Source organism: Arthrobacter sp. NicSoilB8 (genome assembly GCF_019977355.1).
GTDB lineage: Bacteria > Actinomycetota > Actinomycetes > Actinomycetales > Micrococcaceae > Arthrobacter.
In genome coordinates this window covers 1-56,247 of sequence record NZ_AP024655.1, presented here as the reverse complement: position 1 = coordinate 56,247, position 56,247 = coordinate 1, and the positions used below count along the sequence as shown (strand labels likewise).

The 56,247-nt window shown below is 66.3% G+C and carries 54 protein-coding genes, 3 tRNA genes and 1 pseudogene (1 of these 58 only partly in view); 21 read left to right on the top strand and 37 right to left on the bottom strand.

The window, feature by feature from the left end; all coding sequences use genetic code 11:
- The 3 genes in view from LDO15_RS00290 to galK are tightly spaced (at most 52 nt apart) and all read left to right on the top strand, a layout consistent with a single transcriptional unit that may run on beyond the window.
- Positions 1–1,028 carry the 3' portion of an alpha-galactosidase gene (locus LDO15_RS00290; protein WP_223982669.1) on the top strand. 1,138 nt of this gene lie to the left of the window's left edge, so 1,028 of the gene's 2,166 nt are visible here — the last part of the coding sequence; the start codon falls outside the window, past its left edge; it ends in the stop codon at positions 1,026–1,028.
- Between the two features lie 52 nt (positions 1,029–1,080).
- Complete coding sequence (galT, locus tag LDO15_RS00285; protein ID WP_223982666.1) at positions 1,081–2,220, top strand: galactose-1-phosphate uridylyltransferase; 1,140 nt, start codon at positions 1,081–1,083, stop codon at positions 2,218–2,220.
- On the top strand, positions 2,217–3,389 hold the full coding sequence (gene galK, locus LDO15_RS00280; RefSeq protein ID WP_223982663.1) for a galactokinase: 1,173 nt from the start codon (positions 2,217–2,219) through the stop codon (positions 3,387–3,389). The genes galT and galK overlap by 4 nt, the downstream gene beginning before the upstream one ends.
- Here the strand turns inward: galK and LDO15_RS00275 are convergent, their stop codons facing one another.
- The 10 genes from LDO15_RS00275 to LDO15_RS00230 all read right to left on the bottom strand — a co-directional run bounded on the left by LDO15_RS00275 (position 3,390) and on the right by LDO15_RS00230 (position 11,113).
- Complete coding sequence (locus tag LDO15_RS00275; protein ID WP_223982660.1) at positions 3,390–4,448, bottom strand: nickel transporter; 1,059 nt, start codon at positions 4,446–4,448, stop codon at positions 3,390–3,392.
- Positions 4,448–5,278 (bottom strand): urease accessory protein UreD, encoded by an 831-nt coding sequence (locus tag LDO15_RS00270; RefSeq protein WP_223982656.1) that lies wholly within the window; start codon positions 5,276–5,278, stop codon positions 4,448–4,450. Before LDO15_RS00270 ends, LDO15_RS00275 begins: the two co-directional genes overlap by 1 nt.
- Positions 5,279–5,487: 209 nt before the next feature.
- Positions 5,488–6,105, bottom strand: coding sequence for an urease accessory protein UreG (ureG, locus tag LDO15_RS00265; protein ID WP_223982653.1), 618 nt, complete (start codon positions 6,103–6,105; stop codon positions 5,488–5,490).
- A gap of 34 nt (positions 6,106–6,139) precedes the next feature.
- Positions 6,140–6,805: an urease accessory protein UreF gene (locus LDO15_RS00260; protein WP_223982650.1), complete on the bottom strand. Its 666-nt coding sequence runs from the start codon at positions 6,803–6,805 to the stop codon at positions 6,140–6,142.
- Positions 6,806–7,003: 198 nt separating this feature from the next.
- Complete coding sequence (ureE, locus tag LDO15_RS00255; protein WP_223982647.1) at positions 7,004–7,486, bottom strand: urease accessory protein UreE; 483 nt, start codon at positions 7,484–7,486, stop codon at positions 7,004–7,006.
- A gap of 19 nt (positions 7,487–7,505) precedes the next feature.
- Positions 7,506–9,305 carry an urease subunit alpha gene (ureC, locus tag LDO15_RS00250; protein ID WP_223982645.1) on the bottom strand — a complete coding sequence of 600 codons (1,800 nt, stop codon included), beginning with the start codon at positions 9,303–9,305 and terminating at the stop codon, positions 7,506–7,508.
- Positions 9,302–9,682, bottom strand: a complete 381-nt coding sequence (locus LDO15_RS00245; protein WP_223982642.1) for an urease subunit beta — start codon at positions 9,680–9,682, stop codon at positions 9,302–9,304. Before LDO15_RS00245 ends, ureC begins: the two co-directional genes overlap by 4 nt.
- 11 nt (positions 9,683–9,693) lie before the next feature.
- A complete protein-coding gene (locus LDO15_RS00240; protein ID WP_116766361.1) occupies positions 9,694–9,996 on the bottom strand; it encodes an urease subunit gamma in 303 nt (100 codons plus the stop codon).
- Positions 9,997–10,123: 127 nt separating this feature from the next.
- Positions 10,124–10,768, bottom strand: a complete 645-nt coding sequence (locus tag LDO15_RS00235) for a DUF805 domain-containing protein (protein ID WP_346655975.1) — start codon at positions 10,766–10,768, stop codon at positions 10,124–10,126.
- Between the two features lie 24 nt (positions 10,769–10,792).
- Positions 10,793–11,113: a DUF6221 family protein gene (locus LDO15_RS00230; protein ID WP_223982639.1), complete on the bottom strand. Its 321-nt coding sequence runs from the start codon at positions 11,111–11,113 to the stop codon at positions 10,793–10,795.
- A gap of 96 nt (positions 11,114–11,209) precedes the next feature.
- Between LDO15_RS00230 and LDO15_RS00225 the strand changes: the two genes are divergently transcribed.
- The gene (locus LDO15_RS00225) at positions 11,210–11,545 is read left to right on the top strand and encodes a hypothetical protein (protein ID WP_223982636.1); all 336 of its coding nucleotides are present in this window, start codon (positions 11,210–11,212) and stop codon (positions 11,543–11,545) included.
- A gap of 32 nt (positions 11,546–11,577) precedes the next feature.
- Here the strand turns inward: LDO15_RS00225 and LDO15_RS00220 are convergent, their stop codons facing one another.
- Positions 11,578–12,327: a LysR family substrate-binding domain-containing protein gene (locus LDO15_RS00220; RefSeq protein WP_223982633.1), complete on the bottom strand. Its 750-nt coding sequence runs from the start codon at positions 12,325–12,327 to the stop codon at positions 11,578–11,580.
- A 78-nt stretch (positions 12,328–12,405) separates the two neighbouring features.
- Between LDO15_RS00220 and LDO15_RS00215 the strand changes: the two genes are divergently transcribed.
- Together LDO15_RS00215 and LDO15_RS00210 are read left to right on the top strand one after the other, a co-directional pair.
- Positions 12,406–12,810, top strand: coding sequence for a DUF5997 family protein (locus LDO15_RS00215; RefSeq protein ID WP_043479868.1), 405 nt, complete (start codon positions 12,406–12,408; stop codon positions 12,808–12,810).
- 154 nt (positions 12,811–12,964) lie between these two features.
- Complete coding sequence (locus tag LDO15_RS00210) at positions 12,965–13,573, top strand: NADPH-dependent FMN reductase (protein WP_223982631.1); 609 nt, start codon at positions 12,965–12,967, stop codon at positions 13,571–13,573.
- A 30-nt stretch (positions 13,574–13,603) separates the two neighbouring features.
- On the opposite strand, the gene LDO15_RS00205 is transcribed toward LDO15_RS00210, so the two are convergent.
- Positions 13,604–13,981 carry a VOC family protein gene (locus LDO15_RS00205; protein ID WP_223982629.1) on the bottom strand — a complete coding sequence of 126 codons (378 nt, stop codon included), beginning with the start codon at positions 13,979–13,981 and terminating at the stop codon, positions 13,604–13,606.
- A 187-nt stretch (positions 13,982–14,168) separates the two neighbouring features.
- Here LDO15_RS00205 and LDO15_RS00200 point away from each other — a divergent pair, with 187 nt between their 5' ends.
- Both LDO15_RS00200 and LDO15_RS00195 read left to right on the top strand, forming a co-directional pair.
- Entirely contained in the window at positions 14,169–14,804 is a 636-nt protein-coding gene (locus LDO15_RS00200) for a hypothetical protein (protein ID WP_223982627.1), read from the top strand.
- 51 nt (positions 14,805–14,855) lie between these two features.
- A complete protein-coding gene (locus tag LDO15_RS00195) occupies positions 14,856–15,494 on the top strand; it encodes an NAD(P)-binding domain-containing protein (RefSeq protein ID WP_223982625.1) in 639 nt (212 codons plus the stop codon).
- A gap of 72 nt (positions 15,495–15,566) precedes the next feature.
- Here the strand turns inward: LDO15_RS00195 and LDO15_RS00190 are convergent, their stop codons facing one another.
- The 4 genes from LDO15_RS00190 to LDO15_RS00175 all read right to left on the bottom strand — a co-directional run bounded on the left by LDO15_RS00190 (position 15,567) and on the right by LDO15_RS00175 (position 20,059).
- Positions 15,567–16,049, bottom strand: a complete 483-nt coding sequence (locus LDO15_RS00190; RefSeq protein ID WP_223982623.1) for a pyridoxamine 5'-phosphate oxidase family protein — start codon at positions 16,047–16,049, stop codon at positions 15,567–15,569.
- A 117-nt stretch (positions 16,050–16,166) separates the two neighbouring features.
- Positions 16,167–17,687, bottom strand: a complete 1,521-nt coding sequence (locus tag LDO15_RS00185) for an APC family permease (RefSeq protein ID WP_223987643.1) — start codon at positions 17,685–17,687, stop codon at positions 16,167–16,169.
- Between the two features lie 14 nt (positions 17,688–17,701).
- The gene (locus LDO15_RS00180) at positions 17,702–18,625 is read right to left on the bottom strand and encodes a universal stress protein (RefSeq protein WP_223982621.1); all 924 of its coding nucleotides are present in this window, start codon (positions 18,623–18,625) and stop codon (positions 17,702–17,704) included.
- A 45-nt stretch (positions 18,626–18,670) separates the two neighbouring features.
- A complete protein-coding gene (locus LDO15_RS00175) occupies positions 18,671–20,059 on the bottom strand; it encodes an NAD(P)/FAD-dependent oxidoreductase (protein WP_223982619.1) in 1,389 nt (462 codons plus the stop codon).
- A gap of 181 nt (positions 20,060–20,240) precedes the next feature.
- Between LDO15_RS00175 and LDO15_RS00170 the strand changes: the two genes are divergently transcribed.
- On the top strand, positions 20,241–20,933 hold the full coding sequence (locus tag LDO15_RS00170) for a TetR/AcrR family transcriptional regulator (RefSeq protein WP_223982616.1): 693 nt from the start codon (positions 20,241–20,243) through the stop codon (positions 20,931–20,933).
- A 65-nt stretch (positions 20,934–20,998) separates the two neighbouring features.
- Here LDO15_RS00170 and LDO15_RS00165 read toward each other — a convergent pair whose 3' ends face one another.
- The 5 genes from LDO15_RS00165 to LDO15_RS00145 all read right to left on the bottom strand — a co-directional run bounded on the left by LDO15_RS00165 (position 20,999) and on the right by LDO15_RS00145 (position 25,027).
- Positions 20,999–21,817: an ABC transporter permease subunit gene (locus LDO15_RS00165; RefSeq protein WP_223982613.1), complete on the bottom strand. Its 819-nt coding sequence runs from the start codon at positions 21,815–21,817 to the stop codon at positions 20,999–21,001.
- Positions 21,814–22,659, bottom strand: a complete 846-nt coding sequence (locus tag LDO15_RS00160) for an ABC transporter permease subunit (protein ID WP_223982610.1) — start codon at positions 22,657–22,659, stop codon at positions 21,814–21,816. Before LDO15_RS00160 ends, LDO15_RS00165 begins: the two co-directional genes overlap by 4 nt.
- Entirely contained in the window at positions 22,646–23,488 is an 843-nt protein-coding gene (locus tag LDO15_RS00155; protein WP_223982608.1) for an ABC transporter ATP-binding protein, read from the bottom strand. Before LDO15_RS00155 ends, LDO15_RS00160 begins: the two co-directional genes overlap by 14 nt.
- A 25-nt stretch (positions 23,489–23,513) precedes the next feature.
- Positions 23,514–24,590: an ABC transporter substrate-binding protein gene (locus tag LDO15_RS00150; RefSeq protein ID WP_223982605.1), complete on the bottom strand. Its 1,077-nt coding sequence runs from the start codon at positions 24,588–24,590 to the stop codon at positions 23,514–23,516.
- Between the two features lie 354 nt (positions 24,591–24,944).
- Positions 24,945–25,027, bottom strand: a tRNA-Leu gene (locus tag LDO15_RS00145).
- A 396-nt stretch (positions 25,028–25,423) separates the two neighbouring features.
- Here LDO15_RS00145 and LDO15_RS00140 point away from each other — a divergent pair.
- From LDO15_RS00140 to pknB, 7 genes are read left to right on the top strand one after another with little or no spacing between them, the layout of a single operon-like run.
- Positions 25,424–26,173 carry a DUF3662 and FHA domain-containing protein gene (locus LDO15_RS00140; protein WP_223982602.1) on the top strand — a complete coding sequence of 250 codons (750 nt, stop codon included), beginning with the start codon at positions 25,424–25,426 and terminating at the stop codon, positions 26,171–26,173.
- Complete coding sequence (locus tag LDO15_RS00135; protein WP_091248594.1) at positions 26,170–26,652, top strand: FHA domain-containing protein; 483 nt, start codon at positions 26,170–26,172, stop codon at positions 26,650–26,652. Before LDO15_RS00140 ends, LDO15_RS00135 begins: the two co-directional genes overlap by 4 nt.
- Before the next feature lie 2 nt (positions 26,653–26,654).
- Positions 26,655–28,412, top strand: coding sequence for a PP2C family serine/threonine-protein phosphatase (locus LDO15_RS00130; RefSeq protein ID WP_223982599.1), 1,758 nt, complete (start codon positions 26,655–26,657; stop codon positions 28,410–28,412).
- Complete coding sequence (locus tag LDO15_RS00125) at positions 28,409–29,854, top strand: FtsW/RodA/SpoVE family cell cycle protein (protein WP_223982596.1); 1,446 nt, start codon at positions 28,409–28,411, stop codon at positions 29,852–29,854. The genes LDO15_RS00130 and LDO15_RS00125 overlap by 4 nt, the downstream gene beginning before the upstream one ends.
- Positions 29,851–31,308, top strand: coding sequence for a penicillin-binding protein 2 (locus LDO15_RS00120; protein ID WP_223982593.1), 1,458 nt, complete (start codon positions 29,851–29,853; stop codon positions 31,306–31,308). Before LDO15_RS00125 ends, LDO15_RS00120 begins: the two co-directional genes overlap by 4 nt.
- Positions 31,305–33,170 (top strand): protein kinase, encoded by a 1,866-nt coding sequence (locus LDO15_RS00115; protein WP_223982590.1) that lies wholly within the window; start codon positions 31,305–31,307, stop codon positions 33,168–33,170. Before LDO15_RS00120 ends, LDO15_RS00115 begins: the two co-directional genes overlap by 4 nt.
- A 6-nt stretch (positions 33,171–33,176) precedes the next feature.
- Positions 33,177–35,147 carry a Stk1 family PASTA domain-containing Ser/Thr kinase gene (gene pknB / locus LDO15_RS00110; protein ID WP_223982588.1) on the top strand — a complete coding sequence of 657 codons (1,971 nt, stop codon included), beginning with the start codon at positions 33,177–33,179 and terminating at the stop codon, positions 35,145–35,147.
- 50 nt (positions 35,148–35,197) lie between these two features.
- On the opposite strand, the gene LDO15_RS00105 is transcribed toward pknB, so the two are convergent.
- Together LDO15_RS00105 and LDO15_RS00100 are read right to left on the bottom strand one after the other, a co-directional pair.
- Complete coding sequence (locus tag LDO15_RS00105; RefSeq protein WP_223982586.1) at positions 35,198–35,839, bottom strand: gamma-glutamyl-gamma-aminobutyrate hydrolase family protein; 642 nt, start codon at positions 35,837–35,839, stop codon at positions 35,198–35,200.
- Positions 35,840–35,988: 149 nt separating this feature from the next.
- Positions 35,989–36,096: pseudogene (locus LDO15_RS00100) on the bottom strand (class E sortase); the annotation flags it as partial.
- A 201-nt stretch (positions 36,097–36,297) separates the two neighbouring features.
- On the opposite strand from LDO15_RS00100, the gene LDO15_RS00095 reads away from it, so the two are divergent.
- Together LDO15_RS00095 and LDO15_RS00090 are read left to right on the top strand one after the other, a co-directional pair.
- Entirely contained in the window at positions 36,298–36,552 is a 255-nt protein-coding gene (locus tag LDO15_RS00095; protein WP_223982584.1) for a cell division protein CrgA, read from the top strand.
- Positions 36,553–36,712: 160 nt separating this feature from the next.
- Positions 36,713–37,318: a DNA-3-methyladenine glycosylase I gene (locus tag LDO15_RS00090; protein WP_223982583.1), complete on the top strand. Its 606-nt coding sequence runs from the start codon at positions 36,713–36,715 to the stop codon at positions 37,316–37,318.
- A gap of 1,298 nt (positions 37,319–38,616) precedes the next feature.
- Here LDO15_RS00090 and LDO15_RS00085 read toward each other — a convergent pair.
- On the bottom strand, positions 38,617–39,489 hold the full coding sequence (locus LDO15_RS00085) for a rhomboid family intramembrane serine protease (RefSeq protein WP_223982581.1): 873 nt from the start codon (positions 39,487–39,489) through the stop codon (positions 38,617–38,619).
- Positions 39,490–39,498: 9 nt separating this feature from the next.
- Positions 39,499–40,044, bottom strand: coding sequence for a peptidylprolyl isomerase (locus tag LDO15_RS00080; protein ID WP_223982579.1), 546 nt, complete (start codon positions 40,042–40,044; stop codon positions 39,499–39,501).
- Positions 40,045–40,199: 155 nt separating this feature from the next.
- Here LDO15_RS00080 and LDO15_RS00075 point away from each other — a divergent pair, with 155 nt between their 5' ends.
- Positions 40,200–41,189, top strand: a complete 990-nt coding sequence (locus tag LDO15_RS00075; RefSeq protein WP_223982577.1) for a hypothetical protein — start codon at positions 40,200–40,202, stop codon at positions 41,187–41,189.
- A 216-nt stretch (positions 41,190–41,405) separates the two neighbouring features.
- The gene (locus LDO15_RS00070) at positions 41,406–42,278 is read left to right on the top strand and encodes a glycosyltransferase family 2 protein (protein WP_223982575.1); all 873 of its coding nucleotides are present in this window, start codon (positions 41,406–41,408) and stop codon (positions 42,276–42,278) included.
- 49 nt (positions 42,279–42,327) lie between these two features.
- On the opposite strand, the gene LDO15_RS00065 is transcribed toward LDO15_RS00070, so the two are convergent.
- Positions 42,328–43,284, bottom strand: a complete 957-nt coding sequence (locus tag LDO15_RS00065; RefSeq protein WP_223982573.1) for a DMT family transporter — start codon at positions 43,282–43,284, stop codon at positions 42,328–42,330.
- 131 nt (positions 43,285–43,415) lie between these two features.
- Between LDO15_RS00065 and LDO15_RS00060 the strand changes: the two genes are divergently transcribed.
- The gene (locus LDO15_RS00060) at positions 43,416–43,784 is read left to right on the top strand and encodes a cupin domain-containing protein (protein ID WP_223982570.1); all 369 of its coding nucleotides are present in this window, start codon (positions 43,416–43,418) and stop codon (positions 43,782–43,784) included.
- A gap of 75 nt (positions 43,785–43,859) precedes the next feature.
- On the opposite strand, the gene LDO15_RS00055 is transcribed toward LDO15_RS00060, so the two are convergent.
- The 11 genes from LDO15_RS00055 to dnaA form a co-directional block, all read right to left on the bottom strand.
- Positions 43,860–43,935 (bottom strand) — tRNA-Ala (locus LDO15_RS00055).
- 71 nt (positions 43,936–44,006) lie between these two features.
- Positions 44,007–44,123 carry a DLW-39 family protein gene (locus tag LDO15_RS00050; protein ID WP_223982568.1) on the bottom strand — a complete coding sequence of 39 codons (117 nt, stop codon included), beginning with the start codon at positions 44,121–44,123 and terminating at the stop codon, positions 44,007–44,009.
- 68 nt (positions 44,124–44,191) lie between these two features.
- Positions 44,192–44,265, bottom strand: a tRNA-Ile gene (locus LDO15_RS00045).
- A 98-nt stretch (positions 44,266–44,363) separates the two neighbouring features.
- Entirely contained in the window at positions 44,364–44,996 is a 633-nt protein-coding gene (locus tag LDO15_RS00040; RefSeq protein WP_223982567.1) for a DUF3566 domain-containing protein, read from the bottom strand.
- The gene (gyrA, locus tag LDO15_RS00035) at positions 44,993–47,716 is read right to left on the bottom strand and encodes a DNA gyrase subunit A (protein WP_223982565.1); all 2,724 of its coding nucleotides are present in this window, start codon (positions 47,714–47,716) and stop codon (positions 44,993–44,995) included. The genes LDO15_RS00040 and gyrA overlap by 4 nt, the downstream gene beginning before the upstream one ends.
- A gap of 60 nt (positions 47,717–47,776) precedes the next feature.
- Positions 47,777–49,756 carry a DNA topoisomerase (ATP-hydrolyzing) subunit B gene (gene gyrB, locus LDO15_RS00030; protein ID WP_263428407.1) on the bottom strand — a complete coding sequence of 660 codons (1,980 nt, stop codon included), beginning with the start codon at positions 49,754–49,756 and terminating at the stop codon, positions 47,777–47,779.
- Between the two features lie 545 nt (positions 49,757–50,301).
- Complete coding sequence (locus tag LDO15_RS00025) at positions 50,302–50,862, bottom strand: DciA family protein (protein ID WP_223982561.1); 561 nt, start codon at positions 50,860–50,862, stop codon at positions 50,302–50,304.
- Positions 50,859–52,088, bottom strand: a complete 1,230-nt coding sequence (gene recF, locus LDO15_RS00020) for a DNA replication/repair protein RecF (protein WP_223982559.1) — start codon at positions 52,086–52,088, stop codon at positions 50,859–50,861. The genes LDO15_RS00025 and recF overlap by 4 nt, the downstream gene beginning before the upstream one ends.
- Positions 52,089–52,115: 27 nt before the next feature.
- Positions 52,116–53,000 (bottom strand): phosphogluconate dehydrogenase (NAD(+)-dependent, decarboxylating), encoded by an 885-nt coding sequence (gene gnd, locus LDO15_RS00015; protein WP_223982557.1) that lies wholly within the window; start codon positions 52,998–53,000, stop codon positions 52,116–52,118.
- Between the two features lie 101 nt (positions 53,001–53,101).
- Positions 53,102–54,226 carry a DNA polymerase III subunit beta gene (gene dnaN, locus LDO15_RS00010; protein WP_223982553.1) on the bottom strand — a complete coding sequence of 375 codons (1,125 nt, stop codon included), beginning with the start codon at positions 54,224–54,226 and terminating at the stop codon, positions 53,102–53,104.
- A gap of 599 nt (positions 54,227–54,825) precedes the next feature.
- Positions 54,826–56,247, bottom strand: coding sequence for a chromosomal replication initiator protein DnaA (gene dnaA, locus LDO15_RS00005; protein ID WP_223982550.1), 1,422 nt, complete (start codon positions 56,245–56,247; stop codon positions 54,826–54,828).

Here is a 56,247-nt window from a genome sequence, read left to right as displayed (position 1 = left end):
TGTGGGTGGAGCCGGAGATGGTCAACCTGGACTCCGACGTCGCCCGCGAGCACCCGGACTGGATCGTGGGCCCGTCGGTGCTCTCCTACAAGGACGGCGGCCGGCTCCCGCAGACCTGGCGCCACCAGCACGTCCTGGACCTCGCCAACCCCGAAGCCTGGCAGTACATCTACGACCGCCTCGACGCCCTGCTGGGCGAGAACACCATCGCCTACCTCAAGTGGGACCAGAACCGCGACCTCACCGAGCACGGCCGCGGCGGCCGCCCGTCCGTCCACGACCAGACCCTCGCGGCCTACCGGCTCTTCGACGCGCTCAAGGCAGCCCACCCGGACGTGGAGATCGAAAGCTGCTCCTCCGGCGGGGCTCGCGTGGACCTCGGCATCCTGCAGCGCACCGACCGGGTCTGGGCCTCGGACTGCAATGACGCCCTGGAGCGCCAGACCATCCAGCGGTGGACCCAGGCGGTCCTGCCCCCGGAGCTCGTCGGAGCGCACATCGGCCCCACCACCTCGCACACCACGGCCCGCACCCACGACATCTCGTTCCGCGCCATCACGGCCCTCTTTGGCCACTTCGGCATGGAATGGGACATCCGCGCGGCCACGGGCGAGGAGCGGGCCACGCTGCGTCGGGCCATCGCGCTCTACAAGCGCCACCGCGCGCTGATCCACTCCGGCAAACGCGTAAACGCGGACACCGCCGAGCCCTCCCTGAGCATCCACGGTGTGGTGGCGCACGACGCCGGCGAGGCCCTCTTCGCGGCCGTGTCCCTGGCCTCCGCACCGGCGGAAGCCCCCGGGCAGGCCTCGCTCCCCGGCCTTGACCCGAAACGGACCTACCGTGTCCGGGCCGAACTGCCCACACCCCTCGACGGCGACTACGCGCACACCTTCACCCAGATCCGGCCGCCCGCCTGGCTCGAAGACGGGGCCGTCGCGTCCGGCGCCTTCCTCCAGCACGTCGGCCTGCCCCTGCCGGCCCTGAACCCGGAGCACGCCCTGCTCCTGCACGTCCAGGCCGTCTGACCGCTGATTCCGGGCCGGGCAGCGCCCGCCCCCACTCTCTGAAGGAAACCCCATGACCAGCATCATCAGCCGCGTTGACGCCCCGGCGTCGGTGTCCGAGGTGACCAGTACGCGCCTCGCCGACGGGCGCGAGCTCCTGTATTTCGACGACACCGCCCGTCCCCTGCAGCGCCCGTCCAGGGACCGCCGCGACCTTCCCGGACGCGGCCCGTCCGGGGAGATCCGGTACGACGCCCTGACCGGGGAATGGGTGGCGGTCGCCGCGCACCGGCAGCACAGGACACATCTTCCGCCGGCGGACGAGTGCCCGCTGTGCCCGAGCACCGACGCGCGGCCCTCGGAGATCCCGGCCGCGGACTACGACGTCGCCGTGTTTGAAAACCGCTTCCCGTCACTCGGCCCGGATTTCGCCTCTGCCCCGGCAGCGCCGGGCTGGGGAAGCCGCGGGCTGGCCGGCGGCCGGTGCGAGGTGGTGGCCTTCACCCCCGAGCACACGGGGACGTTCGCCGCGCTCAGCACCCGGCGGGTGCGCACCGTGATCGACGCGTGGGCGCACCGTACCGGGGCGCTCAGTGCCCTGCCCGGCGTGGCGCAGGTATTCTGCTTCGAGAACCGCGGCCAGGACATCGGCGTGACCCTGCACCACCCGCACGGCCAGATCTACGCCTACCCCTACGTCACGCCCCGGGCCGCGGTGATGGCCGCGGCCGCCGGGCGGTTCCAGGAGGCAGCGGGCGGGACGGCCACGCTGACCGGGAGCATTGTGGCGAGTGAACGAGCCGACGGCGACCGGATGGTGGTGGAGGGCGAGTTCTTCAGCGCCTACGTGCCGTTCGCCGCGCGCTGGCCGTTGGAAATCCACCTGGTCCCGCACCGCCAGGTTCCGGACCTGGCGGCGCTGACCGGCGCCGAGCGTGACGAGCTCGCCGTCCTCTATCCGGACCTGCTGGGCAGGCTCGACGCACTGTACGGCAGCCCGACGCCGTACATCAGCGCCTGGCATCAGGCCCCCCTTGACCCGGTGCTGCGCCGGTCCGGGTACCTGCACCTGCAGCTCACGTCGCCCCGGCGGGCCGCGGACAAGCTCAAGTTCCTGGCTGGCTCCGAGGCCGCCATGGGCGCTTTCATCAATGACACCACCCCCGAAGAGGTCGCGGCCCGGCTCCGGGACGCCAGGACAGGAACGGCATGACCCCCACCGACACCACAGCAACAGCCCTGGCGGACGGGCTGGCCCGCGCCTTCGCCGGCCACTTCGGCCGCGACGCCGACGGCGTGTGGCAGGCGCCGGGACGGGTCAACCTGATCGGCGAGCACACCGACTACAACGACGGCCTCGTCCTGCCGTTCGCCATCAACCGCGCCACCACCGTGGCCGTGGCGGCACGGGCGGACCGCACCGTGCGGCTGATTTCATCTTTCGGCGACGCTGACGCAGTGGAATTCGATCTCGACACGTTCACCCCGGACCAGGCGGCCGGCTGGTCCGCGTACCCGGCCGGTGTGGCCTGGGAGCTGGAACGCGCCGGCATCACGGTGCCGGGCTTTGACCTGTTCGTGTCCTCCGACGTCCCGGTCGGCGCCGGGCTGTCCTCCTCCGCCGCCCTGGAATGCGCCGTCGCCCTGGCCTTGTCCGATCTCACCGGAGCCGGGCTGGGCCGCCCCGAACTGGCAGACATTGGGCGGCGTGCCGAAAACAACGTGGTCGGCGCCCCCACCGGGATCATGGACCAGTCGGCCTCGATGCTCGGCACCAAGGATTGCGCCGTCTACCTGGACTGCCGCGACCTCAGCTCCCGCCCGGTGCCCCTCGGCCTGAGGGAATCCGGGTTGGTCTGCCTGGTCATTGACACGAAGGTCTCGCACGCCCACGCCACCGGCGGGTATGCCGAACGCCGGGCCTCCTGCGTCCGGGGCGCCCGGGCCATGGGCGTCGGCGCCCTCCGCGACCTCGCCGCCGCCGATCTGCCCCGGGCGGAGCGGATCCTCGATGACGTCACGTTCCGCCGGGTCCGGCACATCGTCACGGAGAACGAACGGGTCGCCCGCACCGCGGAACTGCTCGCAGCCCGGGGGCCGCTGGCCATTGGGGAACTGCTGGACGCCAGCCATCGCTCCATGCGGGACGACTTCGAGATCTCCTGCCCGGAACTGAACCTGGCAGTGGATGCCACGCGCGCCAACGGGGCCATCGGGGCCCGGATGACAGGCGGCGGGTTCGGCGGCTCCGCCATCGCCCTGGTTCCGGTGGCCGACGCGGATCGGGCCCGGTCCGCGGTCCTGGCCGGCTTCGCCTGGCGCGGGCTGCGGGCGCCGGATGTTTTCACGGTGCTGCCGGCAGAGGGTGCGCGGCGGCTGTGATCAGCGCCCGTAGCGGGCGGTTGCCCGGCCGTGCAGCGCGGCTGCGGCCCAGACGGACAGCAGCAGAGCCACGAGCAGCAGGCCGGCGCCGCCCAGGTCCACGGACCCGAGCCAACGTGTCAGCGGGTCGCCGAGCCCGAACGCCTCATGAAGGGTCCCGCCCAGGGTGATGACGGCAACGAAGAGGGCGGACACCGCAGAAATGCCGGTGATGACAGCGTTGAAGCCGAGTTTTCGTCCTGGATCCGCCAGGGCGGAGCGGTACATCCGCATCATGGCCACGCCGTTGATGGTGTCGCACAGTGTCATGGCCGCCGCGAAGGCCAACGGAAGCGCCAGCAGCGCGAGCGGGGAAACGCCGGCCAGCGAGGCCGCCGCCGCCATAACCAACAACCCGATCGTGGTGGCGGTATCGAAGCCCAGTCCGAAGAGAAACCCGATCACGTAGATGTTCCGGGGATGCCGGACCCGGGCCAGCGGCCGCGCGAGCAGCCGGGCGACGAAACCGCTCGCGGCCAGGTCCTCGTGGGAGACCGTGGCGCCGTTGCGCGCACCCCGGTACACCGTGAGCGTGCGGAGGAAAGCAGCGCCGTTGAAGGCGCCCATGGCCAGCAGGAACAGCCCCGACACCGCGCTGCCAATGATCCCCAGCAGCAGGTTTCCGGGAGTCCCTTCGGCCATGAAGCTGCCCACCAGCGAGGCTCCCGCCACCACGGCCACCCCGGCGAGGACCACCACGGAACTGTGGCCCAGGCTGAACGCGAAGCCCACACTGACCGGATCGCGGCGCTCGGCGGCAAACTTCCGGGTGGAGTTATCGATCGCCGCGAGGTGGTCCCAGTCGTAGCTGTGTTTCACGCCCGCCAGGTAGGCCGTCAGTACCAGCCCGATGCCCAGCGGCTGTCCGCCTCCGGCCGCACCGGAGACCAAAAGCGCGACGGCGGCAGCGTGGAGCGCGGCCACCGCACCGAAGGTCACCAGCAGCCGCGTCCTCAGCGGCAGGTGCGCCCGCTCGCGGTAGAGCCGGTGCAGCGCCGCCATCTGCTGCATCGTGGCCATCAGTACTTCCTCAAATCCAGGGGATCCTGCCCGTACCAGCGTTTCCGCAGCATGGCAGTGGCAGCTCCCAGCACACGCCTCAGTTCCTCCGTGCTGTTCGAGAGCGACCTCAGCACCAGCCCGGACGTTCCCAGCACGGCGGCGGTGAGCGAGACGCCGGTATGGGCGTCGAAACCGGCAGTGATCCCGTGCAGTTCGTCGGCGAGTGCCTGGTCCACGCGCGGGTCCACCACCATCAGCGACCCCAGGTGGCTGAAGCCCTCCATGAACGCCATGCCCGTAACATCGCCCACGGACGGCCGGATAAGCACGTTGTCCAGGGCCAGCAGCCCGCCCGCTCCCCCGGACTCGACCCTGATCTCGGTCCGCAGCCGCAGCTCCTCGTACCGGAACGCGGCCCCGTCCGGTGACCACCCCGGGGTGACAATCTCGGCCATGATGAGGCTCGACGTCGGCCGCACCGTGACGTGCGTATTCTGCCGGTAGCTGGCCTCCCGGTAGGCGATCACCTGATCCGGGGCGAGCTCCAACCGGGCCTCCTCCCCGAGCCGCAGCCGCATCCGCTGCTCGGCAAACGAATCCGGAGTCCGGTAGATCTTTGTGGCCGACTGCGTGGCGAGCAGCAGCTTGGCCCCGTCCGCCACCTCCACATCGATCACATAGAGGTCAGCCCCCAAATAAGCCCCGCCCGGATTGACCAGCACATAACAAACCTGCCCGGAGTCATCCAGATAATGCGGCCGCAAGACCCTCAAAGCCCCCCGATGGTACTGATGCGCAGCCACGGACTTTCCCGCACGCGCGGTGATCCGTAACTCAAGTTCCCCCATCGGTGACTCGACAGCAGAAGCGGAGCCGGGGGTAAGGGGCCGCGGCGTGGCGGGCACCGCGGGGGGCCGACCGCCGCGAGGGCCCCGACTCGAGCTTGCGAGAGTTGGGAGCGGCTGGGGACGGGCACGGCCCCTTATCCCCGGCGAAGCGCCCGGCGACGGGACCGTCCCCGAAGAGGTGACCGCCGTAGGTGCTGCCCCCGTCGTGCTCATGGCGCCAGGTCGAGCATCAGGACATCACGCCGCACCCATTCGATGACGCGCTCCAGCCCTTCGTCGGTCTTGAGGTTCGTGAAGCAGAACGGCTTTTCGCCCCGGAATTCCTTAGAGTCCCGCTCCATGACGGAGAGGTCCGCGCCGACGTGGGGTGCGAGGTCGGTCTTGTTGATGATGAAGAGATCGGACTTGATCATGCCCTGGCCGGCCTTGCGGGGGATTTTCTCGCCCTGGGCCACGTCGATGATGTAGATGGAGAAGTCCACCAGCTCGGGGCTGAACGTGGCGGAGAGGTTATCGCCGCCGGATTCCACAAAGATCACCTGCAGATCCGGGTGCCGTTTCTTCAGCTCCTCGATGGCGGCGGTGTTCATGGACGTGTCTTCGCGGATGGCGGTGTGCGGGCACCCGCCGGTTTCGACGCCGATGATCCGGTCGATCGGCAGGATCCCGTTGGCGGCGAGGATCTTGGCGTCCTCGATCGTGTAGATGTCATTGGTGATGGCCGCCATGGAGATCTCCCGGCTCATGTGGCGGGTGAGCCGCTCCACGAGCTGGGTCTTGCCGGCACCCACCGGGCCGCCGATGCCGATCTTGATGGGTTCAGACATATTCTTCTCCAGACATATTTCTCGTGGTGCTCGGTCAGCTCATGAACATGCGGGCGCGCTGGCGTTCGTGCCGCATCTGCGAAATTTCCAGCCCGGGGCTGACGGCCCCGAAGTCGTCGGGCGTGAGGTCGCTGACCCGCTCGGCCGCGGCAGCGACGTCGTCGGCCGCCTTCCGCAGGATCCGCTGACCGGCGTTCTGGCCCAGCGGGATCGCCCGGACGGCGTTCTGCGTCAAGGAGGTGACCGCTGCGAACAGGTAGGCGGCCATGGCTGCGGACAGCGGAACCCCCAGAGACCGGGCGACGACGCCGAACGCCAGCGGCTGGTGGCCGGCGGCGCGGCCGGTACTCACCAGCACGCGGTACTCCGCCAGTTCAGCGGACGGAAAGATCTCGGAGCCGATCTCCAGCAGCCGGCCGCCCATCTTGATGCTGGCCTCGCGCAGCTGCCGTGGCAGCAACTGGGCGGTCAACAGCCCGTCCAGTTCGGCAATAGCACCGCCCTCATACAGGAACCGGATGGCCAAGGCGTCCGAATAAGTCAGCTGCTGCCCCACAAACGCCGCCAGCCACACCCCAAACGACTCCTCATCGTGCACCAGCCCGCGCTCAATGTAGCCCTCAAACCCCAAAGAGTGAGCAAACGCCCCGGTAGGCAAGGCGGAATCCGTCAACTGCTGCAATGCGAGCTGGTAAGTCATTACGGGCCCCACGACGCAAGGCAAGCAGTCGAATCTGCGGAGGCGGGTGATAGGGGTCGCTGCGTGGCGGGCACCGCGGGGGGCCCACTGCCGCGAGGGCCCCGACTCGAGCTTGCGAGAGTTCGGAGCGGCTGGGGACGGGCACGACCCCTATCACCCGCCGCAGCGCCCACGGCGCCCCAGCCGCTGCGGCAGAGGCTAGTGCGAGTGTTCGGCATGGCGGAAGGGGACGGGCATCACGCGCTCCTGGCGGTCGTAGGGCGCTCCGACGTGTTTGAGATAGTCCTCCACAGTGTGGTCGTACTGACACACCATGACCTCGGCCCCGTACTCCGAGGAAGCTTCGAAGAACTGGGCCTGCAGGTGCCGGTTGCCCAGGGAGTGCGCCACTACCCCCATCTCGTGGATCGAGCGCGGGGCGATCACCAGGACGTCGGTGGGCAGCACCGACACCACGATCATGTTGGTCCCGGCCACGTGCAGGATGTCGCCGTCGCGCAGGTCCCCGGACCCGGCGGGGAGGCGGATGCCGAGTTCCTTCCCGTGGTCGGTGGTGACGCGCTGGATGCGTTTGACCAGCTGGGCGCTGGGCAGGACCACCTTTTCCCGGTGGAGCCCGAAGTACGGGTCCGGCCCGGGCGGAAGGTCGTGGGTGTTGCCGAGGACCTTTTCGATGATCATGGTCGTCTCCTCTTGAAGCCTAGAAAAGGAAGTAGCGCTGCGCCATGGGCAGGACGTCTGACGGTTCGCACGTGACGTCCTCGCCGTCGACCGTCACCTGATACGTTTCCGGATCCACCTCGATGTCCGGGGTGGCGCCGTTGTACTTCAGGTCCGTCTTGGTGAGGCTGCGGATGCCGGAGACCGGCCGGATGACCTTTTCCAGGCCGAGCTCCGCCGGGACCCCGGCGTCGATGGCGGCCTGGGAGAGGAAGGTGATGGAGGACTGCTGCAAAGCCTTGCCGTAGGCCGCGAACATCGGCCGCATGGTGCGCGGCTGCGGCGTGGGAATGGAGGCGTTGGCGTCCCCCATGAGGGCGTAGGCAATCTGGCCGCCCTTGAGCACCAGCTCCGGCTTGACCCCGAAGAACGCCGGATCCCAGAGCACCAGGTCGGCGAATTTGCCGACCTCCACCGAGCCAATCGAGTCGGCCATGCCCTGCGCGATGGCCGGGTTGATCGTGTATTTCGCCACGTACCGCTTTAACCGGAAGTTGTCGCTCTCCGCGCCCAGGCCGGAGGCGGCCCCGTGCACGCCGCCGTCGGGGTCCTTGAGAACACCGCGCTGCTTCTTCATCTTGTCGGCGACCTGCCAGGTGCGGATGACCACCTCGCCCACCCGGCCCATGGCCTGGGAGTCCGAGGATGTGATCGCGAAGACGCCGAGGTCCTGCAGGACGTCCTCCGCGGCGATGGTCTCGGCCCGGATGCGGGAGTCCGCGAACGCCACGTCCTCCGGGATATCCGGATTCAGGTGGTGGCACACCATGAGCATGTCCAGGTGCTCTTCGATGGTGTTGCGCGTGTACGGAAGCGTGGGGTTGGTGGACGCCGGCAGGACGTTGGGCAGTCCGGCGATCTTGATGATGTCCGGGGCGTGGCCGCCGCCGGCGCCCTCGGTGTGGAAGGTGTGGATCACGCGGCCGTCGATGGCCCGGATGGTGTCCTCCACGAAGCCGCACTCGTTGAGGGTGTCGGTGTGGATGGCCACCTGGACGTCGTACTCGTCCGCGACCTGCAGCGAGGTATCGATCGAGGACGTCGTGGAACCCCAGTCCTCGTGGACTTTCAGCCCGATCGCGCCGGCGCGGATCTGCTCGGCCAGGGGTTCGAGGGCGGACGCGTGCCCCTTGCCGAACAGGCCGATGTTGATGGGCAGCCCTTCGGCGGCCTGAAGCATGCGCTGGATGTGCCATTTTCCGGGGGTGACCGTGGTGGCCTTGGTGCCTTCGGCGGGGCCTGTGCCGCCGCCCACCATGGTGGTCACGCCGCTGCACAGGGCGGCGGGGACCTGGTCCGGGGAGATGAAGTGGATGTGCGAGTCCACCCCGCCGGCCGTCAGGATCTTCCGCTCGCCCGCGATGATCTCGGTGCTCGCTCCGATCACGATGTCCACGCCGTCGGTGATCTGCGGGTTGCCGGCCTTGCCGATCCGGAAGATGTGCCCGTCCCGTAGCGCGACGTCGGCCTTGTAGATGCCGGTGTAGTCCAGCACCACCACGTTGGTGATCACGGTGTCCGGGACTCCGCCGCCGGAACGAACACCGCCGGAACCAACACTGCCGGAACCAGTACTGTCGTTCCCGTCCCGGGTCGCCTGGCCGTTCTGGCCCATGCCGTCGCGGATCACCTTACCGCCGCCGAAAACCACTTCCTCGCCGTAAACGGTGAGGTCTTTCTCGATCTCGAGGAACAGATCGGTGTCCGCCAGGCGGATGGCGTCGCCCGTCGTCGGGCCGTAGAGGTCAGCGTACTGCCTGCGGGGGAGCTCGAAACTCACTGGGCGTCACCTTTCCGTTCGGAAACTTTGAGTTCGGAAACATGAAGCTCGGAAGCAAGGGGTTCGGTCTCGTGGAGCGGGCCGTTGACGGCGTTGCTGAGCCCGTAGACTTCGCGGCGGCCCGCGAGTCCGATCAGCCGCACGGTCCTGCTGTCCCCCGGCTCGAACCGGGCGGCGGTGCCGGCCGGAATGTCCAGCCGGCGGCCGTACGCGGCCGTCCGGTCAAACTGCAGCGCGGAGTTCGCCTCGGCAAAGTGATAATGCGAGCCCACCTGGACGGGCCGGTCGCCGGTGTTGGTCACCGCGACTTCCACCGCTTCCCGGCCGGCGTTGATCACCAGCGGCGCGGCGCTGAGCACATATTCTCCCGGAATCATCGATTGCTCCTCTAGCGGATGGGATCGTGGACTGTGACGAGCTTGGTGCCGTCCGGGAAGGTGGCCTCGACCTGGACGTCGTGGATCATTTCGGGCACTCCCTCCATCACGTCGTCGCGGCCGAGGAGTGTGGTTCCGTAGCTCATGAGCTCCGCCACGGTCCGGCCGTCGCGGGCACCCTCGATCAGTTCGTAGCTGATGACGGCCACGGCCTCGGGGAAGTTCAGTTTCAGCCCGCGTGCCTGGCGGCGGCGGGCGAGGTCCGCCGCGACCACGATCATGAGCTTTTCCTGCTCACGGGGCAAAAGGTGCATGACGGAATCCCTTCAAGAACCGAACCGGCTGGCGGACCGCAGATGCTGCAGTGTGACCAGCGTAGGCCGGTGAGGTTTCCTGCAGGTTTCCGGCACCACATGTGTCGGCACCTTGGCGCTGCCGCGCTCAAGCCCGCCCGGTCAGGTTAACGGGCCGCCGGGGCGTACCTCCCCGGCGGCCCGTTAACCTGCGCGCCTTCCAGCTCGGCTGGTCGAACCGCTGGCCCTCCGGCTTGGAACCCGTCGCCATGAGGATGATGATCACGATGGGGCCGACGAGCGGGATCAGGATCAGAAGATACATCCAGCCGCTCATGTTCGTGTCGTGGAGTCGCCGGACGGACAATGCCAGGGACGGGACGATGATGGCGAGGGAAATGATGACGGACAGAATGAGCCCGACCACATACCCTGGGCCCGGGACGCTGGTGCCGTCGGGGCGCAGCGTCGCGCCGGCGGAGCCGGCGACAAGCGTGCAGGCGTTCAGGACAAGTGAGACGAGGCCTGAGACGAGCGCCCACCACCAATATTCGCTCCGGCTGGCCCGGCCTGAGAACGTTGCGTACTTCTTGAAGACCTCGACACGGCCTCCGGCAGGGAGGCGCCGTAGCGGGGTGCCCAGAGCGGCACCGGCACCGGCCCGGCTGCCGAGCCCGGGTACGCCGGCGCGGCGTACGGGTTGGATGCCCACCCCGGGTTCTGCCGGGGCTGCTCGCTCGGCCAGGGCCTGTTGTCCGGCTGCGGGAAGTTTGTCCCAGGCGACGTCGGCCACGGGCGGCGACTCCCGAGCAAACCGCTACCCGGTGATTCTCCAGCGGGCCTGGAATTCGGGGTGGTCGGCGTACGGCAGCGCCAGGGTGTTCAGGGACAGGGTGGTCCACTCAATGACGTCCGGCACCCAGCCGGCGTCGGCGGATTCCTGGCTGACCAGTGCGGCGAGGACGGACTGGCGGGCGGATTCGATGATGTCGATCAGCCGGCGTTTGGCCTCGCACTCGCGAAGCAGGCGGCGTTCATACCACTCGCCGGATACGGCCAGCGTGGGGTCCCCGAGCAGCTTCAGGGCGGCAGCTTCGTCTTCTCTTATCCGTGCGGTCAGGAACTCGACGATGTCCACTCACCGAGCCTATGCGCGCCGGTGCCCGGACGGCTATGGCCTGGCACTGCCCGTTTCCCCTGCACCGGCACCAGCCGTGCTTGTTAGGGTGGATAAATGAAACCACGCCTCGCCATCCTTGCCGCTGCCGCCTCGTTAATCGCATTGAGCGGCTGCGGTCAGGTGCAGGGCGCTGCCGAAAAGGCCGTCAACGACGGGGCATCCCAGGTTGCCGCGGCGGCCGGCAGTGAAGTGAAGAAGCAGGCCTGCGACCTCGTGAAGGACGGCCTGGTCAGCGCCAAGGACAAGGAACTGCTGGGCGGCCTTGTCGCGGGCGCGGAAACCGCGGGCGCACCCGTTGAGATCACAACGCCGCTGCGCCGCATCGCCGACTCCGGCGACCAGGTTCCGGCCGAATCCGTCAAGGCCCTTCAGGACGCCTGCGCCAAGTAGCGGCGGCTGCACCAAGGCACCTTGCGTATGCCCTAGCGTTTCCCCTTTTTCCGGGATCCCTTGCCGCGGCCCTTGTCCGGGTTCGGTGCATAGCGCTGGGCCACCTTGGGTTTCTTGACCGCAGGGCCCCGCCGGTCCGGCTTGGGCTCCCGCTTGGGTTTCTCCTGCTGGGCGGAGGGCTGCCGGGAGCTCGCCGCAGTCCGCCCGCGGACAATCCCGATGAATTCCTCGATCACCTCGTCCGTGGTGTCGCTGGGCCAGGCCACGGCGATCTCAGTGCCGGGCGCACCGGTGAGCTTCCGGGCCACGGTATCCTTGACGTTGAAGTGCCGGGCCACGGACATCGGCAGGATCACCAGGCCGGCACCGGAGGCCACCACTTGCAGGGCCATCGCGGGGCCGCCGAGTTCCTGCACGTCCAGGAACGTCTCCGCGGACAGGTCTGCCAGGTCCACTTCCTCGAACAGGGAGACCTCATGCCCCTTGGGGGCCACCACCACGGGCTGTTCCTCATAGAGCGGGATGACGCTGAGGCCCTCGCGCTCCACCGGAAGCCGGACGAAGCTCAGGTCCGCGGAGCCGTCGCGGAGCACGGCGAGCTGCGCGCCGTCGTCGGACATGAACGAGTGCAGCGGCACATCCGGCATCCGCTCTTCCCAGCGCCGGATCCATTTTCCGGGCGTCACGCCGGCGACGTATGCGAAACGCAGCTCGCGCCCGGCTGTTTCGGCCGGGGCGGCGGTTTCGTCGGGGGTCTGGGGTGATTCTTCAGGAGCGGACACATGTTCACAGTACCGCCCGGGCTGGTGCAGGGCTCAGTGCCGGTGCCCAGTCAGCCTCCGGCCGGATACCCTTGAAGCATGACCTCTGCAAACTCCCAGTCCATGAAGCCGGCCACCGTTGCCAAGAAGCTTGGCATTTACCTTCCGGCGACACCCCAGGAGTTCCAGGATTCGGTCATCACCCGCGCCGATTTCGCCGAACTCCAGGCCAACCCGCCGGAGTGGCTCGCGGAACTGCGCCGCAACGGCCCGCACCCGCGTCCCGTGGTGGCACAGAAGCTCAACGTCTCCATCAGCGGCCTGGCCCGCGGCGGCGTTGAGGAAGCGCTGACGACGGCGGAAATCACCGCGCTGCTCCAGGCTCCCCCGGCTTGGCTGGTCGCCGAGCGTTCCACCCACGCCGCGGTCCGCGCCGAGGCCCAGCGCGTCAAGGACGAGGCCGCCAAGAAGGACGCCAAAAAGGCCCGCGCCAAGGCCGAATAGCGGCGGGCGCTTCCTTCCGGTCCCTTATCCGGCCCCTATTTTCATCCCGCGGACGCAGGACTATGCTCGCGGGATGAGTCGGGGCGCCGGCCCGATCCCCATTTCAATCTCCATCTCATGAGCCACCGGCGGAGCATCGGGAAGGAACTAGGCCATGGCCTTTAAGATCGGATATTTTGTCGGGAGCCTTTCGAGCAATTCCATCAACCGCACCCTGTCCAAGGCCCTGATCCGGCTTGCACCTGCGGAACTGGAATTCACCGAAATTCCCATCAAGGACCTGCCGTTATACAGCCCGGACTTTGATGCCGCCTTTCCACCCGAAGGCCAGGCCCTCAAGGATGCTGTCGCCGCGTCCGACGGCATCCTGTTCGTCTCGCCCGAATACAACCGGTCCATTCCCGGGGCGCTGAAGAACGCCATCGACTGGGGATCCCGGCCCTGGGGCACCAACTCGTTCGCCCGCAAGCCCACCGGCATCATCGGCGCGTCCCCCGGCGGCATCGGCACGGCCGTGATGCAGTCCTCGTTCCGCAGCGTGCTGAGCTTCCTCGACGCGCCGCAGCTCAACGCGCCGGAGGCGTACATCCGGTTCGTCCCGGAGGTCTACGGCGAGGACGGCGAGGTCAAAGACGAAGCCACCGCCAAGCTGCTGCGCCACTACATGGAGGAGTATGCCTCCTTCGTGGCGCGGGTCCTGGCCGCCAACGCACCCGGTCATATCGGCGACGAGCACCCGGACACGGACAAGCTGCGCCGCTAGCACCTGTGCCCTGGAGACGACTACGGGGGGCTAGTCCTGATGCAGCTGGACGAAGTTCCCGCAGCCATCGTCCAGCACCACGCTGGTCCCGCCGGGGCCCTCGGACGGCTCGCCCTGGAACATCACGCCCTTGGCTGCCAGCCGGTCGTATTCGGCGCGCACGTCCGGCACGCCGAAGACGATCGCCGGGATTCCGGCATCGTGCAGGCCGTTCATGTAGGCCGCCCCGATCGGGTTGTCGCTGGGCTCCAGCAGCAGTCCGGCGCCACCGGCACCGTCCGGATCCTTGACGATGAAGAGGTTGTGCTCCGGCATGGCCATCAGGGTTTCGAACCCCAGGATGCCGGTATAGAACTCATGGGCCGAGGCCGGATCCTTGACATGGATACTGCACATTTTCAGTCGCATGGCCCCAAGGCTACGCCGCGGGGATCAGTGACGGAACCGCGGCGCGGCCCCCGAGCACGGCCTTGGCGGCCTGTGTTGGTGGCCGGCATCGCCCCGGCCGACAGGGCATTGACGGCCCCGCCGCCAGGCATTCCAATGGAACTAGCGGAACAGCGCCCGCCCGGGACGGTTCCGCCGGAGGTGTGCAATGACGTCGCTCTCACAATCCGGTGCCCTCGCGGCCTGGCAATTCCTCGCCCTCGCCATTGTGGTTGCCGGGGCGGCCTCCATTGCGGCCTACCTCGCCCGCAAGCACCTGACAGCCGACGCCGGCGCCTCAGACGGTGCCGACGGCGCGTTTTGGGACGTTTTCGCCGGGCTCGCCGTCGTGGTGCCCGCCGTCGTCGTTGCCTCCTTCACGTGGCCGTGGGCCGGGCTGGCACTCGGGATGCTGGCCGCCGGGACAGCCCTGGCTGCTTTTGCCGCGGCGCCCCGGGTGCTCCGCCGGCAGGAATCCCGCCGGGCCGGCAGGACGACGCGGCTCGTGAACGAGGCCGCCGCCGCGCGGCACAAGGCTGCCCTGGCCCGATGGCAACGCTACGAACTCGATCCTCGGTATGCGATTGACTACCCCGCGATGAGCGATCCCCGGCAGCCGGAAACGGCCGCCCTGATCCGGGCCATCAGGGCCGCCGAGCCCCTCGGCGGCCGCACGGACCCCGCCGGCGCCGATGCCGCCTACGCCCCGGCCGTGGACCAGCTCGAACGGGCCCTGGCGGCGGCCGAGCGCGCGGCCGGGGTCAGCCCCGCTGGGCTGCCCGGTCCGGACCACGCGCACAGCTGATTTCCGGAATTGCCGATCCGGCAGTTCCCGGCCACCCCGGAAGGAAACGTCATGACTGACATCACGATCATCGGCAGCGGCAACATGGCACGGGCGATCGGCACGCGGGCCGTCGGCGCCGGCCGCTCCGTCCAGATCCTGGACCGGACCCCGGAGAATGCCGCCAAGCTCGCTGCTGAACTTGGCGGCACCACCACCTCCGGCGGCCTGAGCGAGGTCCCCGAGGGCGACATCGTCGTCCTGGCACTCTACTTCGGCCCGGCCAAGGAAGTTGCCACGCATTTCGGCGACACCCTCAGCGGCAAGACCGTGGTGGAGATCAGCAACCCGATCAACACGGAAACCTTTGACTCCCTGACCGTCGGCGCGGAGACGTCGGCCGCCGAGGAAATCGCCGCGCTGCTGCCGGGCGCACGGGTGGTGAAAGCGTTCAACACCACCTTCGCCGGCCCGCTCGGTGCCGGGACCACCGGCGGCTTGCCGCTGGATGTCTTCATCGCCTCGGACTCCGAACAGGCCCGCAACGAGGTCACGGCCTTCGTCGAGGCGGCCGGGCTGCGCCCCCTCCAGGTCGGCGGATTGCGCCATGCCCGTGAACTCGAGGGCTTTCAGCTCCTGGTCATGGCGCTGCAGGCCAACCCGGCATATCCAAGCTTCAACTGGGGCACCGGCCTGAAGATCATCGATTAGGGCAGCCCGGTCATCCGACAACCCGGTCCAGTGCGACCACCAGGTTCACTGCGACCGGCCCGGTTCACCGGGTTACAGGTCTACCGTTGCGCTTTCGCCGACGCTCATCCGGCTGTTGGTGACCTTGGACTTGATCCACTGCAGCACGGTGGCCGCTGTTCCGCCCGGACTGGTCCAGTACTGGGCGGAGTCCGAGTCGACGTGCAGCAGGACCACCTCCGGGGTGTCGGGACCGTCCGGGAACCAGGCCTCCACTACCTGGTTCCACATGTCGTGGATCAGTTGACGGTCGGTCACCACCTCGGCGGTTCCGGCCACCGAGACCCACTCGGTGCGCTTGCCGAAGGAAACGTTCACCGCCGGGTTGGCGCGGATGTGGGCCACTTGCGAGCTGGTGGACGACGTGAAGAACCACATGTCGCCGTCGTCCTTGACCTCCTGGACGGCCAGCGGCCGGCTCACGAGCGTACCTGCTTCGTTGATGGTGGTCAGCATTCCGATGTGCGAATCGTTGATGATGCCCGTGACCTTGCTGATGCTTTCGGCATCCGACATGCTCTCACCTCGTTCTCGTTCCAACGGAGGAAGGTCCCCCTCCGGACAGCCTATTGGTAAGCGTACTTACTTTCCAGCGGCTGCCGGACGGGGACCTTCCCGGAACGGGCCGGGGTTTCAATTGCCGCGGGACAGCACCTCGCCCTTGAAGAACTCGGGCCGGACCTTGGCCATGATCAGCATGAGCACCACACCCAGCAGGATCACGCCCATGCCGAGGATGAACACCAGGCCCAGACCGCCGATCGAGGAGCCCGAGCCGTACGCCGGATCCATGGAGTCGTAGGCGGTCTTGAAGAACATGACCAGCAGGATGACGCCGCCCAGGAGGGGTGCGAGGAACTTGAAGAAGAACGCCTGCGCCCCGCTGAACGCCTCGGCCCGGAAGAACCAGACGCAGGCCAGCGCCGTGATGCCGTAGTAGAAGCAGATCATCAGGCCCAGCGCCGTGATGGTGTCCCAGAGCGCGTTCTCCGACGTCGTGCGGGTGATGACGTAGAACGCGGCGGCAGCCGCGGCGGACGCGATCGTGGCGTAGCTCGGCGACTTGTGCGTGGGGCTGATCCGTCCGAATTTCTGCGGCAGGGCCTTGTAGTGACCCATGGACAGCAGGGTCCGCGCCGGCGAGACGAACGTGGACTGCAGCGAAGCCGCCGAACTGCTCAGGATGGCCAGGGACATCAGGATGGCGAAGGGGCCCATCACCGGACCGGCGAGGACGGCGAAGATGCTGGCCTGGTTCTCCGGGTTTCCCGCGCCCAGCCCCTCTGTGCCGATCCCGGCGAAGGAGAGCGTAGCCAGGGCAACGGTCATGTAGATGATCACGATGACCAGGACGGTGACTGTGGCGGCACGCCCCGGGGTCTTCTCCGGGTTCTTGGTCTCCTCATTCATGGTCAGCGTGACGTCCCATCCCCAGTAAATGAAGATGGACAGCGAAACACCGGCCGCAAACGCGGAGAATGACTCCACCGCGAAGGGATTGAACCAGTCCGGGGCGATTGCGGTCGCGTCAAAGGCAGTTCCGTTGGCAACGTGGCTGAACGCGGCCACCGCGAACCAGCCGAGCACCAGCAGCTGGAAGCCCACGAGCACGTACTGGACCGTCTTGGTGGTTTCCATGCCGCGGTAGGAGATCCAGCATGCGAGGGTGATGAACACCAGCGTGGTGGCGATATTCAGCGGCAGGTTCTTGGTGAGGTCGGCGAGCTCCGGATTGCCGAAGATCTGGGACAGCATCAGGTAGAAGAAGTCCACCGCGACGGCGGCCAGGTTCGAGAGCACGATGATGGTCGCCGCAATCAGTCCCCAGCCTCCCATCCACCCCAGCCACGGGCCAAAGGCCCTCGAGGCCCAGGTGAAGGACGTGCCGGCGTCAGGCATGGCGTTGTTCAGCTCGCGGTAGCCGAACGCCACCAGCAGCATGGGGATGAAACCGACCAGGAAGACCGCCGGCAGGTGCACGCCGACCTCGGCGACGGTGGGCCCCAGGGCCGCCGTGAGGGTATACGCCGGGGCGATACAGGAAACGCCGATGACGACGGCGCCAATCAGCCCCACCGATCCCGCCTTCAGGCCCTTCTCGCTCAGTCCGTGGTGGTCTTCGGTGTTCTGTCCGGTTTGCGACGCATGGGACATCGCGTGGTCGGCGCTCATTTTTCTGCCTCTCGGGTGACGTCATTCGACGCCGAATGGTTGGGTTGCTTGAGTTCATAGTCACTCGGGACCACAATCATCGGCACCGGCAGGGCACGCAGAATGCGGTTGGCCGTGCTGCCGAGGAAGATGGACCGGCCTTGGGCAAGCCGGCTCGATCCGATCAGCAGAACCTCGCCGTCCTCCCAGTCGAGGCGGTCCACCGCTTCCTCGATGCTGCGGCCCTGTGCGACGACGACTTCCGCCTTCGCTTCCTCGCGGACCTCCTGTTCACCGCCCGGCAGGGCCGCGGCAAGGTGCTTCGCCGCGTACTCCCGGGCTGCGTCGGCGGCACCGGCAGCAGCGGCCTCATCGCCGCCGTCGAGCGCCAACAGAGACACCACGCGCAGCGGAACCTCACGGTTCGCAGCCATGCCGAGGGCGAAATCGAGCAGCTTCTCGGCGCCCGCCCGGTTTCCGAGCCCGCAACTGATCCGGGTCAAGGCCTCCTGGCGGTGGTAGCCGTGCGGCGCCAGGGCCACCGGAACGGTCGAGGCGTGGAGCAGGGCGCTGGCCACCGACCCGATCGAGAACCGCTTGAAGATCCCGCTGCTGGTTGCGCCGATGATGAGCATGTCGGCCCCGAACTCCTCGGCCGCCTCGATCAGCGCGTGCGCGTCCGAATCACCGCTGCGGACATGCGCCTTGGCCGGGACGCCGGGCGGAACCAGCGCCAGCGCCTGGTCCAGCCACTCCTGGGCCTGATCGTTGAGCACGTGCTCGAAGCCGGCCTTAGGCGCGTGGGCGGCCCCGAACTGCTGCACTTCGGGAACCACCAGCACAAGGTCCAGGCTGGCTCCGCGCCCCAGCGCCAGGGAGACGGCCAGATTGACCGCATCGTGGCCTCTTGCATCGGCTGAGTACCCCACTACGTAACGCATCTGGCCGCTCTCCTCACTACAATGAACTGACTTTTTCGGGGTTATCTACCGTGCGACCGACGCGCGGTCCGCGGCGGCGACAATTCGGGCCGCCGTGGCCTGTCCCATCCGGACGGCGCCGTCGACGTGCTGGTATCCCTCTGCCGCGAGATCGGAGCAGGACCAGTAGATGGGGCCGACCGGCTTCAGCTGGTCCTTGCCATATCGGTGCAGCCCGCCGAGGTCGTAGCTTGCGGCGTAGGCTCCGCGGGTCCATTCCTCCGAGCCCCAGTCGGACTCGTAGTAGACCTCGGGATCCAGGGCCTTTTCGCCGAGGAAGGACGCGATCGATTCGAGAATGGCACGGCGGCGGTCCTCCGCGCTGAGTTCGAACATGGCGTCGGCCTTCTCGTCCGAGACGAAGCCCACCAGCGTTCCGCGGGGGTCCTCGTGGTTCGTGTTGTCGTAGACCTCCTGCACGAGGGCGCCGGCGCCGAACGCGGTGCCGGACAGGCCGTCTTCACGCCAGAACGGCGTGCTGTAGACGGCGTGGACCTTGATGACCAGGCCCAGCGACTGGTGCTGGTGCATCTGGTGCTGGCGGCGGGGCAGCGGCGGGTTGAACGACACCCGGGAGTAGAGGTTCGGCGGCACGGCCATGATGACGAAGCGGGCGTTCACGATGGCCCGTTCGGAGACGGCGGTGACACGGTGTGCGCCGCTCGCGTCTTCGGTCCAGTTGATGGTGCGGACCGGGCTGTCCAGGACGACGTCGTCCCCGAGTTCCGCTGCCTGCAGCAGCGAGACCTGCTGCATCCCGCCGACAACCCGCTTGTCCAGGATGAAGTCCTCATCCGTGAGATTGGTGAAGGACCCGGCGGAGGCTGCCATCAGGACGGCCTGCAGGGCGGAGAAGGCGTGGGCGGGCTTGGTCAGCATGCCGCCGGCGATGAACAGGCCGATGTTGTTGCAGGCTTCCTCATCTGAGGAATTCTGCCGCAGCCAGTGGTGGAAGGAAATAGTGTCCAGCTCGCGGGCCTTGGGGTGTGCCCACGGCTCCTCGGGACCGATTTCCGCGGCGAGGGAGTCCAGCAGGGCCGTGAGCTTGTCCATTTCGGCGGCCGTAGTTTCGCTGACCGGGAAGGTCTCGCCGGTGTAGAGGGTGCGCTTGCCGTCCGCGCCGATGTAGACGGACTTGCCGTCGCGGTAGCGGGAGTAGGTCTGCAGTCCAAGGTCTTCGATCAGCGCAAGGAGCGCCGTCTGATCCGGCGAAACCCACTGGCCGCCGATTTCGAGCATGGCGCCATCGATGGTGTCGGTCCAGGTCCGGCCGCCGACGCGGTCCCGCGCCTCGAGCACCGCGACGCTCAGTCCGGCCTTCTTCAGTTGGCGTGCGGCGGTCAGCCCGGACGGGCCTGCTCCGACGATGACGACGTCGCGGTCAAGTTCCAGCATGATGATTCCTCCCCGTGGCCGCTCGGGTGATGCGGACCACTAAATGAATGACGTTCATTTATGATGATAGGACTTTCAGCCGGATTGGGGAAGACCCCCGGCAAAGAAAATTTCGGCCGTAAAGTGGGAGCAGAATGGGAACATCCGAAACCGCCAGCCAAGCTGAGCAGAAAGGCCAGGAATGACGGCAGCAACCAGCGCCCCCGCGGATCCGCACAGCTCCGCCACCAATCCGCGCCGCCGCGTCGGCCGGCCGGCCGCGGCCGTGCTGGACCAGGCCGGCATCACATCGGCAGCCCTGCAGCTGATCGGCAAGAGCGGCTACGACGGCTTCACCATGGCTGCCCTGGCGAGAACCCTCAACGTCGCCCCCTCGGCGCTGTACAACCACGTCTCCTCCAAGCGGGAGGTGCTGGTCCTCGTCCAGGACCACCTGACCTCGTTCGTGGACGTCGCGGCCTTCGGTGCCGGCCCGTGGGAACAGGCCGTCCGGGACTGGGCGTGGAGCTACCGCGATGTGTTCTCCAAGCACACGCCGCTGATCCCCGTCATCGCCGTGCTGCCCGTGGCCGATGCGCCCAAGACGCTGGCCATGTATGAGGCCGTCAGCGCAGGATTCAGCCGCGCCGGCTTTCCGCAGGAACGGATCATCCCGGCCATCGTGGCGTTAGAATCCTTCATCTTCGGCTCCGCCTACGACGTCACGGCTCCCGCGGACATCTTCGATTCCGGCAGCATGGCCGCCTCGACGCCGCATTTCACCTCCGCAGTCCAGCGCCTGGCTGAGGAAGGCGACGAAAAACCGGCCGACGTCGCGTTCAGCCTGGGACTCGAGGCGCTCCTCGCCGGGCTCGGGGCGCTCCGCGGCGCCTAGACGGCCGACGTGCGGGTGAACGAGTCGGACGGGCCGGTGCGCGGGTTCCCCTGCACACCGGCCGGTCAGGCCGACGTCGACGGCGCCTGCCCGGACCGCCTCAGCATGACGTCCTCCAGGGTCGCCACGATCGCGTACAGGATGATCGACACGAGCGTAATGACCAGCACCGCTGCCCACGCCTCGTTGTTCCTGGCGCGGGAGACGGCCGAGATGATCGCGTAGCCAATCCCCTTGCCGGTGGCGAGCCATTCGGCCAGCAGGGCCCCCGTCACCGCTCCAGGGACTGAGACTTTGACTGCGGTGAAAAAGGCCGGAAGGGACGACGGCAGGGCCACCTTCTTCAGGGCCGCCCACCGGGACCCGCCGTAGACATCAACGACCTCCAGCATTGCCGGCGACGCCGAGCGGAGCCCGAAGACGATCGTCACCAGGGCGGGAAACAACACCACGATCCCTCCGATCGCGGCCACGGCCGGTTCCTGCCGTCCGAAAATCAGGATGATAATCGGCGCCAAGGCGACCAGCGGCACGGAACGCAGAAGCATGGCGATCGGCATCAGGGCGTTTTCCACTCCGCGGAAGAGGACAAAAACGCCCGCGACCACGGCTGCCCCCACCATCCCCGCGGCAAATCCAAGAGAGGCGTCAATCATGGTCTGGCCGAGGTTCTGCAACACGGCGAGCCTGTTGCCGGCCGACGCCGGAACGGTGAAGAGGAAATTGAAGACATCCAGGGGGCCTTTGCCCACGAAAGGCGAGATGTTGAAGAGCTTCAGCAGCGCCACCCACAGCAGCAGCACCACGGCCAGCGAGACCAGCAGCCCCAGGGCCGCACGGCCGAGACTTTTCAGGGCGCCGAGACGCTGCGCCTGCGATGTCATCGTGAGGTCCCCTGGCGGCCTGCGCTCCACGGAGCGACGAACCGTGCGAGCACGGCAAGTACGCCGTAGCCGGCCCCGGCCAGGAGTCCCGCAACCAGGGCCACCCCCCAGGCCCGGGCAATTTCGAGATTCTGCTGCGCGTTGACCAGTGCCGGGCCGATCCCGCGGTCCACACCTCCCACGTATTCGCCCAGGACTGCCCCGAGCACGGCGGCGGGAACGGCGATCTTGAGTGCGTTGAGGATCCCCGGGAGTGCAGAGATGAGCTGCACCTTGATGAGCTGTTGGAACCTGCCGCCGCCGTAGACGGTGACGAGGTCCAGGCTCGCCTTGTCCGCACTCTTCAGCGCGGACAAGGCGCCCACCACCGTGGTGAAGAAGACGGAGATGCCTGCCAGGAGCACGGCCGTTCCCGATGCCTGGCCGCGCGCGGGAGATCCGATCACGATGAAGGCCAGCGGCCCGATGGCCACGATCGGCAGGCAGTAGCTGATGACGGCCAGCTGGGTGACCAGCCGCTCCAGGGCCGGCAGCACCAGAACGCTGCCGGCCAGCAGGAGTGCTGCGAGGTTGCCCCAGAGATATCCGGCGGAGGCTTCCGCCACCGTGACGGCCAGGTTGGGCCAGTAGAAGCCGACGCCGTCGCTCGCCAGTCGGCGGAAAACCTCGTCCGGTGTGGGGACCGCGCCGCCCGTTCCGTCGGCGGCGGCTCCCACTCCGGCCAGCACGGTGGCCGCGGCCAGCCACCAAAGCGCAATGGTCGCAGCCACCCCGAGTCCCCCCGCCGCCCACGGCGGAAGCGGCCGGGAAGCGGCTGCTGTCCCTGTTTTAGTCTTCGTCAAGGGAAGATCCCTCCCCTCGGGGCGCTCCGGCGTCGCCGAACAGGAGCTCCGAAGCCCTGTCGCACAGGGCATGGAACTCGGGCGTCCGCATCATCTCCGGTGTCCTTGGCCTGGGCAAGTCAACAGTGATGATTTCCTTGATCCGGCCGGGTCTGGCGCTCATGACGGCCACCACGTCGGAGAGGAACATTGCCTCCGCGATTCCATGGGTGACCATGAGCGTGGTGGCCGGCTTCTCAGTCCAGATCCGCAGCAGTTCGAGGTTGAGGCGCTGGCGCGTCATGTCATCCAAGGCGCCAAACGGCTCGTCCAGCAGAAGCACCGAGGGCTTGAGCGCCAGCGCCCGGGCGATGGAGACGCGCTGCCGCATGCCGCCGGAGAGCTGTGCCGGTTTGGCTTTTTCGAACCCCTTCAGGCCGATCAGTCCCACGAGCTCGTCCACCATGGCGTGGTCAACGGGCAGACCGGACACTTCGAACGGCAGGCGGATATTGGAGACCACGCTTCGCCACGGCAGGAGGGCCGGATCCTGGAAGGCGATGCCGAGCTCGTGACGGGTGCGCAGCTCGGCCGGGGTATGGCCGTCCACGGTGACCTGGCCGGTCGTGGGGGTTTCCAGGCCCGCAAGGATCCGCAGAATCGTGGACTTGCCGCATCCCGAGGGCCCCAGCAGGGACAGGAACGTTCCTTTCGAGGTCATCAGGTTGGCGTCTTCCAGGGCCACGACACGCTTGCGGCCCATGCTGAAACTTTTGCCCAGCCGGCTGAGCGATATGCCGGTTCCGGAGAGCATGCCGTGCGGGACGGCAGCCGTGCTCAAATCAGTCATTCGTCCTACTTATGTCCGGGCGCGGTCACTTAAGGGTCGGGTTTTCGGCGTAGACCTCGTCGAGGAGGGTCAGGTCGAAGATCGTCTCCGCCGTGGTGTCGTAGCCGGCCAGCTTGAGGATTTCGATGTTCTTCTCCATAAGGTCCTTGGAGATGGAGAACAGTCCGTTGCTGTCCGTGTCCGGGGTCTTGATGAGCTTGCTGTTCTGCGCCTCGGCCTGGGCTTTTTCCTTCTCCAGCGTGAGGCCGAGTTCCTTGCCGTAAACCTCGACGGCGAGCCTGGCTGATTCTGACGGGTCCGCCAGCGCGTTCTTCCAGCCCCTGGCTGTTGCTGCCAGGAAGGCTTTCAGCTCTTTCCGCTTGTTCTTGATGGAATCTTCCGTGGCGACGAAACTTTCGGCGATGAAGGGCAGGCCGTTGTCCGCGAACGGCAGCACGGCCGTCTTGTGTCCGCCCAGTTCGAGGGTCAGCACCTCGTTGGTGAGGTAGGCGAAGAACCCTTCGACGTCACCGTTGAGCAACGGCTGGGGATCGTACTGCACGGGCACCTTCGTGACTTGGGACGGGTCGATCTTGTTGACCTCAAGGAGGGCATCGAAAAGCGTCTCGTTGACGCCCGCCTGCACCCCGATTTTCTTGCCGACAAGCTCGCCTGGGGCGGTGATCGGCTTTGCCGCGAGCGAAACAATGGTGAAAGGGTTCTTTTGGTACGTGGAGCCGATGATCTTCAACGGCGCGCCCTCATTGAGCACTACCGGGGCCACGCCAACTGGCGAGGACGTGCCCACCAGAGCCTTGCCCGAAAGGACCATGGTCTCCGCCGAAGCGCCGCCCGGGCCGCCGGCAATCAGGTTGACGGCCGTGAAGCCCGCGTCCTTGTAGTAGCCCTTGCTGTCGGCAAAGTATTCACCGGCGAACTCTGAGTTCTTCAGCCAGGACAACTGCACCTCGAGTGTGCCGAGGTCCCCCGCCGCGGCGCTGGCCGTCGACGTCGCCGCGCTGGTCTCGCCGCCGCAGCCGGTGAGGGCCACGAGCGCCGCGGAGGAAATCCCTGCCAGCAGCATCCGACGCGTCGGGCGCAATTCCGAACCAAAAACCGTCATTCTTCTTCTCCAAATCGGGAGGCGGTCGCATGAAAAAGCGGCCCCCGCGGGGCCGTCTGGCACTGACCCTAGGGAACGGTTGTTTCAGGAATCCGCGCCCTGCCGTTTCCGTGAAGTTAACTCTCGGTTCGTTCCAGTTCACGTTGCAGTGCTGGTTGATCTCCGCCGCGGGTTTTCCCCACCTTCAATGGCATGACGCCGCCAGAAGGCCTGCGGTTCGGTGCAACACGCCGGCCCGAGCCGACAAAGTTGGGGAAAACCCGACGCCGGACGACAGGGGTCCCATAACCCGGACCAGGGCTGGCGGTTAAACAAAAGAACCCCGGTCCGAAGACCGGGGTTCTTTCAATTGCGTGCGCGAGGGGGGATTTGAACCCCCACGCCCTTTCGGACACTGGCACCTGAAGCCAGCGCGTCTGCCGTTCCGCCACTCGCGCGCAACTTCTTCCACTCGGAGAGGGCCGGTTTCCCGGACCGCCAACCTCGTAAAAGCAGCGAGATCAAGCATAACGGACAACTGCGGGAAAACACCAATCGGGCCGGAAGGCCCCCCGCAGGGCCACGCTAGTCGCGTCATTACCTGGCCCCGCGGCCGGGTTTGCCGGGCTTCGTGGCAGCTCCCGCCGGGGCGGCCGCACCAGGGATGTCCGCGCACGTCAGGGCGTGACCGCCGCACTTTTCGGTGCCGGACCGACGACGCCCGTTGAGGTCATTCCCAGACACGCCCAGTAGTATCTGATGTAGGAGTGTCCGCTGACAGCGGGCTCGCAAAAGTTGGAAACCGAGTTCCGGAACGAACGCTGCCCCGCAGCTATCAGGAAAGGAGAGGGACCATGGGATTGCTGGACAAAGTCGAGCGCGGCATCGAAAAGGCCGTCCGCGGAGTCTTCTCCACCGGTTCTCGCGCCCAGGTTGAGCCTGTCGAGATCGCCAGCCGCCTCCGCACCGAAGTGGACAACAAGGCCATCACCATCGCCGCGGGACGCACCCTGGCTCCCAACGTCTTTGATGTGCTCCTCAGCAACGAGGACTTCCAGCGCGCCCAGGAATGGGGCACACCCCTTGCGGAAGAGCTGTGCGACGTCGTCATCAATCACGTCCGCAGCCAGGGCTACACCCTGCAGGGGCCGGTCCGGATCAGCTTCCGCCGCGACGACGAACGCCGCGCGGGGGATTTCGACATCACCTCGCGGACCGAGAAAGCCTCCGCCCCGTCCGTCCCCGCCCAGCCGGGCGTGCACGGCAATGTTCCCGCCGCTCCGACCCGCCAGCCGGCGCGGCTTCAACCCGTGCTGGACATCGACGGCCAGCGCTACTCGCTGAACGCGCCGTCGATCGTGCTCGGACGGTCCTCGGAAGCGGACATCCTCATTGACGACACCGGTGTGTCGCGCCGCCATCTGGAAATCCGGACGGGGCCGGGCACAGCCCAGGCGATCGATCTCGGTTCCACCAACGGCAGCTATGTCAACGGCCAAAAAATCGTGGGCAGTTCGGAACTTGCCGACGGCGCCACGATCACGATGGGACGGACCAAAATTATTTTCCGCCTACTGCCCGCCACCCCAGGCGGCCGCGCATGAGCGAACTGACCATTACGGCACTTCGCTTCGGGTTCCTTATTCTCCTTTGGGTGCTGATCTTTAGCATCGTCTCTGCCATGCGCCGTGATCTCATGATCGGCCGCAAGGCGGCGGCCGGAGCCCCGACGGCACGCCAGGTACGCAAGAATCCGTCCCTCGCCGAGCCCCCGCCCGCCCCCGTCAAGCAGCAGGCGCGCCAGCTGGTCGTCACCGAGGGCCCGCTCAAGGGCACCACGATTCCCCTCGCAGCGAGCCCCATCCTCCTGGGCCGGGCGCAGGAAGCCACCCTCGTCCTCGAGGACGACTACGCCTCGGGCCGCCACGCCCGCCTGTTTCCGCAGGGCAGCCGCTGGTTCATCGAAGACCTCGGCTCAACTAATGGCACGTATCTGGCAGACCAGCAGCTGACCCGGGCCCTCCCGGTGGAGCTGGGTGTCCCCGTGAGAATCGGCAAGACGGTCATCGAATTGAGGCCATAGCCGTGGCTGCCCCGGATCGCCCCGCAGACAGGGCCGAAGGCAAAACGACGGCCCCGAAGCGGCCGCTCATCATGCGTTACGCCGCCCGTTCCGACGTCGGCCGCGTGCGCGCCAAGAACGACGACTCAGCCTACGTGGGCCGGCACCTCGCTGTCGTTGCCGACGGCATGGGCGGGCACGCCGGCGGCGATGTCGCCTCCGCCGCGACTGTCCTGGACATGATCCATCTGGATCATGACGACTATGACGGCGACGCCGGCACCGTCCTCGCGGATGAAATCCAGACTGCCAACTCCCTGTTGTCCGAGCTGGTCCACATCAACCCGAAGCTCGCCGGGATGGGCACCACGGTGACCGCCCTGCTGCTCGCCGAGGGCAAGCTCCATTTCGCCCATATCGGCGACTCCCGGGCCTACCGCCTGCGCGATGACGAGTTCGAACAGGTCAGCGTGGACCACACGTTTGTCCAGCGGCTCATCGACGAAGGCCGCCTGCGCCCCGAAGAAGCCGAAACGCATCCGCATAAGAACGTCCTCATGCGCGTGTTGGGGGACGTCGACGCCAGCCCGGAGCTGGACCTCGACACCTTGGCCGTCCAGGCCGGGGAACGCTGGCTGCTGTGCTCTGACGGCCTGAACTACGTGGCCGGCCACGTCGTGGAACGCACGGTTCGGGAGACGAAGGACCTGAACGAATGCGCCGAACGGCTCATTGAACTGACACTCGAGGCCGGCGCCCCGGACAACGTGACAGTTATTGTGCTGGACATCGGCGAACAGATGCCCGACGACGTCCGGACCGCCGCCGTCGACGTCGTCCCCCTGCCTGCCGCGGCCGCCGGGACGTCGGCGCCAGCCGCCTCCGCCGGGCCGCTGACCGGCAGCACCTTCGGCGACGCGACGTCGTCCGCCGAGCCAGCAAAGACGCCCGACGCCGGCAACGCCACCGAATCTGCGGCTGCGGCCGCGCTAGCCGCGCCGGCAGCGGCCTCTGCCCTTGATTCCGCCGGCAGTGGCAAGGAGACGGACAAGGCCGCCGGGGCCAAAGAACCGGAGCCCACCACCGACCCGCACCTGGGTGAACATCTCTCGGCCGAAGTCCTCCGCGAAGAACTCTCTACCCGCCCCCACGAACTGGTCGGAGCCGCCGCAGCGGCAGCGGAATCGGGCTCCATCCCCTCGATCGCCGGGCGCACGGTGGCCCGGCGCGCAGCCACGGTACTCACGCACAAGTCGGAACAGGGCCGCGAGGACGCCGAAGATTTCGGGCCCGTCAGGCGGCCGCGCCGGTGGCTCACCATCTCCGTTGCTGCCGCGATCGTCGCGCTGCTGGCCGTTGGTCTGTGGCTTGGTTACGCCTGGACCCAGACGCGCTATTACATCGGCGAACACGATCAGCATGTGGCGATCTTCAACGGGGTCTCCCAGCGCCTCGGACCCATCCAGCTTTCCACCCTCGAAGCGGTGACCGATATCAAGATGTCCGACCTTCCCGAATTTTCGCAGCAGCGGGTGCGTCAGACAGTGCCCGCCCGCGATCTCTACGACGCGCAGCGGATCGTCAAGAATCTTGAGCGGACCGGCACCACCGCCCCGGCCGACGAGTGCCTCACGCCGTCGCCCGCGGCGACAGCCGGCGCCACCCCCGGCGCCACGGCGACACCAAGCGCCAAAGCCTCGCCCGGCGCCACGGCGGCCCCGGGCGCGGCGAAACCGTCGCCGTCCCCCACTCCGACTACGAATTGCGAGGGGGCCAAATGACACCCATCGACCCCGTGCCCAGGCCGCGCCGGAACGCGGAGCTGGTCCTTCTGGTCCTGGCCCTGGCTGTCGGCATCGGAGCCCAGGCCCTCGTCGGCGTGGACCGGCAGAAAGCGTTCGACACTGACTTCTGGTTCCAGTCCGGACTCCTGGCGCTGGCAGCCCTCGCCTTCCATGTGGTGCTGCGGATCCGCGCAAAATATGCCGATCCGGTAATACTTCCGCTGGTCGTCGCCCTCAACGGTCTGGGCCTGGCCATGATCCACCGGCTCGACCGCGTGGGCGAGGACACCGGCAATAACCAGCTGCGCTGGACCCTGGTGGCCATGGCAGTGGCGATCGCCGTCATTTGGTTCCTCAAGGACCACAGAATCCTGCGCCGTTTCACCTACATCTCGCTGGCCATCAGCGCGGTCCTCCTGATCCTGCCGCTGGTTCCCGGGATTTCGGCCGGCGAAGTCCTGGGCGCGAGCGTCTGGATCAAGATCGGCTCCATGACCTTCCAGCCGGGTGAAATCGCCAAGATCACGCTCGCCATCTTCTTTGCCGGCTATCTGTCCTCAAACCGGGACCTGATTCTGCTGGCCGGACGCAAGATCGGCCCCGTGCAGTTCCCGCGGTTCAAGGACATGGGCCCCATGATCACCGCCTGGCTCGTGAGCATCGGCGTGCTGGTCTTCCAGCGCGACCTCGGCTCCTCCATCCTGTTCTTCGGCCTGTTCCTTGTCATGATCTACGTCGCGACGAGCCGCATCAGCTGGGTGATCATCGGCCTTGTCCTGATCATCGTGGGCGGCTTCGTGGCGGCCCGCGTGTTCTCGCACGTGGCGCTGCGGATCGACGGCTGGCTCAACGCCTTCACCGATGAGGTCTACGGCCGGCAGTTCGGCGGCAGCCTTCAAATTGTCGAGGGCCTGTTTGGTATGGCCAACGGCGGGCTGGTCGGCACCGGCCTCGGCCAGGGCCGGCCCAACCTCGTCCCCTTCGCCAACAGTGACATGATCATCGCCTCCTTTGGCGAGGAGCTCGGCCTGATCGGAGTCTTCGCGATCGTCCTGATGTACCTGCTGCTGTTCACCCGGGGCTTCCGCGCCGCGCTGGGCACCCGCGACGCGTTCGGCAAGCTGCTCGCCACCGGGCTCTCCTTCGCGATCGCGCTGCAGTGCTTCGTGGTGATCGGCGGCGTCACGCGCCTGATCCCGCTGACCGGACTCACGACGCCGTTCCTCGCCGCCGGCGGCTCCTCCCTCCTGGCGAACTGGATCATTGTGGGCCTGCTGCTGATGATTTCGCACACCGCACGCGGTCCGGTAGACACCACGCCGCTGCCGCCCGGCCAGGAACCGGGCGCGGGCAGGAAACTGCCCGCAATGCCGGCCAAACCGGCTCCGGACCCCCGAACCACTCCCGACGCACCCACCGAGGCGGTGAAACAGCTGTGAACCAGGCCATCCGCAATTCATGGATCGCCGCGATCGCAATGTTCGTGCTGATCTTCGGCGCACTCAGCTACGTGCAGGTGGTTGGCGCCGACGACCTCAAAGCCAACGCCTGGAACAGACGCGCCATCTTGCAGAACTACTGCAACGACCGCGGCGCCATCATCGTCGGCGGCAGCCCGGTGGCAGAGTCCGTGCCTGCCACGGAGAGCTGCAAATTCCAGCGGACATACGCCCAGCCCGAGCTCTACGCGGGCATCACCGGGTATTTCTCCAAGAACTACGGCCTCACCGGACTCGAAAAGTCGATGAACGATGTGCTGGCCGGCAGCTCGGACCAGCAGTTCCTGGACCGGGTGGGCCAGCTGTTCCTCGGCAACCAGCCCAAGGGGGCATCCGTGGAACTGACCCTGGACCCCAAAATCCAGAAGCTTGCCTACGACCTCATCCCGGACGGCCAGCGCGGTTCGATCGTGGTCACCAATCCGAAGACGGGGGCGGTCCTGGCCATGGTGTCCAAACCGTCTTATGACCCCAACCTGATTGCCACCCAGGACGCGGCCGCCGAACAGGCCAACTACAACGAACTGAACCAGATCCCGGGCATCAACCTCAACCAAAATGTCAGCGGCCCCACCGGGGCGCTGCTGGCGCCCGGGTCGGTCTTCAAGCTCATCGACACGGCCGCGGCCCTGAATTCGGGGAAGTACAACAAGGACAGCGTCCTGCCCAACCCGGCAGAGATGTCCTTCCCCGGTATCGAGTACAAGCTCCCCAACTATGCGGGAGGCAACTGCTACACCCGTACGACGGCGTCGTTCGCGTTTGCCTTGCAGCAGTCCTGCAATACGCCGTTCGCCAGCATCGCCCTGGACCTGGGGCAGAAGGCCATCGGGGACCAGGCGGAGAAGTTCGGTTTCGGCCAGGACTTCGGCGACCAGCTGAAGCTGGACAGCGCGCCGAGCTTCTTCCCGAGCGATCCGCTAGACGAGGCCGGGCTCGCGCAGTCCTCGATCGGCCAGAGGGACGTCCGGGCCACACCGCTCCAGATCAACACCATGACGGCCGCGATCGCCAACGACGGAGTGCAGATGCAGCCGAACCTGATCAAGGCCGTACGGTCCCCGGACTTGCGGGCGATCAGCGAGCCCAAGCCCCAGGCGCTGCGCACCGCCACGACTCCGGAGATCGCGCGGCAGATCAACGAGTGGATGGTCAGCGTCGTTGACGACGGCATCGCCAGCCGCGCGGCCGTGCCCGGCGTTCAGGTGGCCGGCAAGACCGGTACCGCGGAGCTCGGCAACGGCCTGAACAACTCATGGTTTACCGGGTTTGCCCCGGCAAATGACCCGCAGGTGGCTGTCACCATCGTCATGGAAGGCGTAGACATCACCACCGGCGCAAACTTAACCAGTCCGAACGCGAAAAAGATTTTTGAGGCGGTGTTGAATAAGTGAGGCCTACTTCAGGAATCACCCTCGGCGGCAGATTCCAGCTGACCACGCGCATTGCGATCGGCGGCATGGGAGAAGTCTGGAAAGCCAAAGACCTGATCCTTGGCCGCATTGTCGCCATCAAAGTGCTCAAGGAGGAATACACGGGTGATCCCGGCTTCCTGCAGCGCTTCCGCGCCGAGGCACGCCATACCGCCCTCCTGAACCACGTGGGCATCGCCAACGTCTTCGATTACGGCGAGGAGGAGGGTTCGGCCTACCTCGTCATGGAACTGGTCCCGGGACAGCCGCTGAGCAGCATCATCGAGCATGAGCAGGTGCTCTCGCCGGACCGCACCCTCTCAATGATCGCGCAGACCGCGCGTGCCCTGGCCGTCGCCCACGCGCAGGGGCTCGTGCACCGCGACATCAAGCCCGGAAACCTGCTCATCACTCCCGACGGCCGCGTCAAGGTCACCGACTTCGGCATCGCGCGCCTGGCCGACCAGGTTCCGCTGACCCAGACCGGCCAGGTAATGGGCACCGCCCAGTATCTGGCGCCGGAACAGGCCACGGGCCAGACGGCCACCGGAGCCTCGGACATCTACTCCCTTGGCGTGATCGGCTATGAGTGCCTCACGGGCCACCGGCCGTTCTCCGGGGAATCCCAGATCGCCATTGCGCTGGCCCAGGTCAATGATGCGCCGCCGCCGCTGCCGGACACGCTGCCCAGGCCGGTCCGGGCCCTGCTGATGTCCATGCTGGCCAAGGATCCGAAGAACCGCCCCGCCGACGCCATCAAGCTGTCCGAGGCAGCCGAGGCCATCCGCAACGGTGATATTGCCGCGGCCCAGGCGGCCGTTCCGGGGATGCTCCTCTTCGAGGCGGCGACCGGGCCCATCACGGCCCCTGTCGATGTCCCCACCGCGGCCACGAGCGTCATTGCCTCCAACGCCGCCGAGGACAGGTCGACGTCGGCCACCTCGGCGCTGCCCGTCGTCGGTGCCGCCGGCGCCGGTGCCGCGGCAGGCCTGGCGGCCGGTGCAGCCGCCGCCAGCGGCTACGGCGCCCGCAACGCGCTCAATCGCGCCGATGCCCTGGCGGCCGAACGGAACTGGGAACACGACGATACGGGCTACGACGATACTGGCTACGACGAGGAGGACGAACACGGCGAACACGGCGGAGAGACGAAGCGCCGCGGGCGCAGCCCGTGGACCTGGCCGCTGATTGCCCTGATCCTGCTGGTGGTGTTCGCCCTGGCCGGCGTGGTCATAAGCCAGGCCGGCAACCTCTTTCCCTCGCAGGCGCCAGCCACAAGCGGTGCCACGTCCAGCACCCCGAAGCCGAGCAGCCCCACCCCCTCTGCGACGTCCGCATCCCCGTCCGAGACCCCCAGTCCGACCGCCAGTTCAGCGACGCCCACCGAATCCGCCCCGGCGGCCGTCAACCTGATCCCGGATGCCTACCTGGGCCGGCCATTCAATGAAGTCCGCAACGAGCTGATCGGCAAGGGGCTGCAGGTCACCGGCGTCGAAGTTGTCAACGACGCGACGCCCGGCACGGTCACCAACATCGATCCCTCCGGTCCGGTCCAGCCCGGGACCACCATCACCGTCAGCTACTCGAAGGGACCGGAAATGGTTTCCGTCCCGTCCATCCCGGCAGGCGCCAGCGAGGCCGAGGCCCAACAGGCCATCCAGAACGCCGGACTGCGCTGGGCCAAGGGAGCCGACGTCAGTCCCACGAACAAGAAAGAAGATCCGGGAACCTTCGTGAGCACGGAACCTCCCGCCGGGAGCAAAGTGGTCGCCGGCAGTGTTGTGACCTATCACCTCGCCAAGGCCGCGGCCACAACGCCTTCGCCTACCAAGTCGGCACCCTAGGCAGCCATGAGCAACCCACCCCGCACTCCGTCGCACCGGGAGGACCGCCCGGTGAACACCCAGCGCGTCCTCAGCGGGCGCTATGAGCTGGGTGAGCTGATCGGCCGCGGCGGCATGGCGGATGTCTTCCGCGGTGTCGACACCCGGCTGGGACGTACTGTCGCCGTCAAGCTGCTGCGCCCGGACCTGGCCAGGGACCCCCAGTTCCAGGCCCGGTTCAAGCGCGAGGCCCAAGCCGTCGCGGCACTGAACCACCCCTCTATTGTGGCTATCTTCGACACCGGGGACCATGCGGTCCCCGGTGACCACGACGACAGCGTCCGGGTGCCCTACATTGTGATGGAATACGTCTCCGGCAAGACGATCCGGGACCTGATCCGGGCCAAGGACGTCACCATCGACCAGGCGATCGACTTCACGCTGGGCGTGCTGTCCGCGCTCGATTACAGCCACAAGGCCGGGATCGTGCACCGCGACATCAAGCCTGCCAACGTGATGTTCTGCCCGGACTCGAACAGCGTCAAAGTCATGGACTTCGGGATCGCCCGCGCCATTGCGGACTCGGCAGCCACCATGACGCAGACACAGGCCGTGGTGGGCACCGCCCAGTACCTGTCCCCGGAACAGGCCCGGGGCGAGACAGTCGACGCACGGAGTGACCTCTACTCCGCTGGATGCCTGCTGTATGAAATGCTGACCGGCCGGCCGCCGTTCATCGGCGACAGCCCCGTTTCCGTGGCATACCAGCACGTCCGTGAGATTCCCGAGCCCGCCAGCAGCCTGAACCCCGAAGTCTCCGCGGCTCTGGACAGCGTGTTGATGAAGGCCCTGCAGAAGAACCGCGCGGACCGGTTCCAGGACGCGGCCGCCTTCCGTCGCGCCCTGCGGGCGGCACGCAGCGGCGTTCCGGTGGCCGCACCGGCTGCCAGTGAGGCCCCCACCGACCCCACCAACGCCGTTCCCCGGCACGACCCTTTGGCGCCCACGGCAGCCTTCTCGCTGACCGGGGCCAAATTCCTCGACGATTCCCCCAACGGCCGGTTGCGGCCTGCCGAAGAAACACCCGACGACGAGCACTTGCTGCCGCTTGCAGGCACCGAGCTGTACGGCACGGCGGACACCGGCAGCCTGCCTTTGGCGCTGCCGGTCGAACGCGAGCACACACCGCTTCAAAGGTCGCGGCGCCGGACCTGGATCGCGACGTTGGTGGTCCTTACCCTGCTGGTACTGGCCGGGGGCGGCCTGTGGCTCTACAACCTCATGAACCAGGCCCCGCCGCAGGCAACCAAGGTCCTAGTTCCCACGGTGACATCCCTGACGGAATCTGAGGCCCTGCAACGGCTCTACAACGCCGGATTCAAGCCGCAGCTCAAACGGCTGCAGCACGACACCATCCCGAAGGGCACCGCCATTGGCACGGTGCCGACGTCGGGAAGCTCCATGGATGCCAACTCGGACATCATCCTCAACATCTCCGAAGGCCCCAGTGCTGTCACAATTCCAACAGACCTGCCCGGCCGAACCGAGGCGGCAGCCCGCGATCTCCTGCACCAGAAGGGACTGACCGGTTCGCTGACCACCAAGATGTCCAACCACCCCACGGTTCCGGTCGGTATTGTCATCACCACCAACCCGGCCCCGGGCCAGGTTGTGGCCGTGGCGGACACTGTCGAGATCGTCGTCTCCACCGGGAAGGTGGCTGTGCCGCAGCTGATCGGGCTGCCGCTGGCGGAGGCTGAGGCCAAGCTGACGGAGCAGGGCCTGAAGCTCAATGCCACCGAAGTGGAGAACTCCCAGGTGGCTCCGGGCAAGGTGACAGGCCAGGCCGATGCCGCGGATTCGCTCGTGGAGCAGGGCAAGACCATCACCGTGACCGTGGCGAAGGCACCGGCACCGCCGCCCACGCCCTCGCCCACGCCGACTCCCACCAAGACCGGGTCCAAGGAGGACGCAGTCCTCGGCGAACTGTTCCCCTAAACGGGGTCAGTGCTGAACTGGCCAGTGCTAGCTGGTCAGTGCCTGGCAGGTCAGTGCTTGATGAGCGGGCTCAGGTCCGCCGCCCGTTCCGCGGCGCCGGCCATGCCCAGCGACTCGAGCCAGTTGCCCAGCATCTGGTAGCCGCCTTCGGTGAGGACGGATTCCGGGTGGAACTGGACACCGCACAGCGGGGCGGTGCGGTGCTGCAGCCCCATCACGACGCCGGTGCCCGTTTCCGCGGTGATCTCCAGGACCTCCGGGATACTCTCGCGGACAGCGGCCAGCGAATGGTACCGGGTGGCCGTGAGCGGGGAGTGGAGTCCGGCAAAGACACTGGTTCCGTGGTGTTCCACGAGGGAGGTTTTGCCGTGCATCAGTTCCGGAGCGTGCGTCACCGTACCCCCGTAGGCCTCCGCCAGCGCCTGGTGGCCCAGGCACACGCCCAGCATGGGCTTGCCGTGGCTGCCGCACCATTTGATCAGCTCAATGCAAACGCCGGCCTCGGCCGGATTCCCCGGACCGGGAGAGATCAGGACGCCGTCGCGTGCCTCCGCCATTTCAATCGCCTCGGCGAGGGTGACGTCATCGTTGCGGACCACCGTGGTCTCTGCGCCGAGTTCCTGGAGATAACCCACCAGGGTGTAAACAAAGCTGTCGTAGTTGTCTACGACCAGGATCTTGGTTGTGCTCATGGGTGCCTTGCTGAACCAATCGTTTAATCTGTTAACTGGGTGAATTGCGCCAGCCAGGGAAAAAGGAACTGAACCATCAATACCAGTGCTCGGGCCGCCAGCACCAGCGCCAGCGCAATCCTGGGCCACAGGGGGCCAGGAAAGAGCCCCCGCAGGGGCACCGGGAGCAGCGCATCCGTCCGCGACGGGAGGACTGTCTGGCTGTTCCGGAACACGTAGCCATAGTAGCCCTCGCGTGTCTGGACGTGCTTTCGGTCCCTGCCGGATCCCTGCTCCAACTGCGGCAATGTTCTCTTGTGAGGCGATTGCGGGGTCAACGGTGTGGCCTGAACTACAGCTAGAATTGTGCGAGCGAAAAGAATTCAACCATGACCAAGAGCATGCTGCCCGCCTGGGACTTAGTTCCCGCAGGGTCTCAAGCCGCTGCCGCTCTTGTTCCAGCCCGCCAAGGAGGATCAGTGCCCGAGTCGAAGCCGCGTAAAAGGACTGCCCGTGTGGCCCCGCAGACTTCTGCTGCGGAGGCCTACAAGCCCAACCCGGTCTGGTTCAAGCCCGTCATGTTCGGCCTGATGATCATCGGCCTGCTGTGGATCATCACGTTCTACATCACCGAAGGCGCCTTCCCGGTACAGGCGTGGGCCTCGTGGAACATTGTCGCCGGATTCGGCATCGCGATCATTGGCTTCCTGATGACCACGCGCTGGCGTTCCTGAACCACGCCCCCGCGGCGCAAATCCCTGTCGGGCCGGTACACACAGTGTGCCGGCCCGGCACCGTTAAACCCGCAGCCCGGCCGGCCGGTCATCCGGATGACCGGCCGATCCGGATGACCGATAATGCTGGGAGCGGCCCAACCCCAGCAAAGGATTCCAGATGACCCCGGCAGTAAGCGGCTCAACAATTGGCGATGACGGACTGGCCCGGCCGGCGTGGGCGGCCGTGGATCCCCTGCTGCGGGAGTACTACGACACCGAGTGGGGAATGCCGGTCAGGGATGAGCAGGGTCTTTACGAGCGCATCAGCCTCGAGGGGTTCCAGGCGGGGCTGTCCTGGGCGACAATTCTGCGCAAGCGCCCCGCTTTCCGTGCGGCGTTCAGCGATTTCGACCCGGAGATCGTGGCCGCCTTCACGAACGCCGATGTGGAGCGGCTCATGCTGGATGCCGGTATCGTCCGGAACCGGCTCAAGATCCAGGCAACCATCACCAACGCCCGTGCCACCCTGGCGTTGAGGGACGACGGCGGCCTGGTGGACTTCGTATGGGCGTTTCAGCCGGAAGCCACACCCCGGCCCAGTTCGCTTGACCAGGTCCCCACCACCTCGGCCGAGTCCATCGCGCTGTCCAAGGCGCTGCGGAAGAAGGGCTTCGCCTTCGTCGGGCCCACCACCATGTTCGCGCTCATGGAGGCTATCGGGATGGTGGACACCCACCTGCTGGACAGCCACCGGCGCGGAACGTCCGGCGTTTGGCCCCACTGACCTGGCGGCCAGCCTCAACTCAGTCACCGGGCAACCCCGCCGCTGAGCCCGTGCATTAACAGGCCTCTGCCCACCGCGCGTTGGTCTCGCAGCGCCCGGATCTGTGCCGCGAAGCGGCCGAATTGTTATCCACAGCTGTGCACAAGTCTGGGGAAACTTATCCACATTGTTCATAAGTATCACCAGAAAAAGGCCGTCGCCGCGCGCCTCACGGTGCGCAGCCGGGCCCACAGAACACCGCGATGTTTCCGGCAACCTGTGAATTACACGGCTGTAAGTTACTAACAGTGTGGATTGCCTGTGGATAAGTGCCGCCATCCAGCATGGTGCCCCCATGGCGGAGCCGTACCCGCCTTGCAGTCGTCAGCGCGCACCGGCCCCGAGGGATGTACGGGCTCGTCCTGCGCTCCGCAAAAGTTATCCACTTAGTAACAGGCCTCTACCCACAACTTATCCACAACTGGGGATAACTGCCGGGCCGGAAAAACCGCAAACCCCGCGGTGGCGCCGTGAGGCGGATGATTTCCCGCGGAACCTCAGCCCGCCAAGTTATTAACACTGTGAATAACCCTGTTGAAATACGTCGGGTCCGCCCCGCGGGGGGGCGCTGTCGGGGCACAGGCCATGCTTGCGGCAGGAGGCACTGTGGACAGAAGGCACTGTGCACGGGAGACACTGTGGACAGCAGGGACCGTGGGCAGGAGTCGCTGAGGAAAGGAAACGCAAGGAAGGGAAGCACCGGGAAGTTAAGGCGCCGTGAGGCGGTGCGGAGGCGCGGCCGTGGGCAGTCGCTGCAGACAGGCGCAGCAGCAGGGTGCCGAGGCGAGGTTACAGGCGGGAACGCCGGCCGCACGGTGGAGCGGCCGCAACGATGGTCCCAGGGGCGGCGCCGCGGAAGACGCCAAGTTGTCCACTTACTAACAGGACAACCCACAGAAGTTATCCACAGGTGTGGAGATCGCCTGGGCGGCTCTTTCGGATCTCTGAAAATTCGCCAGCCCGGGCGGTCAGATCGGGACGGCCCCGATGAACTACACGCTTGTAAGTTATTAACAATGTGGATAACCCATGTGGAAAACTCCGGACCCCGGTCCCATCACATCGGGAACAGGAAATTCCCCGCGACCCTGGGCCGGTCGGCTCTTGGTCCGGGTCCGAGGCAAGGGCCCACCCGCCGACAAACACAGGTGGATCTGGCGCAGCAAAAGGCCGCTGGCAGAGCCGAGCCGGGGAGCCGAACTGGCGTCGGACATCGGCTGCCGAACCGGGCAGCCGGGAAGATCAGTGGGGCAGTACAGCTAGGCCGCCGCGGCGCCGGCCATCCGGACGGCCGACACGACGATGACCAGGACCAGGACGGCGGCGAGACCGACTGCCTGCACGAGCGTCTGCCGGGGGCCGCGGGGGGTGTAGGCAATGACAGCGGCGCTCAGGACGCCGGTGACGAGGCCGCCGAGATGCGCCTGCCAGGCGATCTGGGGGACCATGAAGCCGATCACGCCGTTAATCGCGATGAGGACCAGGAGTTGGCGGACGTCTCCGCCTCGCTGCCGCTGGACCACCAGCAGGGCACCGAACAGGCCGAAGATGGCGCCGGAGGCGCCCACGAGGCCGACGGGGCCGTTGACGGGGTAGACCGGGGTCAGCAGGAGGAATCCGGCAGAGCCGCCGATGGCGGAAAGCACGTAGATGGCCAGGAAGCGGGCGTGGCCCAGCAGCGGTTCCAGGATCTGGCCGAAAATCCACAATGTGTACATGTTCAGGACAATGTGGAGCAGGAATCCCTGCGAGTGCAGGAAGGCCGAGGTGAGCATCCGCCACGGCTCAGTATCAGTGAAGGCGGGGGCATACGCCAGCTGCTGGTAGATCCCGTCGTTGGGGACGATCCACTGCAGCGCATATACGAGCGCGCACAGGCCGATGATCACGAACGTAACCACGGGCTTCCCGCCGGTCACGGCGCCGCCGTAGACGGTCCTGACATTCGGCGTCGTGCGTTTGGTTTCGTTGACGCAGTCAACGCATTGGAATCCGACGGCGGCCGCCCGCTGGCAATCCGGGCACGCCGGGCGCCCGCACCGCTGGCAGCGCACATAAGCGGGCCGGTCCGGGTGCCTGGGGCATACCGGGACCTCCGCGGACGGCTCTGCCGCCGGAATTCCGTAGCTCATGGTGTGGGTTTAGAGCTTTTCGATGTCAATGCTGTTGATGGTGACATCCTCGACGGGGCGGTCGCCCATGCCGGTGCGGACGCCCTCGATCGCGTCGACGACCTTCCTGGAGTCCTCATCGGCGACCTCGCCGAAGATGCTGTGCTTGCCCTGCAGCCAGCCGGTGGGGATGGTGGTGATGAAGAACTGCGAACCGTTGGTGCCGCGGCCCATCTGGATACCGGCGTTGGCCATCGCCAGCTTGTACGGCTCGTTGAAGGTCAGTTCCGGGTGGATTTCGTCGTCGAACTTGTAGCCGGGTCCGCCGGTGCCGCGGCCCAGGGGATCGCCGGCCTGGATCATGAAGTCCTTGATGATGCGGTGGAAGATGGTGCCGTTGTAGAGCGGCGTGCCAGTCTTGTCCTCGCCCGTTTCCGGATGAGTCCAGGCCTTCTCACCGGTGGCCAAACCGACGAAGTTGTCGACGGTCTTCGGCGCGTGGTTGCCGAAGAGGTTGACGACGATGTCGCCGAGGCTCGTGTGGATAGTGGCTTTTGCGGTTGCGTTGGCAGTCATAGGCCCTATTCTTCCACGGCGGCCCGGCACGCATAGGGCCGCGCAGTCAGTTCCGCGCTGGGTGAAATCCACTGGAAATCGTCCTGAAGAATAGCCGGTGCGTTCCTAGACACGTAGGCTAACAGCAGAACCGTCACATTAATCGGGAGGTAGTTGTGAAGAAAGCGGATCGTAGTGCCCGTGTCCTGGAGCAGTCAGTCAGCACGGGAGTAGACAGCGCGAAGGATTGGGCCGCCCCGCGGGTTGAAGCGGCCGTGAATTGGGCTGTTCCCCGTTTGCAGCACGGACTGGATACTGCTTCTCCCAAGATCCAGGAGGGACTCAAGTCGGCCGCCCAGAACTTGGCTGGCAGCGTTGCTACCGTCACCCCCCGTCTTCAAGACAGCCTGGCCCAGCTTGCGCCGAAGATCCACGAAGCCGCCGACAGCGCGACTCCGCGCCTGCACGAGGCTGTGGACAAGGCAGCACCGGTGATCGCCAACGCCCGCGACCTGGTGCTCGTTGAGTACCTTCCCCGGCTTTCGGACCAGATCGGGCACGCTTCAGAGGCCGTCCACCGTACGCTGGAAAGCGCTCCGGCCCACGTAGACGCTGTAGCGCAGAAGCTTGTTGACTCCGGAGTGGTCCACAGCGTCAAAGGTCAGGCCAAGGTTGCCAAGAAGCATGCCAAGAGCGCGGGCAAGAACATCAAGGCAGCTGCCAGCGATGCCGGCAAGACTGCCAGCGCGAAACTCGGCAAGCCCCAGAAGCCCAGGCACCGCGGGCTGCTGATCTTCGGCATCATCGCTGCCGCAGTTGCCGCCGGTGTCGCCGCATGGCGGGCTTCCAGGCCCGTAGAGGATCCCTGGAAGGTCCCGACGCCGGTGACGCCCGCCCCGACGGCTGCCACCACGGTCAGCGACGCGCTGAAGGACACCGCCGACAAGGCCGGGTCCGCAGCTGTCACGGCAGCGGATGCTGCGGCCGACGCATCAGCAAAGGCAGCCGATTCCGCAAGTGACGCGGCGGAGGATGCGACTGACGCGGCCACGGCCGCCGCCGCCGACGCCAAGGATGCTGGCACCAAGGCTGCCACCGATGCTAAGACCGCGGTGCGCAACATCGCAGCCAGCCTGAACAACGGCACTGACAAGACCGGGAAGTAGCACCACCCGGCACACGCCGGCGGAGCGGACAGGGCGCCAGTAGCCGTCCGGCTTCCGGCAGGTGTCTTGCACGTCTACAAGGGAGGGATTCCGCCACAGAGCGGGATCCCTTCCTTTGTTTCGCCCGGGACCACAACAGGGGGCACAACAGAGGCTGCATCCGTGGCTGCGCGCGGCCACGGATTGGATGGCGGCCTAGATGCTAAATTTGTGGGGATGTCACCCCATGGATCACCCCAGGACGCCTTGCTCACTGCTCCACCGCCGGCTGTATCTATTGTGATCCCCGCGTACAACGAGGAAAGCGTCATCCGGCAGTGCCTGATCGCCGCCGTCTACCAATCGGTCCCGGCCCACGAAATCATCGTGGTGGACAACATGTCCAGGGACCGCACGGCGGACATTGTCCGGCAAATGCAGCTGGAGTACCCGGAGAGCCCCATCATCCTGCTCAGCCAGGACCGTGAACAAGGGCTCATCCCCACGCGTAATTTCGGCCTGGACCACGCCACGGGCGACATCCTCGGCAGGATCGATGCCGACTCCGTGCTGGAGCCGGACTGGGTGGAAGAGGTCCAGAAGGCCTTCGCGGACGCGTCAGTCCACGCTGCCACCGGTCCCGTGGTCTACTACGACATGCCGATGCGCCGGTTCGGACTCAAGGCAGACGACAAAATGCGTCAGCTGATGCTCAAGCTTGCTAAGCATCAGTACCACTTTCTCTTCGGCTCCAACATGGCCCTCCGCCGCTCGGCCTGGGAAACCATCCGCACAGAGACCTGCCGCGACGAGCGCGACGAGATGCACGAGGACATCGATCTTTCGCTGCACCTCGCCGACCACGAACTCCGGATCCAGTACTGGCCGCAGATGATCTCCGGCATGTCCGCGCGGCGGCTCGAGGATTCCCCCCGGGATTACCGCTACTACGTGACGCGCTTTGACCGCACCTACAAGGCCCACAACGTCACCAAGATGGCGCTGAAGGCGCCCATGGTGGTGTTCTTCTCGGTCTACTTCCCGGCGAAATTGCTCCGCGCCATTCACACGGTCAACGCCGCCCAGCCTGCCCGCCGCGGCGGGCAATAGGCCCCCCCTCTTCGGCCGTGCCTCACCGGTGCTGCTTCATCGGTGCCGCCTAGTCGGTGCCGAGCTCCGCCAGACGATCCGCACCGGGCGCCGCGGGACCCTGCCCCTTAACACCCTGTCCCTCACCGCGCCCGCCGGAGCGTGAGCCGCGTTGTCCCAGGACAACGACGGCGAGTCCCACCAGGATCATCGCCAGTCCCGCATAGGTCCCGGCCGGCAGTGTCTCGCCCAGGAAGGCGGCGGCCAGGAGCGCCGCTCCCGGGATTTCCAGCAAGATGATCATGGACACGAGCAGCGGGCTCATGGTGGCCAGCAGGTGGTTGAACGCGGTGTGCCCCACGAGCTGCGCGCAGACGGTAATGGCCAGTATTCCGAGCCAGCCGGTCGCCTCGAACCCCGCCAGCGGCTGTCCGGCAATCAATGCCATCCCCGCGACCACCGCGGCGCACATGCCATAGCAGAGCGTCGTGTAAACGCCCGTGCTCATGCTCTGCCGTGCCTTGCCGCCAGCGAGCGTGTAGATGCCCGCCAGCGCGCCGCCGGCCACGGCCAGGAGGTCGCCCAGGAGCGCCCCGGGCGAGGTGCCCATATCGAAGCCGGTAATCGTCACGACGCCGCCGAAAGCGATCCCCAGCCCCACCAGGACCGGCCAGCGGTGCCGGACCCCGCGGAAAAGCTGGAAGATCGCGATCCAGCCCGATTGCAGGCAAACCAGCGCCGTCGCCGCCGCGACCGACGTCAACTGCAGGGAGGAAATGAAGCAGGCAAAGTGCAATGCCAAGGCCACTGCCGCGGCAAGTGACCAGCGGAACTCTGGGCCGGTCACTTTTCCGAACTGACGGGGGCTGCGGACCAACACCGGACCGGCCATGACGACGGAGCCTATCGCGTTGCGCCAGAAGGCGATAGCGAGGGCACTGACCGATGTTGCGCCCAGCGTGGCGGCGATCAGCGGCCCGGACGAGGCCACCCCCAGCACCCCTACGGCGGCAAGCAAGAAGTTCACGCTCCAACACTAACGGGACCGCGGCCTGGGGGGCGCCCGGCCGCCGCTCCTTGACCCGTACAGACCCCGGTGCCAATCTTAAATCGCGGTCTCACATTCCGGTTTTACCATCATCGAAGAAGGAGACCATCATGGCGTCAATGATCCGCAAGAGCCTGGACGAGCCGGAAGAATCACGTCCTGTTGCCGAGGGCATGGGTCAGGTGGACCTCGTGAACCTCGACGCCGGCGCCGTCGCGCGTGCGACGTTCCTGCCGGGCTGGAAGTGGTCTCAGCACGTCAAGCCAATCGCCCAGACGGACAGCTGCATGGTTGCCCACAAGGGCTACACCGTCTCGGGCCATCTGAAAGTCGTTATGGACGACGGCGAAGAAATCGAATTCGGTCCCGGCGACTTCGGCATCATCCCGCCAGGTCACGATGCTTGGGTCCTCGGTGACGAACCTTATGTGTACATCGATTGGCAGGGGATGACGGGCTACGCCAAGCCTAAGGAGTGAGTGCACAGGCATACGGGTTTTCCGGGGGATGCAAAAAGCCCCGGACCGCGTTTCCGCGGTCCGGGGCTTTTACTATGGTGGAGGCACGGGGACTCGAACCCCGAACCCCCTGCTTGCAAAGCAGGTGCGCTACCAATTGCGCCATGCCCCCATAAGAAGCAACCCGACAATCATACCCTAGTCACGAACACCGTTTTCCGGCTTTCGTCCCAGGGTTCCGGGCTAATCAACCGTATCGGTTGAGTCGCTCCAGATTATTTTCCGGGCTTCGGATTCCTGCACTTTCCTGTAGAGGAAGACGCCTGCGACCGTAGCTGCGATAACCAGCAACTTCTTCACGCGCACCCCGTTCCGGTTCAGTCATTGACGAACCTTCACTATCCTCCGCAGAACCAGTACTGGTTCCGTGGGCGTACCAGGACTTGAACCTGGGACCTCTTCGTTATCAGCGAAGCGCTCTAACCGCCTGAGCTATACGCCCCGATGCCTCATCGGGCCGAGATATGACTGTACAGCACATCCCGGCCCGATCTCAAATCGAGGCATTTTCCCGCGGGAATCCGGGGAAAAGTACGGGTTTCAGTCGTCCGTGAGGGTTACGCCGATGCCGCCCACAAGCGTCGCCGCAATGTTGTACAACACCGCGGACAGCATGGACAGGGCCGTCAGCAGCACCACGTTGATCACGGCGATGATGGTCGCGAACGACGCCACCTGGCCGAGGGAGGCCACCTTCTTCAGTTCGAACCCGCCGCCTTCGGAGCCCGCGAGGGTTCCGAGCAGGCTGTCGACCTGGTCAAAGATCCCGGTCAGGTCCAAGACGGTCCAGAGCACGATTGCCGCCACCACGGTGACGATGCCCAGGGCCACGGAGAGCAGGAAGGCCATTTTCAGCACGGACCAGGGGTCCACCTTGCTGACCAGCAGCCTGGCGCGCCGGACCTTGGCCTTGGGGGCGGGCTTGATCAGTCCGGCGCTGTTCTGCCCGCCGGACTGGACGGGACGCTGCCCCGGCGCTGCCGGGCGCTGTCCCGGGACGGCCGGGCGCTGGCCGGGGGCCGGCGGCCGCTGTCCCGGGACAGCGGCCGCGCCGGACACGCCGGGGCGCTGCTGCGGGCGCGTGGGCGCGCCTACGCGCGGTGCCGTGGCGGGTTGCCGCACCCCGCCCGGCACGCCGCTGCTCGGTTTGGGATATGAGTCGGAATTACTCACTCGTTACCTCCGGTGTTGTCTTCGTCCAGCTCGGCATTGCCTGATGACTCATCTGACTCCGGGGCCGGTACTGATTCTGCCGTTGCGGACATCTCGTGCAATCCGCCATCTTCAGCCAACGTTACGTCATCCGGCGAGGAAGCCCGATTTTCAGCGTCCTCACCTGGGGTCTCGCCATCGGCCGAGTCATCGCCCTCCAGTCCGCGTTCGCTGTTGCGGGCGACGGCGATGATGCGGTCGTTCTTATCCGGTTTGGCGAAGATTACGCCCATGGTGTCGCGGCCCTTGGCCGGCACCCCGGCAACCGAGGAGCGGACCACTTTGCCGCCTTCCATGACCACCAGGACTTCATCCTCTTCCTGGACAATGAGCGCGCCGACGAGGTGTCCGCGCTCCTCCTGGTACTTGCCCACCTTGATGCCGAGGCCGCCGCGGCCCTGGAGCCGGTATTCCTCCACAGCGGTCCGCTTGGCGTAGCCGCCCTCGGTGACGATGAAGACGAATGAACCGTCCTTGACGACGTCGGCCGCGAGCAGTTCGTCGTCTTCACGGAACTTCATGCCGGTCACACCGGAGGTGGCGCGGCCCATGGGGCGCAGCGCCTCGTCCGTCGCGGTGAAGCGCACGGACTGGCCCTTGCGGGAGACCAGCATGAGGTCGTCGGTTTCGGAGACCAGCTGGGCCGAGACGAGCTCGTCGCCGTCGCGCAGGTTGATGGCGATCACCCCGGCGGACCGGTTGGTGTCGTAGTCCTCCAGACGGGTCTTCTTGACCAGGCCCCGCTTGGTGGCGAGCACCAGATAGGGGGCGTGCTGGTAGTCCCTCAGGTCCAGCACCTGGGCGATGTGCTCATCGGGCTGGAAGGCCAGCAGGTTGGCCACGTGCTGGCCCTTGGCGTCACGTCCTGCCTCGGCGAGCTCGTAGGCCTTGGCCCGGTAGACGCGTCCGAGGTTCGTGAAGAAGAGCAGCCAGTGGTGCGTGGTGGTGACGAAGAAGTGCTCCACGACGTCGTCCCCGCGCAGCTGGGCACCCTTGATGCCCTTGCCGCCGCGCTGCTGGGAGCGGTAGTTGTCGCTGCGGGTGCGCTTGACGTACCCGCCGCGGGTAATGGTGACCACCATTTCCTCTTCGGGAATCAGGTCTTCCATCGACATGTCGCCATCGAAGCCCATGAGCACCTTGGTGCGGCGGTCGTCGCCATGCTTGGCCACGATTTCGCCCAGTTCCGTGCTGATGATCTCGCGCTGGCGCTCTTCGGAGGCCAGGATCGAGTTGTACTCGGCAATGAGGGCTTCGAGCTCGGCGTGGCGGTCCTGGATCTTCTGGCGCTCCAGCGCCGCAAGCCGGCGCAGCTGCATGTCCAGGATGGCCCGGGCCTGCAGCTCGTCGATGTCCAGCAGCTCCATCAGCCCGTCGCGTGCGGCCTCGGTGGTGTTGGAGGCGCGGATGAGGGCGATGACCTCGTCGAGCGCATCCAGCGCCTTGAGCAGGGCGCGGAGGATGTGTGCTTCTTCCTCGGCCTTGCGCAGGCGGTAGCGCGTGCGGCGGGCGATGACGTCCATCTGGTGGGTGACCCAGTGACGGATGAACGCATCGAGGCTGAGCGTGCGCGGCACACCGTCAACGATGGCGAGCATGTTGGCGGCGAAGTTATCCTGCAGCTGGGTGTGCTTGTAGAGGTTGTTCAGCACCACCTTGGCCACGGCATCGCGCTTGAGCACGATCACCAGGCGCTGGCCGGTGCGGCCCGAGGTCTCATCCCGGAGGTCGGCAATGCCGGAGATCTTGCCGTCCCTGACCAGTTCGGCGATTTTGATCGCCAGGTTGTCCGGGTTGGCCTGGTACGGCAGTTCGGTGACCACCAGGCAGGTGCGTCCCTGGAGCTCCTCGACGTTGACCACGGCGCGCATCGTGATGGATCCGCGGCCGGTGCGGTAGGCATCCTCGATGCCCTTGTGGCCGAGGATGGTGGCGCCGGTCGGGAAGTCCGGACCCTTGATGCGCAGGAGGAGCTCTTCGAGCAGTTCCTCGCGGCTGGCGGTCGGGTTCTGGAGGTACCACTGGACGCCGTCGGCGACTTCGCGGAGGTTGTGCGGAGGGATGTTCGTGGCCATGCCGACGGCGATGCCCGAGGAGCCGTTGACCAGCAGGTTCGGGAACCGGGCCGGCAGGATGGTCGGCTCCTGGTTCTTGCCGTCGTAGTTGTCCTGGAAGTCGACCGTTTCCTCGTCGATGTCCCGGACCATCTCCATGGCGAGCGGCGCCATCTTGGTTTCGGTGTACCGCGGGGCAGCGGCGCCGTCGTTGCCGGGCGAGCCGAAGTTTCCTTGGCCAAGCGCCAGCGGGTAGCGCATGGTCCAGTCCTGGATGAGCCGGACCAAGGCGTCGTAGATCGCGGTGTCGCCGTGCGGGTGGTACTGGCCCATGACCTCGCCCACCACACGGGCGCACTTGTTGAAGGAACGGTCCGGGCGGTAGCCGCCGTCGAACATGGCGTACAGCACGCGGCGGTGCACGGGCTTGAGTCCGTCGCGGACATCGGGCAGGGCCCGGCCGACGATGACGGCCATCGCGTAGTCGAGGTAGGAACGCTGCATTTCTGTCTGCAGGTCCACCTGCTCGACGCGGTCGGTCAGCACGTCGCCGTCGAGGATGGCGCCTTCAAGGACGGGCTCGGAGCCGGCCGAACCGGCCGGCGCCTCGGGTGTTTCGTCACTCATAGTCTATATTTTCCGTTTCAGGTATATATCAGTTCTGGAATATTAAGGGGGCTTTCGCCGCTAGATATCCAGGAACCGAACGTCCTTGGCGTTCTGCTGAATGAAGTTTCGGCGTGATTCCACGTCCTCGCCCATCAGGACGGAGAAGATCTGGTCCGCCGCCAGGGCGTCGTCCATCGTCACCTGCAGCAGTGTCCGGTGGTCCGGGTCCATGGTGGTGTCCCACAGTTCCGTGTAGTCCATCTCGCCGAGGCCCTTGTAGCGCTGGATGCCGTTGTCCTTGGGGATGCGGCGGCCGGCGGCCTGGCCGGAGAGCAGCTTCGCGTCGCGCTCACGGTCGCTGTAGACGTAGTCGTGCGGGGCATTGGACCACTTGATCCGGTACAGCGGCGGCTGCGCGAGGTAGACGAAGCCGTTTTCGATCAGCGGGCGCATGTAGCGGAACAGCAGTGTCATCAGCAGCGTCGTGATGTGCTGGCCGTCGACGTCGGCATCGGCCATGAGCACGATCTTGTGGTACCGGAGCTTGGCGAGATCGAAGTCCTCGCCGATGCCGGTGCCGAAGGCCGTGATCATGGACTGGACTTCGGCGTTGCCGAGGGCCTTGTCCAGGCGCGCGCGTTCGACGTTCAGGATTTTGCCGCGCAGCGGCAGGATGGCCTGGGTCTCAGGGTTGCGCCCGCGCTTGGCGGAGCCGCCGGCCGAGTCACCCTCCACGATGTAGACCTCGCACTTCTCCGGGTTCTTCGAGGAGCAGTCGGAGAGCTTGCCGGGCATGCCGAAGGATTCCAGCGGGCTCTTGCGGCGCGCGTTGTCGCGGGCCTTCCGCGCGGCCATGCGCGCTTGGGCGGCCGAGATGGCCTTGCGAATGACGTCCCGGGCGGGGCCGGGGTTGCGCTCAAGCCAGTCGCCCAGGCCGTCGGTGACAACCCGCTGGACAAAGCCCTTGACCTCGGAGTTGCCGAGCTTGGTCTTGGTCTGGCCCTCGAACTGCGGCTCGGAGAGCTTAACGGAGATGACTGCCGTCAGGCCTTCGCGGATGTCGTCCCCGGTGAGGTTGTCATCCTTTTCCTTGATGATGTTCTTCTCGCGCGCATAGCGGTTGATGAGGGAGGTCATCGCGGCACGGAAGCCCTCTTCGTGGGTGCCGCCCTCGTGCGTGTTGATGGTGTTGGCGTAGGTGTGGACGCTCTCGGAGTACGCGTTGGTCCACTGCATCGCCATTTCCAGGGCGATGTGCCGTTCCGTGTCTTCGGTCTCGAAGGCGATGACGTCTTCGTGGACCACATCAACCTTCTTGCCGGAGTTCAGGTGCTTGACGTAGTCCAGCAGGCCGTCGTCGTACTGGTAGACCACGGTGTGGAATTCAGCAGGGACTTCCCCCTCGACGGCGACGGCGTCCAGATCGAGGTCTGCGTCGTCGGACGGCTCCTCCGTGGCGCGGCGTTCATCGGTCAGGGTGATCCGCAGTCCCTTGTTCAGGAACGCCATCTGCTGGAAGCGCGCGCGCAGGGTCTCGAAGTCGAATTCTGTGGACTCAAAGATGCTGGCGTCCGGGTAGAACGTCTGCGTGGTTCCGCTGTCGGTGGTTTCCTCGCCCTTGACCAGGCCGCCCTGCGGCTTGCCGCCGTCGGCGAAGGACATCCGCCATACGTGGCCTTGCCGGCGGACCTCGGTGTCGACCCTGCTGGAGAGCGCGTTGACCACCGAGATGCCGACGCCGTGCAGACCGCCGGAGACCGCGTAGCCCCCGCCGCCGAACTTGCCGCCGGCATGCAGGATGGTCATGACGACTTCCACCGTGGGCTTGTGCTCCGTCGGGTGCATGTCGACCGGGATGCCGCGGCCGTTATCCACCACTTTGACGCCGCCATCGGCCTGCAGCACGATTTCGATGTGGGTGCAGTAGCCGGCCAATGCCTCATCGACCGAGTTATCCACCACCTCGTAAACGAGGTGGTGGAGGCCGCGGGGTCCGGTGGAGCCGATGTACATGCCCGGACGCTTGCGGACCGCCTCCAGGCCTTCAAGGACCGTGATGTCGCTGGCGCCGTATTCGTGCGTTGTGCCGGTCCCGGACGACGCCGCTACCGGCGCTTCCCCCGCAACCGTTTCCGCGACGTCATCCACTACGTCTTCCACTGCCGGGATCTCTGCATTGTCGTTAGCCACAGGCGCTTTCGACTCCTCTATGTTCGTTGAAGGCCGGCCCTTGCCTCTTCCGTGGAAAGGGCTCAGCCAACAGGCACGTCACTGATGGCGCCGGATGCTTCGCTGACTTGAGGACCCGTCCCCCGCACGCTGAAATTGCGTCGGAAACGGACTCAGTCGACGTTTCACCGGCGCCCAGTTATCTACAACGATTCTATCGTGTTATAGGACCCAAACCCGCATTCCAGGGCGCCAAACGGGCGGGAAAGTGCCGCTGGGAGGCCGCTGGCTCCCCCTGCAAGGCATTCGGGGTCCCGCCCTAGGGTTCCTATACGGCTCCGGGCCGTTCAAGCGCCCTACACGCCGTTTGCGGATATTTCAAGGTTTTTTGCAAGAAGTGCTTCAGATCCGGTGGTCGGTGCGGGCCGCCGGGGTTATCCGTAGGTGTCGCGGGGCCCGCGGCCGTTCACTGTCCGCAGGCCCTTGCGCCAGCTCGGGGCGGCGGGTCCGAGCACCTGAATGCTGGTGACAACGCCGTCGCCGAGCTCGGTGCGGAATTTTTCCAGCAGGCTGCTGCTGAGCAGGCGCAGCTGTGTGGCCCAGGCCGTGGAATCGGTCCGCACGTGCAAGGTGGTGTCCGTGAAACTCTCGGGGGTGCAGTGGGCCGAGATTTCCGGCCCCACCAGCACGGCCCACTGTGCCATGACGGAACCGACCGCCACGGGCGAGCTCCAGCCGCGTTCGGCCACGAGGCGTCCCACGACTTTTCCCAAGCCGAGCGGATCCCTGCCGGTGCCGTGGAATTGTGAGAACCCGCGGGTTCCGCGCGCGCTGCGGGCGGGTTTCTGGGCTGCGGCACCGGACCGCGGGACGGCCCGCCGGATTTCGCCGCGGGCCGCGGCGGCATCGCGCATCCTGTTCAGGGCCGCCTGGGCGGCATCGATGTCATCGGGGTCGCGGCCCGGCTGCAGGCCGCCGTCGGTATCCTTATTCATCGATTGTCCTGCTCATCGATTCCTCCCGGGATGACCTTCACCCGCCGTCCGGTCAGCTCCGCCGGGATATCGTCCTCGACGGCGGCGGTGACCAGCACTTGCTCGGCGCCGGATACTATTGCGGCCAGTTTACGCCGCCGCTGGACGTCCAGCTCGGCAAACACGTCGTCCAGGATCAGGATGGGCGGCGACCCGCCGGTGCGGGCGTCATCGAGCATGACGTAGTAGGAGGCCAGGCGCAGGGACAGGCACATGGACCAGGTTTCGCCGTGCGAGGCATAGCCCTTGGCCGGTGCCGATCCCAGCGCGAGCTCAAGCTCGTCGCGGTGCGGCCCCACCAGCGAGATTCCCCGTTCCAGTTCCTTGCGGCGTGCCGCGGCAAAGGCCTGGATGTAACGGTCCGTGAGCTGTTCGACGGAGAGCAGGCGCAAGTCCTCAGCGGGTGCTTCCCCGCCGGAAGCCGCGCCGGCGTCCGGTCCGGTCCCGGCAGCGGGTCTCGCGGCGCCGCCGCCGTCGTCCATGATGTCATGCAGCGTGGAGCGGTAGACCGCGGACGCCTCTTTGGAGCCGTCGGTGAGCTGGGCATAGGCATTTCGCAGATGCGGTTGGAGGCGGTCCACCAATTCCAGGCGAGCGTGCAGCAGTTCGGCCCCCGCCCGGGCCATGTGCTGGTCCCAGACATCGAGCGTCGCCTCATGGCTTGCGGTGAATTTGCCGGTCCGTCCGGACTTCAGCAGCGCGTTGCGCTGTTTCAGCACCCGGTCGTAGTCGCTGCGGGTCGCGGCGTGGCGCGGCATGAGGCTGACCAGGAGCTCGTCCAGGAACCGGCGGCGGTTGGACGGATCACCCTTGACCAGAGCCAGGTCTTCCGGCGCGAAGAGCACTGTCTGGCAAATGCCGAGCAGGTCCCGGGCGCGGACCGGATTGCTGCGGTTGATCCGCCCGCGATTGGCCCGGGACGCGTTGATTTCCAGTTCCAGCACGGTGGACTGCTCACCGCGGACCAGTTTCGCCCGGATCATCGCCCGCTCGGTGCCGAACCGCAGCAGGGGCGCGTCCGTGCTGACCCGGTGCGAGTTCAGCGTGGCCAGATACCCGATTGCTTCCATCAGGTTGGTCTTGCCGATGCCGTTGGCCCCCACCAGAACGGTGACCCCGGGCTCAAGGCAGAGATCGACCTGGGCGTAGCTGCGGAAATCGGTGAGCGAAAGTTTTTCTAGGTACACGCGGGATTCAGGACCTCACGGGCAGGATTACTTGGCCGGCCGGGTTGCGTGGCCGCCGAACTGGTGGCGCAGCGCGGACACCATCTTCATGGCCGGCGAGTTGTCCTCGCGGGAGGAGAACCTGGCGAACAGCGCAGCCGTGATCGCCGGTGCTGGCACGGCGTTGGCGATTGCCTCCTCGACGGTCCAGCGGCCTTCACCCGAATCCTCGACGTAGTCGGAGATCGATTCCAGTCCGGGGTCCTCGTCGAGGGCCTTGACCATGAGGTCCAGGAGCCAGGACCGGACGACCGTGCCCTTTTGCCAGGCACGGAAGGTGCCGGGAAGGTCGGCGACGATGTCCTTCGCGGCCAGCAGTTCGTAGCCTTCCGCGTAGGCCTGCATCAGGCCGTATTCGATCCCGTTGTGGACCATCTTGGCGTAGTGGCCGGCACCGATACCGCCCACGTGCACGAAGCTGTCGGCGCGTTCGCCGGCGGGGCGGAGTGCGTCGAAAACGGGCAGGGCCCGTTCGATGTCCGCGGCATCGCCGCCCGCCATGAGGCCGTAGCCGTTCTGGAGGCCCCAGACTCCGCCGGAGACGCCACAGTCGGCGAAGCGGATTCCCTTGCCGGCCAGCGCCGCGCCGTGCTTCTGGTCTTCGGTGAACCGGGAGTTGCCGCCGTCGATCACAAGGTCGCCGGCGTCGAGCTTGGTGCCGAGTTCGGTGATCACGGCGTCGGTGATGTCGCCCGAGGGGACCATGACCCAGATGATGCGCGGAGCCGGGACGGCGGCGATGAGTTCGTCCACGGTGGCGACGTCGGTGACGTCCGGGTTCCGGTCAAAACCGGTGACCTCGATCCCGCCGTTGCGCAGGCGTTCGCGCATGTTGAAGCCCATTTTTCCAAGGCCGATTAGTCCGATGTGCACGGGATGAACTCTTTTCTGCGCTGGGGTGCTGCGGGGTGACGTCACCCAACTGACTCGCAGTTGTGGCCGTTTTGAGGGCTCAAAACGGCCACAACTGTCAGCTAGTTGGGCAGCCGGACAGGCATGACGAGGTAGCGGTAGTCGCCCTGGTCCTCGCCTTCGGCGTCCTGCTGGGCCGTGATCATGGCCGGTTTCGGCGCGGTGGTGAAGGAGAAGCGCACGAACTTAGTTTCGATGACGCTCAGGCCTTCGATGAGGTAGTGCGGGTTGAAGGCCACCGTGATGTCCTCACCGGATAGCTGGGCTTCCAGCTCTTCGGAGGCCTGGGCGTCCTCACCGGTGCCGGCATCCAGGTGGAGCTGGCCCTGGGTGAAGGCGAGCCGGACGGGAGTGTTCCGTTCGGCCACAAGCGAGACGCGGCGCACGGCCTCGACCAGTTCCTGGGTCTGCACGGTGGCGTGAATCGGGGTGGATTCCGGGAAGAGCGAACGGATCTTCGGGTAGTCGCCGTCCACCAGGAGTGAGGTGGTGGTCCTGCCGCCGCTTTCGAAACCGATCAGCCGGCTGTCGTCGTCGGCGAGGGCGATGTTGATGTCGCCGCTGCTGCCGAGCGTTTTTGCCACTTCGTTGAGGGTCTTGGCCTTGACCAGGGCGCTCGTGGAGATGCCGGGATTCACGGGCTTCCACGGGACTTCCCGCATGGCCAGACGGTAGCGGTCGGTGGCCAGGAGCGTGATGAGGTCGTCCTCGATCTCCATCCGGACACCGGTCAGAATCGGCAGGGTGTCGTCCTTGCTGGCCGCGATGATCACCTGGGATACCGCCTGGGCGAACGAATCGCCGGGAACGGTGCCACTGATCGTGGGCAGGGCCGGCAGGGGCGGGTATTCGGCTTCGGGCATCGTGGCCAGGTGGAAGCTGCTTCGGCGGCACGTGAGTGTCACTTTGTTGCCGTCGGTTTCGACCTCGACGGGCGCGGAAGGCAGGCTGCGGCAGATGTCCGCGAGCAGGCGTCCGGACACCAGGATAGTTCCTTCAGCGCTGATGTCTGCAGGGATTTCGAGCCTTGCGGAGGTCTCGTAATCGAAGCTCGAGAGGCTGACGGTACCTGCTTCAGCCTTCAGGAGCAGGCCTGAAAGTACGGGAACGGGCGGCCGCGGAGACAACGACCGGGCGGTCCATGTCACGGCTTCTGCCAGGACGTCCCGTTCGACTCTGAACTTCACGGAAGGGTGCCGCCTTTCATTGCTGCTGTCAGTGCTGAAACTCGCTAAAACTCGCCACGCTGCCACGGACTCCGGAAGGGCTGCCGAACTCTGTCAACGAGGGAATGGTCCGCCCTCCCCGGGCTTCATGGACCGGTAGGGAACCACAAAAGATGTCCGGGACGGACGCACTGCAGACAGCTTAGCCCCAAGGTGAGCGTTTCTCCCATCCCCGGCTTACACGGGTGTTGTTTGCGGGGCCCGCCTGGCCGGCCGGTCCGGAACGGGCCTGGGCGCTGTGGGGAGGCGGGAACGAGATTGTTATTTGAGGGAATTTCATTTTCTTGGGATTAGTAGTGTTAATAACTGCTGTGGAAACTGTGGATAACTCGATCTCGCCGTGAGAATCCGCGGTTAAGCCCTGTTCATGGACTGTGGGCGGGGCAGGTTTTAAACAGGGTGTGGATGGGGACAACATTTTTGGCCGGGTCGCCGATCCACAGGCGCCTTAAGGGTTTTAAGCCCATTAACCGCGGTTGTCCCCTTAAGTATCCACAGGTTTGTCCACAGCCCCCTGTTAATAAGGTAGGAGTGCTCGTCCGGTTAGGACGGGAATCAGCTCAGGAATTGCGCTGCTGCTGCTTGATCCGGTTGGTCAGCTCGGTCACCTGGTTGTAGATGACCCGGCGCTCGGCCATCAGTTCGCGGATCTTGCGGTCGGCGTGGATGACCGTGGTGTGGTCTCGGCCGCCCAGCTCCTGGCCGATCTTGGGCAGGGACATGTCCGTGAGCTCCCGGCACAGGTACATCGCGATCTGCCGTGCGGTCACCAGCGTGCGGGTCCGCGACTTGCTGCAGAGCTCTTCCATGCTGAGCTTGAAGTAGTCGGCCGTCTGCGTGAGGATCTGGGCGGAAGTGATTTCCTGGGCACCGTCGTCGGTGATGAGATCTTTGAGCACCATCTCGGCCAAGGCCACATCCACCGGCTGCCGGTTCAGGCTGGCGAAGGCCGTGACGCGGATGAGGGCTCCCTCAAGCTCGCGGATGTTGCTCGAGATCTTGGAAGCGATGTATTCGAGGGCATCGTCCGGTGCGGAGAGGCCCTCGCTGAGGGCCTTCTTCCGGAGGATCGCGATGCGGGTCTCCAGTTCCGGTGGCTGGATGTCGGTCAGCAGGCCCCACTCGAAGCGCGACTTCATCCGGTCCTCGAAGCCGGCGAGCAGTTTCGGCGGCTGGTCGGAGGTGATGACCACCTGCTTGTTGTTGTTGTGCAGGGCGTTGAACGTGTGGAAGAACTCCTCCAGTGTCCGGTCCTTGCCGGCCAGGAACTGGATGTCGTCGATCAGCAGCACGTCCACGTTGCGGTACGTGGTCTTGAAGCTGGTGCCTTCATCGTCACGGATGGAGTTGATGAAGTCGTTGGTGAATTCCTCCGAGTTGACGTACCGGACGCGGATCCCGCTGTAGAGCCGGCGCGCGTAGTGGCCGATCGCGTGGAGCAGGTGGGTCTTGCCGAGTCCGGAGTCGCCGTAGATGAACAGCGGGTTGTAAGCCTTCGCCGGCGCCTCCGCCACAGCCACGGCGGCCGCGTGGGCGAACCGGTTGGAGGATCCGATCACGAAGGTGTCGAAGACGTACTTCGGGTTGAGCCGGCCGAATTCGTGTGAGGTGCTCGGCAGCATCGGCTGCGGCTTCGACTCGACGGTCGGATCGGCGACGAGGGAAAGTTCGACGGCGGGCTCGGGTTCGGTGTGCAGCGGCACCAGGTCGGTGTCGACGTCGATCGCGCAGCGGATCTCGTCGGAGAAAACGCTCCGAAGTGCGTCGTCGAGGGCTTCCTTGACCTGGGTCTGGAGGACTTCCCGGGTGAGCTCGTTGGGGACGGCCACCAGAAGGGTGGAACCGATCAAGCCCTGTGCCTGGGCGAGGATGACGAAGCCGCGCTGCCGGGGAGACACACGGTGGTCGTTCTCCAGAAGGCTCACAACCCGCCGCCAGGAACTTCCGACAGTGTTGGCTTGGTTGGCTTCGTCTACTGTCAT

Bases quoted from the DNA above. Each gene is read 5' to 3' on its own strand.
- galT (WP_223982666.1), top strand. From the start codon at position 1,081: ATGACCAGCATCATCAGCCGCGTTGACGCCCCGGCGTCGGTGTCCGAG.
- galK (WP_223982663.1), top strand. From the start codon at position 2,217: ATGACCCCCACCGACACCACAGCAACAGCCCTGGCGGACGGGCTGGCC.
- LDO15_RS00275 (WP_223982660.1), bottom strand. From the start codon at position 4,448: ATGGCCACGATGCAGCAGATGGCGGCGCTGCACCGGCTCTACCGCGAG.
- LDO15_RS00270 (WP_223982656.1), bottom strand. From the start codon at position 5,278: ATGGGGGAACTTGAGTTACGGATCACCGCGCGTGCGGGAAAGTCCGTG.
- ureG (WP_223982653.1), bottom strand. From the start codon at position 6,105: ATGTCTGAACCCATCAAGATCGGCATCGGCGGCCCGGTGGGTGCCGGC.
- LDO15_RS00260 (WP_223982650.1), bottom strand. From the start codon at position 6,805: ATGACTTACCAGCTCGCATTGCAGCAGTTGACGGATTCCGCCTTGCCT.
- ureE (WP_223982647.1), bottom strand. From the start codon at position 7,486: ATGATCATCGAAAAGGTCCTCGGCAACACCCACGACCTTCCGCCCGGG.
- LDO15_RS00245 (WP_223982642.1), bottom strand. From the start codon at position 9,682: ATGATTCCGGGAGAATATGTGCTCAGCGCCGCGCCGCTGGTGATCAAC.
- LDO15_RS00240 (WP_116766361.1), bottom strand. From the start codon at position 9,996: ATGCACCTTTTGCCCCGTGAGCAGGAAAAGCTCATGATCGTGGTCGCG.
- LDO15_RS00225 (WP_223982636.1), top strand. From the start codon at position 11,210: ATGAAACCACGCCTCGCCATCCTTGCCGCTGCCGCCTCGTTAATCGCA.
- LDO15_RS00215 (WP_043479868.1), top strand. From the start codon at position 12,406: ATGACCTCTGCAAACTCCCAGTCCATGAAGCCGGCCACCGTTGCCAAG.
- LDO15_RS00210 (WP_223982631.1), top strand. From the start codon at position 12,965: ATGGCCTTTAAGATCGGATATTTTGTCGGGAGCCTTTCGAGCAATTCC.
- LDO15_RS00205 (WP_223982629.1), bottom strand. From the start codon at position 13,981: ATGCGACTGAAAATGTGCAGTATCCATGTCAAGGATCCGGCCTCGGCC.
- LDO15_RS00200 (WP_223982627.1), top strand. From the start codon at position 14,169: ATGACGTCGCTCTCACAATCCGGTGCCCTCGCGGCCTGGCAATTCCTC.
- LDO15_RS00195 (WP_223982625.1), top strand. From the start codon at position 14,856: ATGACTGACATCACGATCATCGGCAGCGGCAACATGGCACGGGCGATC.
- LDO15_RS00190 (WP_223982623.1), bottom strand. From the start codon at position 16,049: ATGTCGGATGCCGAAAGCATCAGCAAGGTCACGGGCATCATCAACGAT.
- LDO15_RS00185 (WP_223987643.1), bottom strand. From the start codon at position 17,687: ATGTCCCATGCGTCGCAAACCGGACAGAACACCGAAGACCACCACGGA.
- LDO15_RS00180 (WP_223982621.1), bottom strand. From the start codon at position 18,625: ATGCGTTACGTAGTGGGGTACTCAGCCGATGCAAGAGGCCACGATGCG.
- LDO15_RS00175 (WP_223982619.1), bottom strand. From the start codon at position 20,059: ATGCTGGAACTTGACCGCGACGTCGTCATCGTCGGAGCAGGCCCGTCC.
- LDO15_RS00170 (WP_223982616.1), top strand. From the start codon at position 20,241: ATGACGGCAGCAACCAGCGCCCCCGCGGATCCGCACAGCTCCGCCACC.
- LDO15_RS00165 (WP_223982613.1), bottom strand. From the start codon at position 21,817: ATGACATCGCAGGCGCAGCGTCTCGGCGCCCTGAAAAGTCTCGGCCGT.
- LDO15_RS00155 (WP_223982608.1), bottom strand. From the start codon at position 23,488: ATGACTGATTTGAGCACGGCTGCCGTCCCGCACGGCATGCTCTCCGGA.
- LDO15_RS00150 (WP_223982605.1), bottom strand. From the start codon at position 24,590: ATGACGGTTTTTGGTTCGGAATTGCGCCCGACGCGTCGGATGCTGCTG.
- LDO15_RS00140 (WP_223982602.1), top strand. From the start codon at position 25,424: ATGGGATTGCTGGACAAAGTCGAGCGCGGCATCGAAAAGGCCGTCCGC.
- LDO15_RS00135 (WP_091248594.1), top strand. From the start codon at position 26,170: ATGAGCGAACTGACCATTACGGCACTTCGCTTCGGGTTCCTTATTCTC.
- LDO15_RS00125 (WP_223982596.1), top strand. From the start codon at position 28,409: ATGACACCCATCGACCCCGTGCCCAGGCCGCGCCGGAACGCGGAGCTG.
- pknB (WP_223982588.1), top strand. From the start codon at position 33,177: ATGAGCAACCCACCCCGCACTCCGTCGCACCGGGAGGACCGCCCGGTG.
- LDO15_RS00105 (WP_223982586.1), bottom strand. From the start codon at position 35,839: ATGAGCACAACCAAGATCCTGGTCGTAGACAACTACGACAGCTTTGTT.
- LDO15_RS00090 (WP_223982583.1), top strand. From the start codon at position 36,713: ATGACCCCGGCAGTAAGCGGCTCAACAATTGGCGATGACGGACTGGCC.
- LDO15_RS00085 (WP_223982581.1), bottom strand. From the start codon at position 39,489: ATGAGCTACGGAATTCCGGCGGCAGAGCCGTCCGCGGAGGTCCCGGTA.
- LDO15_RS00080 (WP_223982579.1), bottom strand. From the start codon at position 40,044: ATGACTGCCAACGCAACCGCAAAAGCCACTATCCACACGAGCCTCGGC.
- LDO15_RS00070 (WP_223982575.1), top strand. From the start codon at position 41,406: ATGTCACCCCATGGATCACCCCAGGACGCCTTGCTCACTGCTCCACCG.
- LDO15_RS00060 (WP_223982570.1), top strand. From the start codon at position 43,416: ATGGCGTCAATGATCCGCAAGAGCCTGGACGAGCCGGAAGAATCACGT.
- gyrA (WP_223982565.1), bottom strand. From the start codon at position 47,716: ATGAGTGACGAAACACCCGAGGCGCCGGCCGGTTCGGCCGGCTCCGAG.
- LDO15_RS00025 (WP_223982561.1), bottom strand. From the start codon at position 50,862: ATGAATAAGGATACCGACGGCGGCCTGCAGCCGGGCCGCGACCCCGAT.
- dnaA (WP_223982550.1), bottom strand. From the start codon at position 56,247: ATGACAGTAGACGAAGCCAACCAAGCCAACACTGTCGGAAGTTCCTGG.